Raw genomic sequence first — 51,109 nt, 5'->3', positions numbered from 1 at the left:
CGCTGAACCTTGTCAATATCTTCTTGCTTCATCGGATCATCCGATGCCGCGAAGCTCACGGTCTGATCAATGAAGGCTTTACGACCAGATCCAGAGCCAACAGCCTGATAGTTGACCTGCGGCCCCCCAGCCTTGGCCAGCTCAGAGAACCAACGGGTATAGATCTTTGCAGGGAAAGTGGCACCAGCTCCGCTGAGCCGTGCGGATGACCCTGAGGTGCCTGAGGTGCTGCAAGCCGTGATGCCAACACCGAGAGCGACCAGTGAAGAAAGCAGAAAGCCCTTCTTGAGAATGGTCATCATGAGCTTTAGCGCTGTTGGGCGTTCCATAACTAGAGCAGCGCGTAAGTGAAATGAGGAACAGCTAGCGATCCATCAAGAAATCTTGATATGTCTCATCGGTGGCTAGCGCTTGGTTCGTCAGTCCCTTGCCGATCCGCTCGGATGCTTACCAGGAGATGTGTTGAGTTGCTCTGTTGTTGCCTCTTCAGCCAGGCCGTAGATCGATGCTGATGAGAAGAGCGTTGAGAACTGAGAGTTGAAAGGAGACGTTGATCATTTGCAGTAGAAGGAAGCGACGAGGCTGCAGCACGCTTGATTGATGGCCTCATCAGCCTCTGTTGCTGCTCACGGCAAGGATCCTTCATGGAATCGTGTCGGTCGTCGCTATGTCGAAGACATCGCCACACGTACGTCTCCGAGCTACTCACTCATCGGTGTTGATCGTGCGGGCAATCAATGGCATGACGTCAAAACAGACTTCAGCTACCGGCTGCCAAAAGAAGAACGGCGCTGGTGGCATTCACAGGTAATGCCTGTCGGCAAGGGTTATCCGGCCTATTCGTCGAGATGAAACTGGCCGGTGCGGATAAGGCAAAAAAAAGCCCCCGAAGGGGCGGTTGACCGTCAACGATCTGGCATGGCGTTCTATAGGGCGTTCACCATGGCCTCAAGCTTCCGCACGTCCGCTCTGGAGATAAATCTCGTCTGCATCGATCATCGCTTCCGCATCGTCGTGGAACCAGCAGCCATACATCAAGTTGAGCACCCGATCCACATCAAGATCGCGATCGCTCACGTCCTCCCATAACCTCTGCGTCAGCTCAGCATCAGCTAGTTGAAACTGAGCGTTGGCCAAATTGCTTGCAGATGAGAAGTAAATTTCACGTTCACGTGCCGCAGGCGACGTATAAGTGAGAGGTTTGGTTTGGATCGCTTGCGAAAAAACCACCGTTGTCAAAACAGCTGGTTCTATCTTGAGTATCGATGAATACAAGTACAACCAGCATTAACGTTTGTTCAAGATGAACAGCAGGTCCTATCCAGGCCACGCCTGGGCTTAGCCCCTCAGGCTTAAAGATCCTTCTCGATGATCATTGGTCTACTTGGCTTATACGTCTAGACGAAGCTGGTCTACGCGTATAAGTGCAAAAAAGCCCCCGGAGGGGCGGTTGATCAGTTGCATCTCGTGGCTCCGGTGTAGCTATTGGTGCGAAGGATCATGCCTGCCTCTGCTCCGTTTGGCAGGAGGTCTTCTACAGCCCAAAAACCGCCAGCGGCCAAGAGTGAACCAGCGATAGAAGCAGTAACAACGCTGCGTAGTCCGTTCAGGTAGGTGAAACGAGGAAAAGTTAGCAATCCATCAAGAAATCTTGATATGTCTCGTCGGTGGCTAGCGCTTGGTTCGTCAGTCCCTTGCCGATCCGCTCGGATGCCTCTCAGGAGATGTGTTGAGTTGCTCTGTTGTTGCCTCTTCAACCAGGCCGTAGATCGATGTTGATCAGAAGAGCGTTGAGAACTGAGAGTTGAAAGTAGGCGTTGATCAGTTGCAGTAGAAGGAAGCGTCGACGCTGCAGCACGCTTGATTGATGGCCTCATCAGCCTCTGTTGCTGCTCACGAAAGGAGGCTTGACGATTGCATCGAAGACGCCATGGAGCTCATGGAGCGATGCAAACAAGGCATCAAGGGGTTTTGGAGCGCTGCGCCACCCCAGTGGTGATGAGTGCAGGGTTCGATCAATGCTGCACAACACTTGAGGTGAAATTAGAAAGGGACGACACGCCCCAATGCAATAGATGAGTGGCAAAGCTCTTTTTCTGGCAATCGCCCTGCTACTGGCTGGTGTCGCTCTATGTGAACCTTTGATCGTCAGATTCCTCCAACCAGGTTGAGTTTTGATCAATCCTTCATGTTTTCAAGTGGTGCATCGATGAACGGCAAAGTTGTGGTTCTGGCCATCGTCCTATCCCTTGTGGGGATCGCTGTTTATGAATTTGTGCTGGTTGGTGGGCTCAGCTTGGAAGGGATTGCCAGGTTTGCCAATGGGGACCTTGGCCCGACTTGAGCAGGCATGATTCCTAAACGGTGCAATCCTTTGGGCTGCCCTTCTTTGCCTCATTTTCAATTGGTGCAGACCGAAAGCCTTGCCTAGTTGTTGGGTTGAGATGGCCAGGCCAGCATGCTCACCGCAAGGGTGGCAGGTTCTTGCAAAACTCGATTAGCACAGCACTTGAGCAGAAAGTAGAAAGGGAAGTGCCCGTCTCTAAGACATCGATGAACGGCAAAGTACTGGTGAGCGGAATCGTCTTGATCTTGTTGGCGATAGCTGTGTATGAATCCCTGCTCTTTAGAACCCTCCAACCTGCTTGAGTTGGGATGAGCTCTGACTGACAAGATCCCTTGCCTAGTTGATCGGATCTCATGGCAGGAGGGGGATACAAGCAGCGACGCGTACAACTGAGCAGAAGTGGTTCTAGAACCGCATCGCCGCAGAGCAGGGGAACAACAGCTGCAGTTAAACCAGACACAAGTCAAGGTGCTCTGGGTGACGTTGGCAGACAGCAAGTATCTGCCTATCGAGTTTTATTCGCGGAAACCGTACCCACTGCCTCCTGGATGGCCCTTTAAATGCAGCCCGGTAAGGAACGATTTTTCTCTCCCTCCAATGACCTCCTTAGACAACCGCATCGCTGACTATCAGGACAAAGGCGAGCTCCTCGACAGTTATTTCGCTTCCTCCAGCGCCTCTGTAAAACCCACCTTCTATGCAATGAGTGATGGTGAGTACAAGGCTCACCACGACGCTCAGAAGGCTGCACGTGTTGCAGACCTCGAGCAAACCAAGGCTGCATACCTCAGCGCTCTTGAACGTCTTGAAATTCAGATCGCAAGGTTGACTCTTGAGGGAGCTCTGTCAGACAAGGCGAAGGAGCTAGCCCGTACTGCGAGCTAACCCCACCTCACACGAGAACGCCAAGACCCTTGCTGTGAATGCAAAGCAACCAGGGGTCTTTTTTATGCGCTGGCCAACCTACTGATATGACTTGATTTTTTACATCAACTAAGGCATCAGAACATTCGCTGACGGGCGACATCGGTCTTGGTTTTTTTGTTGGTCGAGCAGCGTGTGTTGCTTGAGTGATCTTTTTTTGCTGCAGTGGTGTATTGCTTAAGTGGCCTGAACTGCCATCTTGGCGAAGCTGTCTGAACGATCCATAGCGTCCAATCCCTTTAAGACCAGGGTTTAGCGGCTTCAACCAGGATGGATGCTTCGCAAATGTTGGATTGTGTTTGTCCTTTGATTGACAATCTCGCAGCTGCTGTGGCCCACACGATTGAGGTGTGCTGAGGTGGCTCTGTCGTTTCCCCACGCCTGTTAAAGCAGGTCTTTTTGCTTAATTGATCGTTGGCGCCGCTCACTTTGCGATTGACCTGATCAGCAACGATCAACCTGGCCCTATTGGCGATTGGCTGAGTTGTTGCTATGAACTAAAAGTCTTGCTGTCACTGACATGGGTATCAGCTTTTGGGGTAGTTGCTATGAACTGACCCCTACTTTGGTCTCGACCCTTGTACTTCTCACCGGCATCTGCTCCGTCTTTGCCTTTCTCGGACTGCGCGGTCTTGCAGTCGCCAAACCTCATCGAGCTCTGTGAGAACCACAAGGTTTGCCCCTGGCCCTACGGGGCCTTTTTTATTGGTTTAGTGAGCAGTCACTGACAAGTGATAGCAAAGGGTTTCAACAGATACGATCTGGCGTCGAGGCCGGAGTGACAATTGCTAAGTCGGCGCCTGATGCCCCTCGACTGGCAGCGTCGAGGGGTTTTTCTTTCTCTCTTTATCGGGCTTCGTCATAGGCCATAGCCATTGTCTTCAGGAGGTATTTCAGGAGGAACTGTGCCTGTGCCTTCTAACGCGTCTCTGACCAGAGCAATTTCTTGAGGAGTACTCGGCAGGTGGAAAGCACCAGATAGCAGCTCACGAGCACGATTCCTCAAGGTGTCGTCTTCAGTTTCTTCGCTAAATCGAACAGTTTCTGTGATCAGTTGGATCAACTCAGCGTCAACTTCATCGGCCGCTTGCCAGCGTTCGAATAGTTCATCGAAGTAGGTCTCATTCATCGTCTTCACCCTCAGACATTTCGAAGCGGATCCCTGCTTCCTTCATCTCCATCTCCAGCTTGAGCAGGCCTTTTTATCAGAGCGCTTTCCAGTTGGGTGTTTAAAGGGTATCTGCGCTTTATAGATGTTCTCGGCCGTAGTTACTTAGACCGCCAGAGGATGGGCGAGCTCGCCTTATTGAAAAGCAGGGCGATGGATCCCGATGTGGATGAGGCAGGGGAGCGATGGCAAAGACTGCAAAAGATGGCTGGAGGGCCACGTCAGCCCAGTGGTGAGGGTCGTTTCAACAACTCTGCCCCTAGACCAGTGGTAGGGAGTCAGGGCTTTGGTTTTTGTGCGAGAAGTTCTTTCAAAATCTCCTTTTGCCTAGCAGCAGCGAGCCTGTAGCCCCTTTCGAGATCTGTTTCTGTGGGTTCCTCCTTGGGAGCATCTTTTTTGTTTCGACGGCCGAATATCCCAGTTATGGACTTACTGAGCATTTAGGAGCTGGAAGGCTTGCTCAGCTGATGGTCTCACATGGCCACAAGAGGCAAGAACAGGAAGCGAACAGTACAAAGAGCAAAGAAACGGCTCGAAGCTCCTCTTGCTGAAGAGGAGAAGAACAGCGAGTCGAAGAGTCAAGCGTTGAATCTTGTTTAAGCGAAGACGCTGTGGTTAGCGCTTGAGGAGACGATCGATTTTGAGTCGCGAAAACCGAACCAGAGACGTTAACGACGGGATGTCTATCGCCGACCGGCCCTGGTTCTCACGACCTTTTTGGTTCGGTTGAACATTCTGGTGGAGTCAAACTGTAGGGGTCTTGAAGAGAACACTCATGTATTCACTATTCGATTCCGTCTTTGACGTTCCATTCGGCTACAGCATCCCTCGTGATCGCGTTGTTGTGATTCCTGATTCGGACTACAACAAGCTGCGTGCCCAAGAAAACGAGCGCCAAGTTGCCAAACTTGAAGCTCGCAAAGAGCATCACTCGCAGGTGATTGAGCGGCTTAACGAGCAGATCGGTGAACTGCAAGCTGCACTACCAGCAGCTGAGCCAGACAAAGAGTTAGCGGCCACAAAAGAGTGACCGCTAACGGCAGCTGGAGTGGGAACCATCTGCCGTCGTTTGCTGGGATACAACGGCACGTTCTAAGGGGCCTACGGGCCCCTTTTGCTTGTCTGAGCTAGTAGTTACTGGCAAGTGACCGCAAGGGGTTCAACGGACAGAACCGGCTATTGAGATCGTCGTTAACAAGACAAGGCCTACCTGAATCCCCCATCCAGATTCGGGCCGTTTTTTTTGTGTTCTTAGCAGCATAAAAATGCTTGTGCGATCCAGCCCCTGAGTGGTGCGAAAGGGTAGTGCGGGGGCGTTTAGAGACCCTTGATCGAAAGGAGTAATTCTGCCTACTGACACCTTGTACCTGCTTGCTAAGACCTAGATCAGGAGTCAGAGGATGTCGAAAACCTGTCCTGGATTTGAGGGCATCCAACGCGGGTGCCCTTCTTCATGTCAGTTATTTGTGCTACTTGCAGAGAAAACGCATCTGTTATTAATGCTTGTGCTCAAACTCATTGATGGCATTGAGCTAGATCACTGCGTTTTCAAAGAGGTTGAGTGAATCTATTGATAGCGGTGAAGGATGAAAACAAAAAGTCGCCACCGCTCTAGGGGGAGAAAATAAATAAGTAAAAGCCCCGCAGCATGGCGGGGCTTTTTGATGGTTAGTCATCGAAGTTATTCAGTATCCTTTGACTGCAGATGATGTGGGCTGAGAGCTACAACCAGAGATTAACCAGATAATGAGTGACCTTTTAAACGTTCAATCCCAGTGCAGCGTTCCCTCCGCCTTCCTCTATCGCTTGCTGGTGCTGCCGCGCTTGCTTTAGCTAGCGCTCCCATCCAGCCAATCGTTGCTCAAGAGAAAGAATGTAGTGCAGATGATCTAGGCGTGATGGAGATCAACCTAAAAGACTCTGTGCAGTTCAACTGTGGTTTTTCAAGGCGCACTCCAGGGTGCAGACAACCAGTTGCTTGTGCGCGATCCTAATGACCCAGACGGGTGTGAGAGGGTGACCGACGACTCGGGGCGGTACGAAGGGAAAGATTGTAAGCGTGAAAAGGCTACCCCCGGTGGAATGGATCGTATCGATCCTCCGCCCCGTCGTGGGAAGAATGATCGTCCGGACCGATAGTTGCCAGCTTAATTCAGCAAAGTCTCTGCATTAGCAGGGGCTTTTTATTTCTTTAATCTCTGCTAAATCACACCTAAATACCATCTGATACCTGGCACCTTCTTGCAAACAAGCTACGCGTGAAGACGTTTAGCTTATAGAAGTCTGCTCTGAGAATAGTTAAGTGCCACTGAAAAACTAGACATCAACTGCTTGCCTCTAACCAATACCTATATCTCCTCAACTCACTCTCTAAAGCTGAACTGAATATCGCCATCTCTAATTCCATTTGTTTTTCTAAATTTCACCGCAAGTTGATGCCACTCGTCTGGGATTTGATTCAGGCGAACATCCCAATCCCATGGCAATCGTTGTTGGCCTGGAGAAACCCTCTTTTTCTTGCTTCTAGTTCTTGCACTGCTCACCAGCCGTTTGAGCATGCGACTACCCCAGTGGCACTTAGGAGCGCCTTTGCTCTTGTGGCGATAGCGCTTAAAGAAACGCTCATAGCGCCTGGCACATCCATCGAGCGTTGCCGATAGCTTTAAAAAGGCAGAGATATTCAGGCACCACCCCAGTGGGGAACCGATTCCCTATTGAACCCACTGCAAAAACGGTGAGAGACTTAGCGTCGCCGTATAGGCCAGGACCTGAGATGCGCTTCCTACTGATCGCAGCTGCAACGCTGATACTGACCCTGGCGCCTGGCATCAGGGCTTGGTCTTCTTCTGAAGAAGATCCCTGGATGCAGGGAACTGTTGCCTGGAGCAGGCCAATAAAAAAAACCCGCACGAGGCGGGGCGTTGATGGTTTTGTCGGGGGATTGATCGCGCACAACACTTCGCGCCCTGCTTTCCCCATCGAGGGTGTTGTATAGCTTTCAGCCAACAGGCTTCCCGACAAAATGGTTAACGGCAGACCTTGTAGTCCTTAGAATTCTCAAAACAATCAGGACTATAATAATTCCAGAGTCTATTGTCTTTGTATATTTCAACTCCATTATCCAAGTATATTCTGGTGACCTGATGCCTCCCGTCCAACATCCGTGCTCCTTCGTGATTGCACTTGCGGTAGCTCGTTTTTCCTGTTGATATTCGAGTGATTGAACAAGTCGAGTAATATTTCTGATCGGCCTCGGCGGGATTCGCCGTAATAAACGAAGCGCCAATAACAGCAACTGTAGCGATAGAAGGAAAGAGTTTCATCTGAATGTGAGCTGTGAGGATCTCGCCCCGTCAAAAAACAATGGCAACTTTCTTGAACGCTGTCATCACTAATGCGCGGGAACGAATCGTTGGCCTATTCAGCATGTGGGAATAGTGGACATTCACCACCTGGGCTGACACCGCAGTCAGCCGGTCTGCTGCATGTGGGTCTTTATTCGACAGCAGCAGCAGCCTCCACGCCAGGCCACATTGCTGCGAACTCTGCATCTGACACCACAGCCGTGACCTCGAATTGGATGCCATAGCCCTTAATCCAAGGGCCGAGGTGGGCCCAAACCTTGCCGATATCGCTAGCTAATGCGATGGCAACCCCACTGCCACTCACGGGTTCGCAGACGCGATATTTCAGCTCAAAGCCCTCGAATTTGTCGCCAGGCCCTCCTGCATTGATGTAGTCCGCAAATCCAGGGCACGAATCCCAGGCCCCCTCAACAGTGGGGAAAGACCAGACAATTAGATAGTGCTGCACTGAATTGATGCAAAGCATCTTCTGGTTAGCAACGGACCACTTGTGTGTCTTGCGATAGTCCCGATGCCCTGAAAATCTCTAGACCAGTCGACTGCTCCATAGCCACCTTTATTCAATTGAGGGAATCGCGGTCGCGAAAACCGTACCTGTGACGTTCAAGATGGGATGACTATCGCCGACCGGCCCTGGTTCTCACGACCTTTTTGGTTCGGTTGAACATTCTGGTGGAGTCAAACTGTAGGGGTCTTGAAGAGAACACTCATGTATTCACTATTCGATTCCGTCTTTGACGTTCCATTCGGCTACAGCATCCCTCGTGATCGCGTTGTTGTGATTCCTGATTCGGACTACAACAAGCTGCGTGCCCAAGAAAACGAGCGCCAAGTTGCCAAACTTGAAGCTCGCAAAGAGCATCACTCGCAGGTGATTGAGCGGCTTAACGAGCAGATCGGTGAACTGCAAGCTGCACTACCAGCAGCTGAGCCAGACAAAGAGTTAGCGGCCACAAAAGAGTGACCGCTAACGGCAGCTGGAGTGGGAACCATCTGCCGTCGTTTGCTGGGATACAACGGCACGTTCTAAGGGGCCTACGGGCCCCTTTTGCTTGTCTGAGCTAGTAGTTACTGGCAAGTGACCGCAAGGGGGTATTGGATAGAAGTGAAGATTGGGGGCGTCGTTAAAAAGGTAATGCCTACCTGGCCTGCCCCCCCCTCATAGTTCCAGGTTTTTTTGTGGCTTCAGCAGACAAGGAATGCTTAGGGAAAGCAGCCAATGATTGGTTCAAAGGGGAACTGCTCGAGCGTTTAAAAGCTTTCGCTTCCCTAATCATTGGATCGTAAGAGAGTGTTGAACCCCATTGCCATCAAGGGTTTCGGCGCTCCTGTCTTTCACTGAACTTTTAACTTGTCTGATTTGGCAGGGTCAGTTCAAGCAAAACCTCGATGCTTGGATGGCATTTGACTTCCGGCAGTGAGGAAGTCGATTTGATCGCTGCCTGGGTCGTAAAGGGTGTAATGAGGGCCAGCTCCGATGCCGATCACGCTCCGTTTGGGAACCGTCTGTTGATGTTGCCGTTGACCCTCCAGATCCTTGACTTGTGAGTCGATACCTCCACTTGTTAACTCAAGACGAAATTGCTTAGTGCTGCGTGCAGTGAACAGTCTGTTCACATCGAGTCGTGTGAGGCGATCAAGGAGCACTAACGGTGAGCTCTCAGGCGTCAAGTTGTCGCCAACGTCCGCCGAGCTGCCATGGATGAGACCACAATCCAGTTCAATGAAGCCGAATTGAAGAGAGGCCAGCCAGTTTAAGTGAGCAGAATCAACAGCATTGAGAAGTGATTGCACAGCATCTTCTCCTTGGTTGAGCCGTAGTGCTTCGGCATTTCGATCACCACGAAACCCTCGCTCTGCAAGCAATTGTTCTTCCCACCACCCATAGATGCATTGGGGTTTTAATTCATTGCGATGAGGGTTTTGCAGACGGTTCAACAGTGCGTTGCAGTTGCGATCAGGTCCAATCAGATCTCCCAAGACAAAGAGGGTCTCTACCCCACGGGTTTTCTTTAAGTCTCGCTGGATGAGGTTATAAACCTCCAAATCTCCGCGGAGACCGCTTACGAGTGCCCAGCGATCCATCAGCGTTCACACACGTGACTGGCGTCTTCAGCTTGTTCGGCATATTCGAAGCCATGGCTCAAGCGCCAGGCGAACACTGGAGGTAGCCCCGCTTCAACAATGGCTTGACACGTTCGCCCAACGTCATAGGTCACCTCTTTGATCTCAACCTCATCAGTGGCATCGTTGTGAATCACATAGGTGGCGCTGGTACTCCCGTGACGTGGCTCGCCCACAGAGCCAGCATTGACGATTCGACGCATTGGCAAGTTGAGCTCGTGTTCCCCTGCGCTGTGGCTGCCGGCGTTTTGCAGGCGCACATGAATTGTTCCATTGCGCAGTTCACGCACATAAGGCTGATGAGTGTGTCCACAGAAAAGTGTCTCGGCCCCTGCCGTTTCCACCCTTTCGAGTGCTGCAAAGGCATCCATATTTGGCAGCAGATACTCGTGTTGGCTATTGGGGCTGCCGTGCACAAACAGGAGCCGATCTCGACGTAACGATGTCGGCAGACTGGCCAGAAAGGCCTTGTTCTCATCCGTCATCCGCTCGGCTGTCCACTGATGGGCCAGGTGTCCGCGCCGTTCAGCCAGCTGAGATGGGTAACTGCACTCGCATGCATTAAGTCCATCGATGATGTCCTCGTCCCAGCAGCCCTGACAAGTGGGTATGGCACGTTCTCGCACCAGCTCCACAACTTCGTTGGGTTGGGGGCCGTAGCCCACTAAATCGCCAAGGCAGGTGATCGTCTCGATCCCTTGTTGATCAATGTCATCCAGCACCGCCTCGAATGCAGCGAGGTTGGCGTGCAGACACGAAATCACAGCATGAGCCATAACAATCAGCGTGAGTGAGTGAGTTCTGGTTGCCGATCCCGCAGAGGTGCCTGATGCAGCTCCAATACGGCATCGTTGAGCAGGCAGTCGTCGATCGTCGACTGAGCGCCGACTGCATCGAGCGCTTTGCCTTGAACCACCAATTCAGACACTCGAGTGGGGCGGCCATTTGGTGGTGCAACTGCTTGCAGGGGCAGGAACTGTGAACCGTCCTGAGTCATCATCCAGTTGCAGAAAAATGCACGACCATCAGGCAGATTCATTAATGCCTTGGCTCGGTAAACATCGCCATAGGCACCGTTCACAAGTTCGAACCAGAAGCTGTTGAGGCTGCTGGGGTCCCAGACATACTTGTGAAGGCTGATGGTCCAGGATTCGAGTTTGCTGAATTCCAAGCTGTCTCGCTTCGGCAATTCAGGGTCTTGGCCGAAGTGGAGATGCCGATCAGGGAGCAGCTGAAATGCCTCGAGCTGAGCTTTAACGCGAGGATCGATCCCGATCAGACCACTCTCCTTGGGAGGGCGGAACTGAGGAACTTCGATCAATGCCAGCAAGTCGTCCGGTTGGGATGCGAGGTCTAGATGCGGATCAGTGAGGTCTCTCAGTTGAGGAATTTGATCTTGGAGAAAGGCAAGATCTATTCCCGTGTCGGGGGCCTGTTCAAGGTCTTGATCGGTGTAACCCTCAAGTCGCAGGTATCCGCAAGAGCCTGGGTGGCTCTGCATTGTGTTGAGGATCCAGGTTGTTTTGCCGCAGCCGGGAGGCCCCGAGATCAGCCAGGTTTTGCTCATGGTTGTAGCAACAAGGCTGTTGGCTGATTGCGTGGAACTCGCATGGTCATCATTTGGAGTTGGTCCAACTCACCGCCCTGAAAGGGCCTTGGATCTCCAGCCGTAGCCTCTGCCGATAGACGGAGAACCAAGACTAAGAGTGGGAATGGGAATCATTCTCATCATGACTGCTTTGATTCCCCCCTGTCCACCCTTATCAAGAGATTGATTCGTTTGCTCAATAGGGGTGAGGGCAAAATCCAGTAGAAGAGGTCAATGTGCTTGCCTCATCGCTGTATGGACCGTCGCCATTGGTCTCTACTCGCAGGAGCTGTTCTACTCATTGGTGCCCTATCTCTTCTTTTCGTTGAGATCGATTTGGGCATGGAAGAAGCCATCCCACAAAACCCAGAGGAACAGCCCATCCCTGACCCGCCAGAGACGTATGGCACAGGCAAGATCTTGATGGGCGACTGACAATGATGCGTGAGATGAGGCGCGGCGCGGCGTATTTGTTGGCTGACCCCAAAGGCTACTGGTTTCTGCAATTCATCGATTGCGCTGGCCCTAGCGATCTCGATCGCTATATCGAGTTATCAAAGACTGCTCGATGAAGGCTGAGCCTGCCTTACTGAAAACCAAGACGATCAATTCCCACGTGGATGACCCGCGGGAGCGATGGAAGCAGCGCAAGAAAGATTGGTGGCAGGAATACCCTCCTCAGGGTTAAGGCGTCTTAGTCCTCCGTTCGTGAAGCGCTATCAGCGAAGGTTTTTTCCAATCGCTGTTTGATTGCGTCGTTTGGTGCGATCTTGCGCCGCGAGCTGCCCTTCTGTTGAGAACTGAAGTTAAAGAGCCCTCCTGCTTTTCCCACTTCGCTGGCCCTATCAGGGCCTTTCCTGATCGTCATCCCTAACAACCACCAAAAACCAAGGCCAAATAAGACAAGCAAAGAGAGAAGAAGTGCTAAAGCAGCGTTCGTCTCCATAGCAGGCCAAGGGGGTATTGAAACTTAGACCACCTGTTGTACACCGGAAGCCTTGCACACATCTGATCTGCGCAAATTGCAAGACCGGTGGAGTGTGCACCACCGCGGTGTTCGAGGGTCTTTAAGGGCTTTTAGAGAAGGTTTCCTCTAACTGCTTTCTGATTTTGTAGCTCTGGAGGCTGTCCTTTGGTTTGACTTCTTGTTGAGACCTGAAGTCAAAAAGCCCTGTTTTTCCCCATCCATTAGCTCCACCACGGCCATTTTTCATCGTCATGCCTACCCACCAAAACTGAAAGCCAAGGAAGACAAGCAAACAGATCCCAAGAGCGATATAGCCAGCATTCATCTCAACTCAGAGCATGTTGCATAAGAGAAGCCTTGCACACATTTGATGGGCTTACATGACCAGAGACAGCAAGAATAAAAAAAGTTGTGCCCAACGTGAGAAGAAGTGGATCGAGGCTTGTATTGATGAATGTCAGGACAACGGCGAGGCCAGTGAGCCAAGCGAGGGGCAGTTTTATGTGATCAACAAGATCACAGGTGAAAAACACCACGTAGAAAATCTCGCCTAAGCCATCGTGTTCAGGTCTGCGCCTGAGCAGGCGATGGATTGGTAGATGGATTTTGATTCGCGAAAACCGTACTCGTGACGTTTAAGACGTGATGACTATCTCCAACCGGCCCTGGTTCTTACGACCTTTTTGGTTCGGTCGCACGTTCTGATGGCGTCATGCTGTAGGGGTCTTGAACTGAACGACATGTATTCACTATTCGACGAAGTCTTCAATGCTCCCTTTGGCTACACCATTCCTCGTGATCGCGTTGTTGTGATCCCTGATTCTGAGTACAAGGCTGCTCAGGAACGTCAAAACGCACAGCGCGTTGCTGGTCTTGAAGCACGCAGAGCAGAGCATCTTTCAGTTGTTGATCAGCTCGAGAAGCAGATTGCCGAATTGCAGCCTTCTCAGCAAGAACCAGTGCCAGACAAAGGGTTGGCGGCAGCTGAAACCTGACCCCTAGCACCTAAGGGTGTGGGAGAGAAAAGACCTCCTGGTTCCTCGGGGGGCTTTTGTCCCTAAGGGAATCTTGAACTGCAGCGTGATGGTGTACACCTCCACAAGATCAACACCATTGCTTTATGTGGTGAGTTGCTGAGCAACAAGGGAAAAGTCAGATTGGATCAATTCAAAATGAATCAGCAGGTCTTCCTGAGCAAATGGCTCAGTAAACGAGGTGAAATGAGGAAGTCTTCAGCTTGTTCTCTTCTCCCAAGCGGATTTTATCGATGATCTTAAGGAGCTTGCTCTGATGGTTGGTGATCATCCAGCTGTTGATTGCTGCTTGCATACTTGCGTCTGTTCACCGGTTAGGGGCACTGATAGGCGGGCTAATCCATCTCTCTTTTACTGTTTTTTCTTGACTTCTTTTTTCATGGATCGCAATTGTATTTTTAACGGACCGGAACGATCCATTGAATGCCTAACCAACAGCGGCTGCGAGCCCGCTTGCTGGAGTTCCTGAAGTTCCGAGTTCTGTCTGCTCAGGAGGAGTTTTTCACACCCTGGCAGAGCAAGGCTGGAATCGATTGCATCAAGCTACGTGCTTGGCTCTCTGATGTTTGGCCAGAAGCCCTTGCTCTCGATGACGACCAGTTGAAGCAGGTGCTTGATCAGGCCCGCTGGCTTTATGTGAACTGACGCCCCAAGAGAAAGAAGGCTCCCTTCAGGCTATTGGGAGAACCAAAGAAATACATTCGCCAATGCGGCTCAAGCTCTGATGCTCTTCTTGCTGATCGGAGCTCTGGCTGCTCCTTCTAGAGCTGAGAAACCATACGTCAACCTTGACTGTCAGAAAAATACCTCGACCTATGCCCACAGTGGTGCGTCGGAGAAAGATGGGGCGACTCAAGCAAAGAGTTGAATCAATATCTGCAGAATGAGGGGGGTTAGGAATGTGAAGAGGCGACGAGAACCTACTGCATCAAGGTTTGGGCTCCCTCTATTGATGGCACTTGCTGGAAGCAGGGCGACGTTGATTGAGCAGATCGAGGTCTATCTCCTCTGCCAAAAAAAGGCCCTCTGGTAGGTACAGAGGGCCGCTCATGCGTTCTTTCGCACTTTGGCTAAGTCACAGGCGTTTGCACGCACCAAGGCAACAAGCTTAGGTATCAAATGCCCACTCGCATAGCAACAGGGGGGGAGTAGACGTTCTCTTGTATCCAAGATCCCTAGTCCCTGTTTGTTTTATCCCATCTAAGCAGCGCCAGGCTGATCACACATCATTAGCAGCCAGCGGTCAGCAATCTGCTCCGCGAGCTGGTCAACAACTGCGAGCTGGTCGAGTTCACGAGCTTCGATCCCCTTCTTCTTTCGTTTGGCACGCGTTCGCTTGTTCTTGCCACACCCGCTCATATCGAGCCCATGCCAGTTGTATGCAAGGCTTCCTGTATGGAGATGAACGCTGGCTACATAGGGCTTGGGATCTGTTTTCTTGTTTTCGCTGGACTTCAGTTCTGGTGGCTAGGTATGACGATGGGACTATTCAGTAAAAGAAGGGACTTACAAGTCGAATTCAAGCCTCCAAAAGAAGTCGGCACAAACTTCAAGCCGCAAAGGGATCTTAGTCCAATCAGTCGGGACGACGAATTTAAAAGGCGCTTGGAGCAGACCTTTGCTGAAAGCCCTTCACAAAGGGATGATTGATAATAACCATGGCCACTATCCCTTAAAGTACTGGGAAGTATTTAGTTCTTCAACATACATAAATCTGATTGATGTCAAAGTATTGTTCAAAGAGTATTAAATAATGATTCCTTGGCGCATCCGAGATATCGATCATGCCCTATCAGTGCTCTAAATTCTCAAAGATTGATGCAGCTCAAGCATGACTGTATTGCTTGAGTATCTGAAGATCTAAAGCTGCTAAAACCTCAATATTAGTTGCCTCTAATCGAATATTTGGGGCCATGCCATCATCATAGGCTTGTTTCCAACGAGATGCACATACACACCAATGATCACCTGGCTTCAGCCCTGAGAAGCCATACTGAGGCATTGGCGTTGATAGATCGTTCCCTTGAGCTTTGCTATAGGTCAGAAATTGCTCGCTGATCACACAGCAAACCGTATGCTGACCAAGGTCATTTCCATCAGTTCTACATTTTCCGTCTCGATACCAACCCGTGTTCGGATCACAACTACAAATCTCGAGAGGTTCGCCTAAAACATTTTGATCCATTGGCAAATGACTGATTAGCTAAATCTTATAGGTTTAAAGCTGCAAGGCAATAGCAACTGAGCCTTAGCACTCGCTTTGAGATAAACATAAGTAGCATTCTGCCTGACTCAGGTAAGACGAATTCTATTTACCGCTGACGAATCCAACTATCAACCACGCTGAAACTTGGTCGTTCTGGATCACTAAAATCTAGTCGGTACTTTTTAACCTCGTAGCCCCATCCATTTCCAGGATGATATTCGTATTCAATAACCGATGAACCCGCTTGTCTTTCGATGTTATGGAGAAACATGCTCCTGCCTGGGGTTTCGATGGGTGAGTTGTCTCTGAAATTATTCTTCGAAAGGCAGAGCTTCCTGCTTCCATCACCATATCTTATTGCGAAGATCAAGTACTTATTTCCATGAGCGTTGAATCTACTTGCATAATCAATTTGCCAACTCCTAGGATCAAAAGAATCACTTACGAGGTCACAATCGGCTCCAAATGCTCTTTTAGCTTTAGAGATTAGTGAAGAGGATTGGCATGATTTTTCAGTATCATTCCTAACATTTACTTGTCGAGCGCCTGAAAGCTCCTCCAGCCTTTCAATTGTAATCCAGTCTTTGTCGTTGACTCCATGACCAATTATTTTACTTTTCCAGAGCCCTTCTCTGCAATTATAGCTATAGGCTGTGCCTTCAATGACTTTATCCTTTGCCTCCGCAGAGATTGTTGATGTGCAGAGCAATATGCCGGCTAATGCACATTTGAGGATGAAATCTGAGATTGGCGTGCGCAGCATATAGAGGTTTGAAGATGATTTATATATTTTATCATAATTAGAAGACTCCGCTTTTGAACGTTATACTTTAGCCGTTGTTAACTTGAGATCTGAGAATAATTAATTGATTTAGCTTGTGTACACTAGCAAGAGGATTGTCTGGTTTTTACACGAGCGAAAGTATCTCAGCGGATTGGACTTTTTAATAACGCGATTTCTAACGACTTGTGGACCTCCTCCCCTTAGATGCGAACCCTGAACCCAAGCGTGGTATCTACTGTGAGTTGTTCAGTGAGATCAGCTTCAGGAGCAGGCTTGTGCCAAGGCGGGACATCTATGACAGTCCATGTCTTAAACCTAGATAGAGCCTCGTGACTTGTGAGACGGGGCACCGGCATCTTCACCAGCAATGCCATAGACCTTTTCTTTTTCTTGACCTACGGTTCTTCCTCCTATCACCATGAGATTTGATCAGGCAAAATTGAGTTAGATGAGATCAAATGGAGGTTTAGGCGTGACTGTTCACGAAAGAGATGTCGATGATGATTCCTATGACGAAGTTGATGAGTACCTCAGCAGCCAAGAATCTGATGAGGAAGAACGTGCTTACTTTCCAGTTGAAGACTCAAAACCGCCTCACTACTGAGATCTTTGTCTTGGAAAAGATCAATAAGAACTTGAGATCTCAATTGCCTTCAGTAACCTTTGATCGATGGCAGGTGACAACTAAAGAGGTTTGTGCCAAGGCATATGCCCCCTATAAGCAAGGCAGTATTTACTTGCAGATGATCATTCGCTGCGATGACAGCCTCAACCTTGCCCTACGCCAGGCACTAAAAGGACTGGGAGAGAACTGATGGAGCCCTTGCACTGGAGTTATCTAGATGTTGGTTTGTTGGTTGTTTTCTACTGGGGTTTGATGATTTGGTGGATCAGGGGATCTAAGAGAAAGCAAGACCTTGCCAAACCGTTGACTGAGAAGGAGTTCGCTAAGTGTTTGGATCGGATATGGGCAAGGCACTTCTAGTTCTGCTTCTTACTCTTTGGGCAGTCCCTTCCAATGCAGCAGAAGTGCTTGCGATAGGTGATGGGGACACTCTCAGCATCAAAGAAGGCAGTCAAACAATCAAAGTGCGCCTTGCCTGCATTGATGCTCCAGAGACTTCACAGTCGCCTTACGGCATAACAGCAAGACAAACACTGAAGAGTCTTCTACCGGTTGGATCTGATGTGACTCTCCGCTCCAAGGCAACTGACCGCTATGGAAGAACCGTGGCAGAGGTCATTCGCAATGGCACCAACATCAATCAGTCATTAGTGAAGTCTGGGAGTGCCTTTGTCTATTGGCAGTACATCAAAGGGTGTGACCGGCAGACCTACGCACACCTAGAGACCTATGCCCAAATGGGAGGTATTGGGGTCTGGTCTGTTCCTGCTGGGATCCAGCGACCTTGGGATTACAGGCAAAGCAAGCAGAGCAAGCAGAGCAAGCAGAGCAACAGCAAGGGAAAGCGTTATCGCTGCAAAGACATCAGTTCATGGAATGCAGCGCAAGAACTGCTCAGACAAAGACACTCCTGTCTGGATGGGGGTAAGGTCGGGGAAGCATGTGAGTCGATCAGGTGTGCAGGGCAGATTGCAACTTGATGAAGGTTTCGTGCCGATAGGAGCCTGATCGAGCATTGTCTTAGCGGAGGCTCTTTAGCGATGCAACATCCCATTTGGGTAATCCTTGCTTGGGCAGTTGCTTGCTTTGCGGTTGGCATGAAATTAAGAAGACTCTCCCATCTACTCTTCCAGAAGACACTGAATAGATCATTCGCAACAGAAGACTTCAGAGCATCGCTAGAGCGTATCTGGGAGAAGGAAATAGTGCGGTGAAACTAGCTTTCGAGAATTCTTGCATGACTTTAATTAAAAAGGTATGAACCCATGGTTAATTACCACTGGCGTATCTAACTATGGAAATAACGGCAATGATGATTACACCATATGTCCAGATTGCTCCACTTCTATTCGTTAGCCTCTCTAACCACACAGGAAATCCTGAAGCATCACTTATCAGTAGATAGACTAGACCCAGGACAACCATGGGAATGCCTAGTGCTAGCAATAAATCCATGCATTTACCTCATTGACCCTAATCATATCCTCTACATCGTGAAAGGAGGTATTTTTTCAAGATAAAGAAAAAGGCTGTAGTTTTTTTGGGGCCAATTTGGTTTATTGATTGACAGTGCTCTTCCGCCAATCTGGCAGGAAACCCCTCTTTTAGGGGAAATAGCAAGATCAAAAAAACTCCTGCTGGGTGATGTCGCTGCAGGTTGGTTGCGCGTTAGTATGTTTGTCTGAGTTGAGAGCCTCACAAGCAAAACCTCTAATAGAAATTTTGCTTTAATCGAAGTCAACTATCTAAAGGCTCCGCAGTTGCATTAGCATTCATTCATGTAGCGAAGCTGAAAACGTGAAGATTATCAACCAACAATGAGACTCTTTTCTTCAATCTCTATTGCTACAGGTCTCGGATCATTGCTCTTTACTGCTGCTGCTTCTAAAGCGAATCCATAAGTCGAACCTTCGATACAAAAGCTTTGCATTGAAGCTAAAGACTACGCTGGCTGTGTCAGAGCAATGAAAGGCGATACTAGTAACACGACCAGGCAGATTCGCTCAAAAGGTGCAGACATTGCAGAAGGTAATCAATGCCCATCAGGGTTTGCCTACGTTGGTGGAGGCAACTGCATGGAGGTCAAATGTGTCTACAACACAGCAACAGGCCTTGGCTTTGATACCGGACATGAGCAAAGAGTTGCAGGGAAAGCTAATTGGGGATGCAAGGGATCTTTTTGGTATGGAGCTGGAGTAATGCAACTTCAAGGCACCGCAAGAGCAAGCATCAATCCTGACTGTCCTCCTGGCGAACCTCAAATCGGCTACAACAGCACTTGTCAAAAACTTCCTGCTGGATGGGAGAGCCCTTCAGAACAAGCTGCTCGAGAAAGACGTGAATCGCCAAAGTGCGATCTCAGGCTCCGTCAATAAATGCAGCAATAACGCTTACTTGGATGCCAACCCAGCTATGAAGAAATGGGCTGAACTGAATCCAGAAATGGCAAAGAAAGAAAGCTTTCGCCTGCAGTTAGTTGATTAACTTTACTGGGGGGGATTATTAGGTCTATTGCCTAAAAAATGAACAAGAGAATAGGCGCGTTCCTCCCAGCAGTAGCGTCATAATCCAAAGTGCCTGTGGGGTAGCTGCATGCTTAAAAGTTGCTTCATTATCCACTTCCATTTTGGCTGCAGCTATCAGGCGAACTAAATTGTAGCCATGAATAAAGATTGAGATAGTCCTCCTTTGACTTCATGGGGCACAACAGCTGTCTGTTCATCGCATAGCAGCTGTGTGCTCTCAAGTGCCTAACGATCAACTAGATAACGATTGTTGATCAACTCATCAAAGACTGTTGCACCTCTTGCTTTCTTCCCAGCTGATACAGGAGTGATCTGATCAAGTACTGCGGCAAAGCAAGTGATCCAGAAACTACCTTTGCAGACACCAGCTGATTGGCAAATGTGATCAGGAGCGACTTCAATACAACCCTGTATTCGAGAAACTTTGATACTTGCGATTTGAGAGTCAAGCTCTAGATCCAATAGCTGTGCCTCTCTTAAAGTTATTGCTGTCCCTGCGGCATGGCATTCGAGCAACATTTGATAGTTCATTTATAGACCAGCTGCTAGTAGACGCTACATTCACATGTCTAGCGGCGAGTCGTTTCAAGGGTCACCCGCTAACCCATCGGTATTTCTAGCAACTTCGGACACCTCGAAGATGCTAGAGCTTTTTGAAAAAAGAGGGTTGGAGGGCCACGTAAGCCATTGGTAAGGAGTCGTGTCACCCTCCTGCACCAGTTCAGAGCTGGCAAGTCAAGCCCTTGGCTTCTGCTCGAGAAGACCTTTCAGGATTTCCTTTTGCCTAGCAGCAGCACGGATATAACACCTTTGTAACTCTGCTTCAGCCAATTCCTTCTTTAGAGGAGCTTCTACCTCCGCCAATTAAGCGCTTTATCCCAGTACAGCTTTCGATTCGCCTCTCCTTATCCCTCACTGGTGCTGCTGCTCTTGCCTTAGCCAGCACTCCGCTCCAACCAGTTGCTGCTCAAGACGATGGCAATGCAGAAGATCTGGGGGTGATGGAGATGGCAGAAACGCTCATAGTGATTGGCAAAGCCATCAAGCGTTGCCGATAGCTTTAAAAAGGCAGGGCTCCATTCACTGATGCCGTCTGTTCTCAATCTATTGTAGAAGTTTCATTTAGAAGTTTTGCATTCAATTCAACCGATGTTTGCACTCATCAGGCTTAGGTTGGGCTATACATAAGAGAAAGCGACCCAACTAAAAATGCCAGAAGAACAACTCAAGGCATTCATCGCCAAAGTTCAAGCCGATGCTTCACTACAGGAACAGCTCAAGGCTGAGGATTCTGACCCTGTAGCTATTGCCAAAGCTGCAGGATTTGCGATCACCACAGAAGATATAAAAACTCATCGCCAAATCCTGTCTGAGGATGATCATAGATTGCTACATAACTACTGGAAGCCGTGGCTGGTTGGGTGGGCGGGCTTAACCGGGAGTAATGCATCATTATCGCAAAAAGATACCCTCTAATCCCCCAGTATTACTTCTTACCATACAGTAAAGCCCCTGCATTCTCAGGGGCTTTTTATCTCTTCAACGACTTCCCTATTCGCTTAAAACGGCATCTGATGCCTGGCACCATTGACTTGCAGAAGGCTGCCTTGATATCTTATTTAGCAGGCAACAACCAGCAATAGTTTTTCGCATTAATGACAAATTTAACGTCAACTTTGTATACCATAAAGCTACTTATACTTATATTTCCTAACTAATCACCAAAATCTTAGAGTTTGATTGCCCTCTCTAATTCTATTAGTTTACCCAGATCTCACCGCAGCTTGATGCCAATCCTCAGGGATTTGATTGAGGCGAATATCCCAAGCCCCTGGCAATCTTTATCAGCCTGGTGAGATCCTCTTCTTCTTGCTTCTAGTTTTTGCACTGCTCACTTTTTGTTTGAGCATGCGAATGTCCCTGGGGCATTTAGCAGCGCCTTAGCTGCGATGCCGATAGCGCTGGCAGAAATGCTTTTGGCACTTGGCGGATCCATCCAGCGTTGCAAAATGATTGAGAAATGCGGCTTGGCATTCACTGGATAAATGCTGCAACAAATGCAGTAGTACTTGGAGAGCCTTTAACCCCCTATTAGCTTGAGCCAACTATCAATGATCACTTATCCCTACTGAGGCCGGATCCCTGCTTGCTTAGAATTGAGATAACAATCTGAGGATGTAGAATCCATCAAGCCAAGAAGGTGCTAGGCATTGGCTGATTTGTTGTAGGTGTGAATGTAGAGTTGTCAGAAGCTCATATCCATTTTAGACCAATAGAGCATTGCGGAAAGGAGATGTTTTGCTTCTGGTCAGCATAGTAAAAAAAATCATTCTCCCGCTTGTCCCTCTTGTCATCAACGTGGCTGGGTGCGGAAATTAAATGACAGAAGATGAGTTGGCTCTCTTTTACTGCGAGCAGTGGCGAAAAGGAGAGATGACTTCGGAGTTTGCCTACAATGTCCTAGTGCATGGGATTGTCTTTATCCGGGATACTTATGGGAAAGGCTTTGCTGATCCAAAGGAGTATGAAAAACAGCTCTACAAAAGATGCTCAGATGTAGGTCTCCAATAATGCAATGCCAGTCAAAATATAGTCATCGTGTCGATACCGGCGAGTCGTTTCAAGGGTCACACGCTAACCCATCGCTATTTCTAGCAACTTCGGACACCTCGAAGATGCGAGAGCTTTTTGAAAAAAGAGGGTTCGAGGGCTACGTAAGCCATTGTTAAGGGGTCGTGTCACCCTCTTGGACCAGCTCAGAGATAGCAAGTCAAGCTCTTGGCTTCTGCTCGAGAAGACCTTTCAGGATTTCCTTTTGCCTAGCAGCAGCACGGATATAACCCCTTTGTACCTCTGCTTCAGCCAATTCCTTCTTTAGAGGAGCTTCTACCTCAGCCAATTCCTTCTTTAGACGAGCCAATATCTCAGCTATTTCGTTTTTGAGACGAGCTTCTGCCTCAGCCAATTCGTTCTTGATACGAGCAATCCGAAGATTGATTTCCTGCTCGCTTTCTTGGCGGCTGTTGCTGCTACTCATCTAGATACCGAAGGGCTTGTCCAGCTGATGTTCTCACATGACCAGATACAGCAAGAACAAAAAAAGTTGTGCCCAACTTGAAAAGAAGTGGATCGAGGCTCGTATTGCTGAATATCAGGACAACGGCGAGGCCAGCGAGCCAAGCGAGGGGCAGTTCTTCGTCATCGACAAGATCACAAGAGAGAAGCACCTGGGTTGAAACCTGGCGCAAGCAAAGAAGGTTTGGGGTCCCCTCGAAGATTCGATCGATTGATCGATGGATTCTTATTGACGCAAACCGTATTCGAGACGTTCAGGAGGTGATGCCTAGCCCCGACCGGCCCTGGTTCTTCCGACCTTTTTAGTTCGCGCTCACGTTCTGATGGCGTCATGCTGTAGAGGTCTTGAACTGCACGACCTGTACTCACGATTCGACGAAGTCTTCAATGCTCCCTTTGGCTACACCATTCCTCGTGATCGCGTTGTTGTGATCCCTGATTCTGAGTACAAGGCTGCTCAGGAGCGTCAAAACTCACAGCGCGTTGCTGGTTTTGAAGCACGCAGAGCAGAGCATCTCTCAGTTGTTGATCAGCTCGAGAAGCAGATTGCTGAATTGCAGCCTTCTCAGTAAGAAGCAGTGCCAGACAAAGGGTTGGCGGCTACCAAAGAGTGACCGCTGGGCCGGGTGATGGCGATCAGCTGGTCTTTTGTGAGTGGGTTATGCCTCCTGACCTCACACAGGGTTCTTTTTATTGATCACATAAAAACTCCAGCCAAGAGGTAGTGCAAGGGGTTGATCAATCCAATCGCTCTGCGTAGTCCCTAAGTACTTCTGCAATTTTGTGCGGTGGGATTTCTTGCTGATATTCCCTGCAGAGATCGAAGAGCTTGTCAGTGAAGTCCTTCAAAGGGCTTGCTTTCTTGGTTTCAGTCATTGAGCAGTTTCCACATCAGGAATGCTGGCATGCGGCTAAAAAAAGAGCCCCCATAGGACCTGTTTTGTTCTTTCTGCTTTTTCCAAGCAGTGGCTCATAACGTCCTCCTCCAGTGGAGATACCCTTTTAGGATTTGTGGGCTTCAGTTGCTTGTGCAGCTCTCGAAGCGCGAATATTGCAAGCATAGAACTAATACCCATAACAACTAGAGCAGGTGTGCCCATGCCCTGAAACTCCATGCACTTATGTGTTTGCGCCCTTGTTATCGTTATCCCTTCGGCATGGCTATGAACGCCTGCAGCGCAATCTCTATCGTTCGACAGAAGCTATTTCATGCGGCGTCAATAACTCAGGCCGGTTGGTGGGTATGGCCTCACGGTTCAAAGGCACCACAAAGCCCTACATAGATGGACTGGGATAAGACCTCTGAATGCTTTCTGAGTTAATAGTTACGGTCCTATTTCTTTCGTGATCCTGATGCACTGTGCTGCCTCGGCAGAAGAGTGAAGTTGATGCTGTTGCTTATGTGATTGCTCACAGACTTGAGTTTGATGTACACTCTTATAGCTGGGAAAGTAGTGCGCCAAAAGCAGCAGCCTTTTCTGGAGTAATAAATTAAGTAGGTTAAACTAGCCCTCTAAAGCACGCGTTCTGCCAAGGACATCTTCATGACATATCTTATGTTCAAATCTTCAAGCGACAGTTGATCCACTCATTATCAAACTGCATGTTGTATTTTTTGTAAAAATTTAAGCCAGTATCATTCCAGGAGAGCGCCTGAAAAGACAATATTTTGCAACTTTCTTCTTTAGCAAACTCAATTAATCTATCGAAGAGAAGACTGCCTAGCCCTTGCCTCCTGTATTGCTTTTTAATTATAAAATCATCTATAAAAAGTGCTTTTCCCCTCCAAGATGAGTAGCCAAAGAAGGTCAATGCCATTCCTATCACTATTGCATTGTGCTCTACAATAAATAAATTAAGCACTGGCCTTTCTCCAATGCAATCCATCTCCATCATCTCAACTGTATTGGATATTTGATGCATGGAGTTTTCAAAGTCTGCAAGCTCTATGACTAGTTTAAAAACATGAGGAAGATCGTTTCTATTGCCTCTCCTTATAGTCGGAGTATTATCTTTTGGGCCCATTACTTTCTATTGGTTAGTTAGTATTCAAACAAAAATCGCAAGGATGTTAATCGACAGATATTTGTTGGATATCCCCCTTAAGATTCCGTCTATTCTATCCAGACACTCATGAAAGGCTGAACTGAAGATCCCCATCTCTGATTACATTGTCTTTTCTAAATCTCACCGCAACTTGATGCCAATCCTCAGGGGTTTGATTGAGGCGAACATCCCAAGCCCAAGGCAGTCGTTGTTGACCTGGAGAAACCCTCTTCTTCTTGCTTCTATTTCTTGCACTACTCACCAGCCGTTTAAGTATGCGACTACCCCAATGGCTCCTTGGAGAAGCTTTGCTGTGATGGCGATAGTGCTGGCAGAAACGCTCATAGCGCTTGGCGCATCCATCAAGCGTTGCCGAGAGCTTTAATAAGGCTGGCTGCCATTCACTGATGCCATCTGCTTTTAGCCTGCTGTACTGGGTTGCTTCCCGTAGATTAACTTCAAGGTAAGGATTGTCACGTTGAGGATGAAGGTAATGATGTTTGCAATAAGAACAGGAAGAGCATTCGTTTCTATTGCATAGATGATCCAAAATAAGAGACCAGTGATAAACATCAAGAGCATCACTATCGATACATCATCAGCCTTCTTGCTTTTCCATGTCTTTATGACCTGAGGTATGAATGCAATGGTCGTTAATGCAGCAGCTATAAAGCCGAAGGTGTTAGGACTTATTAGTTGATCAATGCCCATTTAGAATGCTAAGAATTAGTTTCTAGAAAATAATTCTCTCAGTGTAATTGCACAGCAGCTTTGCCTATCTAGAGAGGTACGCCCCAGTAGCTTTTGGGAGTGCCTTGTCAAGACGCTCCTTGCTTAAGCGCTCCTTTTCAGCAAATCCCTTGTCGGCTGTGCTCAACCCAAAACGCCAACAGCTGTTCATATGAAGGAGCGAGTGGTGCTTTGTTTTCGATAAGGAATTGGATGATGGTTGCCTTCCTTGTGTATTTGCTTCGTCCAGGGAGAGCCATGCGTGACGCAATGGCTCTAAGCTCTGTGACCTTCAGCTTTTCGAACTGCTCCTTCTTTGCTGGAGGTAACGACCTAAAGGCCTGCGGGGCGAATGCCTTGGCCTCCACCTCATTCTTCAGAGCCTGAAGCGTGCGGGCCTGGGAGTCGATGTGCTCCCCGATGTCACGAGCCAGCTTCTTGTCGAGGTTGTTGATCTCCTCAATGGCTGCAAGCAACCCATCAGCGATCGACATCTACCACCTCCTTGGCTGCCTCACGCCGAGCAAGCCGTGCCTCCTTCGCCTGATCCATTGCAAGGCGGAAGGTCTGGATGAATGCCCGCACAGCCTCAACCAAGGTAGAACCAGAGAACACACCCCAAGAACCGTTCTCCTCAAAAGCCTCTTCTAGAGCTTCCCCTGCGTTCTCGAGCTCCTTAAGCACCTGGCCATAACCATGGAGGATCTTGTTCAGCTCAGCCTTTTGGCGCAGGCTGAGATCCATCTTCTCCTGGAAATCAACCAGTTCAGCTTGGAGCTGAGAGATATGCGCCTTTTGACGACCGACTATTCCCTTGTATTGGCCACGAGCTCTGTTGAGGTACTGAGCCTCGTCGAAGAGTCTGTTGTAGAGCCTCAGCGCATCACCACCGGGGTGGACGGGGTAACGATTGCGAGTGATTTGGACAGGAGCCATAGATGCAGGGCCAATTCGTTCCAAAATGCTAGCACAGAAGTGTCTACACTTTGAATACACCTTTGCGCTATTAACTCGACACCATGTAGCTCTACTGGCTATGGTGGGACCATGCCAAGCGTCAAGCCCCGTGTTGGCTGGATCATTGATCCAGAGCTGCTCTCCTTGTTAAAGGAACTGGCGGATAAGAGCGGCAGAACAGTTCCGAAGGAAGCCGAACAGGCGATCAAGAATTGGCTCCAGCTCCACGGCAAGCTCCCTCAGGATTAATTTCAGTCATCTGATCAGGGCTTCCAGGCCTGATCTGTAGGCAGGAATGGCTTGAAATGCCATTCGCTGACCATTAAGCCTCCCTTTGGGGCAGAGCAAATGGAAAGCTGCAACCAGCAATCAAGAGCTAAATGATCACTGACCACAAGATCATCTTCTTCCCACCTCTGGCTATGCGAGCTCAGCAGAGGTGTGCAAGGCTGCAGGGATGGACATGTGATCTAGATGGAGACGCACACTGCTCTACTCACGTTGATCTCAATGGCGGTGTTGGTTGGCCTTGGTGTTGGCTATTTGGCAAAAACTGCGATGTTCAAGAACGGCCCAATCGAGAGAGGTCCACTCGGGCAAATGAAGGCAGGAGGGCTGTTTGACTTTGGGGCTGGGGAAAAGGTCAGCTCTCAACGAAAGCCTCCCTATCAAGCGAAAATCAGCCAGGACGAGACAATCAAAGCGCGATTGGAGAAGACCTTTACAGATAGCGCATCAGGAATGGACGACTGAGAATGACTGTGGCGCAATGAATTACCAAGCATCATACCGAAGTCATCGTTCTCGCATGACCCCATTGCTCGTGTAGCAAAGACATCAAAGCAATGACAAAGCAAAACTCTCTTTGATTACTATTTTAACAAGTCTTGGTTATCACTGGTTGCACGGAGACCGCTCTTTGATGTTTGGGTTGAATGCTGACGCTGACAGCAGGCCGGTGAATACAGGCGGTGTTGATACTTATATCAAGGGAGTTGACTCCGTTAGTGACAACCGTGATGTCTTCTTATCGTATGTTGCATCAGGACCAGAAGCTTTCAGTAATAGCTGGAATTTCAATGCCTATGCACAAGTTCCTATCGCTGATGTCGAAAATGTCTCAATACTGAAATAGCCCTGGAGGAATTCACATCACTTGATTGAGAAAACGGCGGCTGCGTTCTTCGCGAGCATTCGCGAAAAACTCATCTGGTGATGATGTCTCCACAACTTTTCCCTCATCCATAAACAACACCCGATCTGCCACCTCACGGGCGAAGTCAATCTCATGGGTGACAACCACCATGGTCATCCCATTATTTGCCAGCGATCGCATCGCATCAAGAACCTCCTTGACCCGTTCCGGATCGAGAGCGCTTGTAGGTTCATCAAAAAGCATGATTTCAGGTTGTAGTGCGAGTGCACGTGCAATGGCTACTCGTTGTTGCTGCCCTCCACTCAGCTGGCCAGGGTATTTACCTGCTTGCTCGGCAATTCCCATCTGAGTTAATAAATCGATAGCGCGTGCCTCCGCCTCCTTTCGAGGTCGACGCTGCACACGAATCGGTGCAAGGGTGATGTTGTCGAGGATGGATAGATGCGGGAAGAGATTGAATTGTTGAAACACCATGCCCACACGTTTACGGATACGTCGTATCTGACGTTCATCGTGATCTGCATTTAAGGGGATACCAAGCACTTCAAGTCGTCCCTCATCAAGAGATTCGAGTCCATTGAAGGTTCGAATCAAGGTGCTTTTACCAGAACCCGAAGGACCCATCACGACCAAAACTTCTCCGCTTTCAACGTGCAACGACACCTCATCAAGAGCTCGCTGATGATCACCAAAGCACTTAACAAGGCCTGTGGCATGAATGGCTGGAATCATTGCTTTGAAGTAGCAGACCTTGTGGGGCTGAGTTGATGTTCAAGATGACGGGCAAGCAAGGCCATAGCAGTGCAAACCAACCAGTAAACCCCAGCTAGCCACACATAAACCTCCAGATACCGACCAATGAAATCAGGGTTGGCCAACAGGCTGCGGCTGATCCCCAGGAGTTCCACCAAACCCAAGATGGCCATCAGGCTGGTGTTCTGAAGTAATCCAACTGCTTGGTTGGTCAGGGCCGGTAGAGCTGTACGAAGTGCCTGCGGCAACACCACAAGTTGAATCATTTGCTTAGGACTCAGGCCCAGCACAGCAGCAGCTTCACGCTGGGTTCGTGGGATCGCTTGCAATCCACCTCGTACGTCTTCAGCGATGTATGCGGCAGCAAATAATGCGAAGGCCAACACAGCGCGCAGGACTCGATTCACCTCTAGATGCATGGGAAGGAAAAGGGGAATCAACAGCTGACCAAAAAACAACACTGCGATCAGAGGAACAGCCCGCATCACGTCGATATAAATACTGCAACTTCGTTGGATCACGGCCAGCCTGGTTTGACGTCCGAGTGCCAAAAGGATGCCCAGCGGTAGAGCAAGAGCACCACTGCAGGCGGTTAGCAGCAGCGTGAGGGTTAGGCCACCCCAGGCATGAGAAGGGACCGGCAGTAAACCGAGGCCACCAGCAAGAAGAACCACACCACAGGGCACCATCGCAATCCATACCAAAGGCAAGGCCTTCCGAATCCAACCCCGACGTGGCCCTAACAGAGTTAATAAGGTGAGACCTATCAACAGCGCAATCCAAAGAAATGGGCGCCAACGTTGATGAGGTGGATAGCTGCCAAAGGCATACAGCGGAAGGTTTTGGCTGACGACTTGCCAATCCGCATCAACAAAAAGCCAATGCAGGGTTGTGGTCGCAACCCAACCAAGCAGGGCAAGCAGCAAAACAGACATCAAGCCATCCAGAGGGGTGGCCAATAGGTGCCGTTTCAGACGTTTAAAAGGGCTTGGCCCAAACTGCATCAGGATTTAGCAGGTGTACTCGGGGGAACTAGAAACACAATTCGGACCACTTCTCTTGGGATAGAAACGATCAAGGAACATGCTCAAACGCATAGGCCATCGATGCAAATCATCAACGTAAGCCCCTTTGTGCATCCTGTTGAAACAGAGGTTCTGTTGCCCTTGTTGAGCTAAACATGGACAGAAGCACAAGCCATTGCTACTCCTTAGAGATCCTTCAAGATTTAGCCAATGGAGAGAGCTGAACTCGCTGAAATCTTCGCCAAGGCAACGGTGCTGAATTTCGCACTCTTGACCTTCTGGCTGATTGCTTTCATTCGGCACCGTGAATGGGGTTATCGCTGGCATTCACGGTGGTTCATCGATCTCAGCAAGAGAAGCTTTGACCGCCTCCACTACGGCGGAATGATGCTTTACGAAATCATGATCATCCTCTTCTGCTTGACACCTGCCTTGGTACTTAGGTGAGGTTAATGATCCTTTTGGCTTCTGCATTGCCTCGGAGTGCATTGGCTACAGCTAAGTAGTAGTAGTGCAAATATTCAAGGATTCAATGCATCCCTATGGGAATGTTGAGATCTCAGCTTATTAATCGAGACTGGTCTCATTGGCGATATTTGATGATGTCGCCAATGAGAGTGACTTGCTAAGTGGTCTCAGCAGGCTTAGGGGCTCTCAGCAGGTTGATTGCAGATAGGAACAATGCTGCCCCGAATAATGTTCCGAGAGCCCAAATACTGTCTGATGGCCATTCAATAACAAGTAAGAGACCGAAGATTGCTGTGATCACTCCATCGAAGACCACCAATCCACCCAAAGGGTTTGGAGATGCAGCACCTCCAGCCAATTCCATCAAGCCTTCGATTAGAAGCAAGACGCCGGCAAACAAGGTAAGGCTGATTTCACTATCAACCGGGTCGATCAAAATCCAAACAGAAGCTGCGATATAAAGCACGCCACTGAAGCCTCGAAACACTTTGCCCTGCAGGCTCGTTTCACCGCCAAGACGCAATAATTGGCCAATGCCTGCGGCACAGGCAGCCCCCCCGAGGGCAATGGTTAGCAGGGTGGCCGAGGCAAAAGGCAAAAGGATGGCAATGGCCGCTGCAATAAACAAGAGCACTGCTGCGATGCGCCGTTGAAGTAAAGAGTTCATGAAAAACAAAAACCTAATTGAGCTTAAGGCTATTGCTGGGATCTGATCACAACTCGATTGAGAACTTCCATCCCTCCAGTGATCAGAAGGTTAAGCAGCAAAAAACTAATCAACAACAATAAGAATCCTTCAATCGCTCTGCCGGTCTGTGTGATTGTCGTATCACTTACCGCATAGACATCGGCATAACCTACGGCGATTGCCAATGTGCTGTTTTTGGCCAAGTTGAGATATTGGCTTGTTAGGCCAGGGAGGATGGCTGGTAAAGCTTGAGGTAACACCACCCGACGTAACCCAAAACCTTCTGGCAAACCAAGACTGCGAAACGCTTCCCATTGACCACTCGGAACAGAATTCAATCCACCGCGGACAATTTCAGCAATTGATGCTGCTGTGAAGATGCTTAGGCCCACTAATAACGCCGAAAATTCAACGCTCAGATTTAGGCCAAGCAATTCGATCCCTTGGTTCGAGACACGTATCAAGGCTCCTAATGGCGCCAAGGGGGTCCCGGAAAGGCTTAAGAAAGCAACGAAATACCAGAACAACAGCTGAAGCAACAGAGGGATCTGCCGGATCAAGGCCACATATCCGCTCGACAGTGCTCGTAACAGCAGATTGCGGCTACTTCTGGCAGCCCCTGCAAGCACTCCAATCACCGTGGCCAGAACAAGGCCGCAAAGGATGACCTTGAGGCTGTTTAACCAGCCCATGCAAAGAGCCCAGGCATAACTATCCGAAGGCCTATAAGACAGCGGATGTTCAGCTAGAGCAAAGCCTGCAGGTCGTCCTAACCAAAGAAAGCTGAGCCCCATGTCAGTGCGGATCAGATTCACAGCGAGATTGTTGATCAACACGCCAAGAATGGTCAGCAGAGCGAGGGCGACGCCAACTTGCAAGCAAAAGTGCTGCGAGCGCTTCATGGGGGGTTAGTTAAAAGGTGGCGCGATCAGTAAGCCACCTTGCCGATAGGAGCGATTTAAGCCTCTAGGAATTGGCACAGAACTGTTTGGACCGAGGTGGCGGTTGTAGATCTCTCCATAATTGCCTGTGGCTCGGATCACCTTGACGACGAAGTCATCTGCCAGACCAAGCTTTTGACCAAGGCCAGCATCAACGCCTAGAAAGCGTCGCAGCGATGACATCTGTGGGTTTGTCTTGGCTTGTTCAAGCTTGCTGTCGACATTCTCTTGAGTAATACCAAATTCCTCAGCGGCAAAAAGAGCAAAGACCACCCATCGGATGGCATCACCAAGACGCTGGTCTCCACCTACTGAGGCAGGGGCAAGCGGTTCCTTACTCAGCACAACATCAAGAATGATGTGCTGCTCAGGATCAGGAAAACCAGATCGAGCCGCCGCAAGTTGAGAACGATCGGAAGTCATCGCTAGACATCGACCCTGGAGGTAACCGGCGACAACTTGATTGAGATCTTGATACTTGATCGGCGTATAAGAAAGCTTTCGTTCCTGAAATGCATCGTTGAGGTTCTGTTCCGTCGTGGTGCCTGAGCCCACACAGATGTTGCTGGCTTTCAAATCTTGAAGGCCCTTAATTCCGGTACTTCGCTTGACCATCAACCCCTGGCCATCGTGAAACACCACAGGTGCAAAGGTGAGACCATTGCCTCCTGCTGCATCCCGACTGAGATTAAATGTGGTGTTACGTGAAAGCAGATCAATTTCGCCTGTTTTTAGAGCAGTGAAGCGTTCGGGAGCTGTAAGAGGTCGATATTGCACTTTCGTGGCATCGCCAACAACTGCAGCGGCCATAGCGCGGCAGATATCAACGTCTAGCCCTTCATAGCGACCATTGCCAAGTAGAAAACTAAAGCCTGGGATCTTGCCGCTAACACCACAATGCAATTGGGCGCGCTTGCTGATCAATTCCAGCCGAGAACCACCACCTTGATCAATTGAGGCACATCCTGTGGCAAGCAAAGACAGAGTGACTAGACCTGTGGCAAAACGCCTGATCATGCTGTAACTATGCAATTTAGCCTTATTCTCTCAGATCTTTGGCAAAGCTTGAGAATAATCGATTGCCACCTGACGCAATGCAGCAACTAAAATATTGCTTAGTTCAAAATGGAACTAGAGAATAGAATGACTCGTCTTAAATTCCGAAGACCAACTCTTGCATAAAGTAGATGTCTTCAAACATATTTCATGGCCTGTAATTAAAATGGATTTGTTGCTCATTTAGACCGAGAGAGGAATGGGACTTGATACGAAAAACTAGGTTTTACGATGATTAAATAAAAGTCAAGTGAGTGATCTTGCAGCTATTAATTCCTTTCGTAAATAGGGCAAGGATCTTTATCCCATACTAATAGCATGGGATAAGATATTGGATCGCTAGCATTATCGATTCATCATTGGTCAGCAGTTTGCTTGGGATGAAGTGGAGATTCCTAGAAAGCATAGACTAAGGGCCCAAGAGCCAATCCCGCCCCAATTCAATCATTCGTCTCATTTGTAGTGATTTCTAGGTTAACTAGATGCATGACATATTGCTTTCAAAAGATCGTTCAAGCTCTCTTGCAGTTTACGATCTTTTGTCTACTTCGATACCAATAATGATTTTTGCTGCTCTGATATTGATCTGTCTCAACTTTCAATGATGGACCCCTAGAGTCAAGGGTAGGGCGAAAATCTGTAAGGCAGAACTTGTCTAAATACGAGTGACATTGAGATAATGCTTGTGCATTTTATCTATGCAAGAATAGGGTGATAAACAAGAGCTTTATGGGTTTTGATGAGATGTTATAGCGATGAATCAACAGTTCAATACTGGTCTTAGTGTCAAGATAATATTTGAAGCACTTAATCGCCATAATTGAGGATAGAGAGAATCAGAAATCAATACCTAATGATTTTCATGTGATAACTAATGACAGAAAAGAAAGCCACATAGCGCAAAGCATGTCTATAAGCTACTCATGACTTCTGCTCTATAGCCTAATGATAATCAAAGGGTATTTATGGTTCCTAGTTGGATTAAATGCTAAAAAAAGATCTCATGCTGATCACTTAATATGGGTGTATGATTTTTGCGGTCTTGCCAATTGTATCGCAACAGAAAGCATTCAGACAAAACTTAGAAACGACTGTATCCACATCTTGTCTCGAAGATTTTTAGGGGTAATCCAGTTGCTGCCATTGCAGCTCGACACTCAGCTCCAATGGTTCCATAGACCTCAACACTAAAACCATCGCCAAGCTCTGCATGCTTAGCGAGATACTCGCCAACGATGGGGTTCGATAGATGCGCCAAAAAGGCCGCATCATTAGCATAAACTTCAGACCAAACAAACGCGAGTTGATCATCTGGGTCCTGATCAAATGTGTGATGCAGCATCCCAGGCTCAGAATCCTTAACCCCTGCATCTGTCGTCGCAGCCAATGAAAGATAATCGTCAACACAGCTTGGTTTTACATGGATGCGAGCCAGCAGAAGAAAGGGCGTAGAAGCATCGAAGTTCGCCATGAAAAGCATTGGTGAGCTAAAGAGTTATAGCAGCTCAGAGTAGGTGTATGAGAGAATTTCAAAATGAGCCAAGACATCATTTTTTTCAGCAGCTGATCAAACTAATGATTTTGCAAAGTAGCGCGCTTGCTGGATGACGAAACATAAAGCCCTACTGGAATATTTCCAAGAAACCTTGAGCCATTAAAGGTCATCATGTCTAAGGAGTTAATGGTTTAGATGAATTTAATATCTTTAAGCTAGTTCATGATTTAAAATCATCAGCTCTACAACTAAATCTAATGATAAGCAAGGTTGGAAAATCTTGGTCATCATCTCAAATACAAACTTTCTAGATATGAGCAGGCTCCTGATTGCCGCCTATGCGTTCAAACAGATCAAGACTTTCCTTGTTAAGGCCAACCACCTCCACTTCTGATCCTCCAAGGCGAAGCTTGCGGATCACCTGATCCAAAGCAGCAACTCCGCTTTGGTCCCAGATGTGTGCTCGCGACATATCGACTGTGACCTTGGCAGGGTGCTCGTGAATATCAAAGCCCTGTAAGAAATAAACCTTGCTCACGAAGAACAATTGTCCACTGACCTCATAGCGAAGCTCATCAGGGTTGACTTGAATAACACTGACACGGATCACTTTGGCAACTTTACGGCTGAAGAGTATTCCTGCAAGCGCAACACCCGCTAAAACTCCAAGCGCCAAATTATGGGGTGTGGTGAGCATGGTGACGGCAAAAGTCATCAGCATCACAGCTGTATCACTACGAGGAATCTTTTTGAGCTGTCGGAGTCCGCGGATATCAGCAGTACTGACAGCAATCGCAATCATCACAGCCACTAATGCCGCCATAGGGATTTGTTTTAACCAACCTTGACCCAACAAGATCATTAACAATAAACTGACACCAGAAAACAATGTTGAAAGTCTGCTACGCCCACCATTCTCTGTATTCATTACAGATTGACCTACAAGTGCACAGCCTGCCATTCCTCCAAAAAGAGAGGAGACAACGTTGGCGATTCCCTGGCCTCGAGCCTCAACATTCTTGTTGGAGGTGGTATCAGTTAAATCATCAACGATGTCTTGGGTGAGGAACGTCTCAATCAACCCAACCAAGGAAACTGCGAGAGCTGTGGGTAAAACCAATCCAAATGTTTCAAGGTTGAATGGCACCTTGCCATCTGCTAATGATCCAAATGGAAGTGTGAAACTAGGGAGACCATCTGGAAGGCTTCCTAGGCTCTCAACAGTAGGAATATCGAGGTTGAAACCGATGCTAATCATCGTCAAAACAATGATGGCCACCAGCTGAGAAGGCAGCAGGCGAGTTAAGCGCGGTAAGCCATAAATAATCACCAAGCCAAGGATCACCAACCCCCAAACCAAAGGGATCTGGCCACCAGTAGGCAAAACCTGGGTTGCATGATCAACAACAACGTCTTCTCCGTAATGCAGATTCAGGCCTAATTGAGGGAATTGTGCTTGAAAAATCAATAGGGCAAGTGCATTCACAAATCCACTCAGCACCCCTTGAGGAACAAAACGCATTTGATAGGCAAGTCTCAAATAACCCCAAAGGATTTGCAAGAGCCCAGTCAATAGGCCTGCTGCCATCAAATAGGAAAGGCCTAGGCCTTCACCAACGGCATTACCAGTCGCCACAATCCCTGTCATCAACAGTGCTGTCGAGCCAGTCGCTGAGGTGATCATCCCCATACGTCCGCCGACTATGGCGATGGTGACAGAAAGGCAAAACGCTCCAAAGAGGCCCACTTGCGGATCAACACCAGCGATGCCTGAAAAGGCAATCGCCTCTGGGATCATTGCGAAGGCAACCACCAGCCCAGAGAGGAGATCTTTTGGAGGGTTGCCTAACCATTGTTTGATCAACGATGGTTCTGACCGGTTAATCATTAAAAAGGCTGGCTTTGACGGCAGACCTTATCTCAAAGCGACGGCAAAATACCGTTTGGGTCATGACGAGCCTTAAGTTCTTGAAGACCTGGTAACCATTCGCCGAATGCTGCTTTCAGCTCCCGCTGATGCCATGGCAGATGCGGATGCATCTGAGCCAGATGAACACCTTCGCAATAAGGCTCAAGCGTTGCCCATACCTTCTCTAGCCAGTTGAGACTTAGCGCTCTGATATGGCTATCTCCAGCCGGCCAGGCTGCCGTGATCCATGGTTTCCAGATCGCCTCACGGTGAATCAAAGAACTGACATTCTTACGCTGTCGACTGGCGACTCCGCCGAGTTGTTGAACAGCCAAGTAACACCTTGGATCTGGGCGTTCTGCCATCAGTTCGGCAAGGGCCGTGATCACTCCCTGACAGGCAGACCCCCAAGCAGGGCCAAGCAATGCAACGACTTCAGAGTGGCAACGCCCAATCGTTGTGTTTGAAACAACAGGCAATGCAAATGGTGGCAATTCATGTATGCCAGCAACATCGTCAATTTCAACAACGTTTGTGCAGAGAGTTGTTTTTTGCAGCTGATTGAATGTCGCAACAGCGGCAGCATCGTTCGCAAGGATCACTCCGTAAGCGTGGATTTCATCCCCCCAGATCCACTGCAGGCTTAACGAATCAGGCCAGCTTTCAGCCTGATGGATAAGCTCCAACAGCTGTTCAAACGTCAAACTTGATTGCCAGATACGCAGCGGTTGCAGCAGATGTGTCTGAAGCTTTAGGTATGTGATCACAGCCAGAAAAGGAGCTGCTCCGCAGAGGCCACGCCAAGCCAATTGATCTTCAGAGCAGCAAGCAGCTTCCGGCTTGGAGCGAACAAAGCTTTCTCCATCGCCCCATACACCTTTGATCTCAAGGATTTGATCAATTGCTAATCCTTGACTGCGACTCAAAGGGCTGATGCCTCCAGTGAGGATGTAACCGAGGCCTGGCAGTCCTGATAGCCCTGTGGGAAAACTTCGTCCGTGCTTGGCGAGTTCCCTGAGAAGACTCTCCATTGTCTGACCAGCCCCAATCTCCACGTGTTGGGTGCTGGGATCGAAATGGATCTGGCGACAGCTTTGGCGCAGATCCAGTGTCCAGTGTCCTTCAGCTGCACAGCGACTGGTTGTGCCTCCGCTGCAAACCATTAAGGGTTTGCGTTTGAGTTGTAGCGAGCGCATCAGCGCAGGAATGTCATCCGCTCTGGGATTGAAGACTCCTGCGATGCAAGCATCCTCTGCAAGTGCGTTTGGAACATGGAGGCGACGATGAATGGCTGCCTCTTAACCCTCATTGATCAGAGTAACCATCTCTGTCTCGAGGAGAAAGCCCTTGCTCATCAGGCTTCAGTCAATATCTCATTGAAGATATCGAACTTGGCGTTGGTTCTCTTGCTTCACGACAACAGATAGGGTCTTTCTAGGTCGCTCCTCACTGTGAATCCCGCACCCTTAGATCATCCAGATGGTCATCTCGGCATCCTGATCTGTGGGCATGGCAGTCGGAATCGCTTAGCCGTTGAGGAGTTTGCCCAATTAGTCAAGGCGCTCAAGCCAAAATTCCCAACAGTTCCCGTTGAATACGGCTACCTGGAATTTGCCCGTCCAGTGCTCAGAGAAGGCCTTGATCGGCTACTTGAACAAGGCGTGAAGAGGGTTCTTGCAGTCCCGGCGATGTTGTTTGCCGCAGGCCATGCCAAAAATGACATCCCCTCCGTACTCAACAGCTACGCAGCTGAAAAGGGGTTAATCATTGATTACGGACGCGAACTCGGCATTAACGACTTAATGATCGGTGCGGCCGGCGCCCGCTTGAAGGAGGCGCTTGAATCTGTTCCTGACGTCCCACTCTGCGAGACGCTCCTGGTGGTCGTAGGTCGTGGCTCCTCAGATCCTGATGCCAATTCCAATGTGGCCAAAATCACCAGGATGTTGGTGGAAGGCTTCGGATTCGGTTGGGGTGAAACCGTGTATTCCGGCGTCACCTTCCCCCTTGTGGAGCCTGGCTTGCGTTACCTAGTACGCCTCGGTTTCCGCCGCATCATCGTGTTTCCTTACTTCCTCTTCTCAGGGGTGTTGGTGAGTCGTATTCGACAGCACACAAAGCGGGTTGCAGACGATCATCCCAATATTGAGTTTCTTGCGGCCAAATACCTCGGAGACCACCCCCTTGTCATCGAGACCTTCCGGGATCGGATTGACGAGATCTTGCGTGGCGGAGATACCGCAATGAACTGTTCGCTATGTAAATACAGGTCTGAGCTTCTCGGCTTTGAAAACGAAGTTGGTCTTGCGCAGGAAAGCCATCACCATCACGTCGAAGGCCTTACAGAGAGCTGCAATCTGTGCAAAAAGGAGTGCACCGGTGCCTGTCAGCCCGACGGCATACCAGTGTCCCTAAAGGAGAAGGCTCATGACCATGACCATGACCATGACCACAGTCATGGTCACTACCCCTATCCCCATGCTGAGCATCCATTTGGTCCAGTCAGCCTGAGAAAATCAAGCGAAACTGAAACCTAAAATCACTGATAGAACGCAAGGATCGTCAGTAGCTTTCTCACTTGGGATAGACGCGACTTGACTTAGATAAGCAAGGCTGATCAGTCGCCAGGGGGGCTTTTCTCCGATTGCTTTCCACAGTTCTAAGAGGGTTTTCCACGGCCTGTTGGGCAACACTCTTGATGGGAAGGTGGCTCTGTGGTTTAACTGCTTTGTTACTGATCTGCGTTACATCAGTAAGCCTTTGACTGCGTTCGGCTCCCTGCTCAGACCAATGAAGCCGGAACGCCTGTGATCACATGAGTCTTGCCTGTCCACGGGACAGCTTGCTAAGTGCTTGCAACGATTGACGCTAAGCCCAAGAGTGTGGCTTTCTGGTGTCAAGAAACAAACCTCGCTGAAGGCGTTCTATGGATCGAAATCACCTCGAGCGCTGCGTTGAAATCAATGATGCTTGCCAATTAGTTGAGGCCACTTCCTCCTATGTGAGCCTTGAAGCAGAAATTCCAGAAGTGCTCTATCGAGGCATGAAGGAATTCATCGGGTCACATCCCAACTGGGACCAATACCGCGTGATGAGTTCAGCCATCGCCCATTTCCTCTTTCAAAACGGCTGCGGGGATCGAGCCGTTACTGAGCGGTATCTCAATGACCTTTTCAGCCACGCCGAGGCTTAAGGGCTTGTAGACAAGCTCTTCTTGTAATCGCCATCATTGTCAGAGTGGGACTCTGCCAGGCGGATGTTGGCCAACACGCTCCATCGACAACAAGCACATTTGGACATCGCCAAAGACGGTTCCAACGATCCACCACACTGCAATCTTCACTTTCTCCCATCGCAGCACCGCCAACTTCATGGATGTAATACCCCGGCGGTGGAGACGTTTCACTGAGAGCTAGCGCACCATCGAGAAGGGGTTCGAGAAACATGAAATTAATCAGCTCCTTGAGCGGCAACATTGTTCCCCCAGCTGACTGGATCGCTGTCTTGATCGTGTCTTGCATGTGATCAACCATGGCCTGCTCGTTCTCTCCCCATCGACAATCGATATGTGGCACTGGAACACCCCAGCGATCCAAAGTGCTTGACAGCGTCACTTTGTTGTGAGGTGAAGGCAACACTTCACCATGCCCAATCAGGAAACCTGTAGCTGTATCTGGTTTACGTTTCAACCAATCTGGGGGTTCAAAGCGATCAATCCCTCCCCAGAGTCCATAACCCCGCAAGAACTTCAACTGATTTTTAGGCTCTAAGCAAGCACCGAAAGGAAGAAAAAAACTGCCAGCTCCAGAAAGCACATTCGCCGTTGAGTCAGTCTCAGACACCTGCTTCACTTGGCTACGTGGCAGAGCAAAGAAACGACAGGTGGAGACGTGGTCCATCAAATAGCAACCGAGGTTGCCCGAGGGGTCAGTAAACCCCGCGCTGTGATGGCTCACTTCGGAACTCAGCAGGAGTCGAAGACTCTGAATTGTCGATGCACAAAGCACCACAAGCTCACCATGGAGCTCTTGTCGGTTGCCGTTGTGCTGATCAATCACCAGCACCCCTCGGGCTGCTTCATGATCTGGATGCATCAGCAACCGCTCAGCCTTGTGGTTACTCAGGATCTCTACCTTGCCTGTGGCAAGTGCCATCTGTAAGGTGCTGCCCGGACTGCTTGAACGAGGCCAAGGTCCATCAACTGAAGGCTGGTGAGGTCCGAATCCTCGTGAATGAATGACTGGATAACCAAGTTCCTTATCAACGGCGCTAGCGAACTGTTGTTCGCTAGCTGTGAACGGTAATGGGGCGATGTAGTTGCCATCCGGTAACTGTTCCAACCCATCCACATGACCATGAACCTTCAAGCGCTCTTCTAGGGCGGAGTAATGAGGGGCTAACTCGCTGTATTGAAGTGGCCATTCAGGCCCATAGCCATCTCTGCGCGAAGCCTTTAAGTCCTGATCTGAAAGGCGAAGAGTGATTCCACCCCAAGTGAGGCTGCGCCCCCCCACCTGACGACCCTGGGTCCAGATGAAGGGGTGTTCAGAAGGATACGTATAGGGATTCTCTTTTTCATTCGCGTAGAGCAACGGATTCGCTTTCCAATAGCCAGGATGTTGAGCCTGAGATCGGTGTTTGCCGCTACATAAACCATCCAAACGTCTAAGGGTGTTTCCAGGTTCTGAGCCCAGGGCTTTTTGAGCAGACAAATCTGGCCCAGCTTCTACCACGAGTACACGTACTCCAGCTTCTGCAAGGGTTAGAGCCGCAACCCCTCCAGTAGCACCAGAGCCGATCACGATCACCTCATAAGGGTGCTGAATCACGCTTGCATAGACAACATCAAGACAGTTTCGCCCCTCACGTGCATAGATAGCATCTTGATTTCACAGACCTGCGCGTTGACTTGATGCCTTGGAGAATGGATGTGCTGCTGCAATAGGGAGTTGTGAAAGTCTCGTGCTCACCTTAAAACTTGCGACAGGAAGTACTCTGAATGGAAATGTCTATGCTTCCAATCCATTGAGTCCGATTGTAGGTAGCCACTCAACTGAACCAGGTGTCCCTCCACAAGAATCTCAGGACCGCTGGTTCAAGTCAGATTTACTTCGACGGGAGGTGAACCTCTCAGAGTTGTACGAACTCTCTCAAGGTGAACTTGATCTAATAATGGCCGAAACCGCAACGATTCGCAGCGACCCAGACTCTAGTCGAAACAATCGTGGCAAGTTTGTAGTCGCAGGTTACGTTCTGGAGCTGGCCAAAATCATCAGCGATCGTCGAGCTAATCAATCATCATGATTGGAGCGGCTATGAGCTAGGCAAACTTAGATACTGAAGGAGATTGAGAAAGTACTCTCCAACCTCCTTATCAATCAAGCGGTACATTCGCATTAACGACGCAGCACTCCTCTTCCTCCGCCAAGGAAACCAATATCAAACAGAATGCCCATTGCAAGAATCAACAATCCACTAAAGCTGCTGAATCCACCATCCAGTGCGATTGCCCAACAATAAGCAAGGGTTGTTGTTGGTAGCAAAAACAGCCCTAACAATGGCCAGATCCAAACGCCAGCAAATGGGCCCATGATAAATGGTTGATAAAAGAACCAAAGTGCAATCAGCACAACTCTTGGGGCTAGAAGTCCAAGCAAGCCGATTAAACACATGATTGATTCACCACTCTTCTTTCAATAGATAGCAATTCCTGCTTCACCTGGTTGAGATGCCTGACGGAATCCTCACCAGAGTAAAAACTCAAACTCACCAAAAAGGTTAAAGCCAAGACTTGCCCATAGGCAGCTAACGGCCACTTGCTCTCCTCATCAGAATTTTCAAGAACCCAAGACTGCCAATGAAATAACTCCCTGCAATGGCCAGGTCTCGGGGAGGTCAGACTGAATTGTGCAAGGCACTAGCCCAGCTGTCGACAGAGGAGAAGAAACCCTGATATTGAAAAGAATTTATGCAGACCGACAAAGTCGAGTCAAGCAAATCTTTGACAATTAGACCAGATTAGGGAATTCAAAAAGAGTAAAGATTTCAGCCTGAGCCAATTGATTGAGATGTGCTGAAGCGAGATCAGCAAAAACAACAGTATTTATTTCTAGAGAGCTTGAGCGCTATGAAGCCGTTATGGCAATTCCCTCCATGAACCATGGAGGGCCATTTCAGGGTGAGCCCAATTGGATGCTCGCCTTATGAAAAGAAGGTTCAGCCTTCTTTTTTAACAAACACTTGCGTGGCAAGCAGGAACAGTCCTCCAGCGATAAGCAGTGCTATCTCGGGACGGATTGAGGGCCCGACTGCTGAGGCAAAGAGCACTGCAGGCATAACCACGTCCATGACGTCCATTTCAAAATCGCTGCCACTTCTAGCACTGAACAACCCCCCTCGTCCATCAACGTCATCAAAGGCCATGACAGCCAATGCACTCAAGCCAAGCCTGCTGGGACAGCTGCAAAGACAAGCAGAGGGAGCTCCTAGAAGGCAAATCTAAAGAAAAGCTGAGTAAAGGTTGGGTAAGAATTGAGCTTCAGCAGTGCTTCTCAGGCTTATATGTATCACCCGATACTGGGAGCTAAGCATGAGCACCCAAAACTCCAGCACACCAAAACCCGACAAAAGCCCTCCCCAACGCAAAACCACCTTCAAGTGGAACAGCAACGGAGAGTTGTCTGCGGTGGATATGGCACGAGTACTCGAGCGATTGACCAACCCAGCGCTGACCCAATGCGATCTTGCCTGTGAACTTGATCAAAATACCTAAATCAACTTGATATTGATTCAGGCTTCATGTACTGCCTGATCGCCTTGGACAGCTACTCATGCCATTGAGCCAAGCCCAGCAGCTGTGGCACCATCATCAAGACAAATAGATAGCCATGACAATTCTCAAGACCTTCATGATCAGGCTGAAGAGAACAGCGACTCTATTCGCTTTACTAGCAGTTGTTTTGACAATATTCTCGCCTACAGCAGTCTTCGCTTCTGAGATTGTTGATGTAGAAGATCCTACGCCATTAGAGCTCAAAGTCGCACAAGGCTATGCAGGCAAATTTTGCAATGGAGTTGCCATGGGCCTTACGCAAGAAAGTGCTCTTAAAATTGCAATTGCTGAAAATCGCAAACCCTCATTCAACCCCTCGTTATGGACTGCTGTAATCTCCAATGACAAGCAGCTAGAAAGTATAGATGAAAACAAAATTGCATCCCTTGTTACATCAATGGTTGTCGATAAATGTGGTGACCCTCTTGGTCTAAGTAGCCAAACTGATGTGGATGAATTTACATCCTATTTCATATCTACGCGAGAAGACTTATTGAGTAATTGATTAGTTCTGACCATCATTGAAATGTCCATGACAATGATGATGAACCTCCCGTCAACAGATCCCTAGCAGAATGCATTGGGACACCTAAGGGTGCAGCGTCGATGTATTTAAAGGAGTCCGCCAGAGTTTCGTTAGATCTACTGCTTGTCTGAGGGCCAAAGAGCTCAATGGTGTTGAGGTCCTCAATCGAAGCGCCCAGTATCAACAAAATTCAGGAAAGCTCCATAGGCTTTAGCAATCGCGATCTAGACATGGAAACCCCCTTTCGTAACGTCACTCCCAATACCCCTGGAGGTGCGGCATCACTTCTGATCGCTCTCTTGTTTTCCAGCTTTATCTTGATCACGCAGGCTTTGTTCGTCGTCCCAGCAGGTCAAGTTGCAGTTGTGACCACGTTGGGCAAAGTCAGTGGGGGATCTCGTCTGCCAGGGCTAAACCTCAAAATTCCGTTCATCCAAGCAGTGGCGCCCTTTGATGTTCGCACGCAGGTGAGGCCTGAGAAATTCGCGTCCCTAACAAAAGATCTTCAAGTTATTGAGGCAACTGCCACGGTGAAATATGCAGTACGGCCGAATGAAGCCGGGCGTGTGTACAGCACAATCGCCAGCAATGACCGCGAAATCTATCCACGCATCATTCAACCCTCCCTGCTCAAGGCACTTAAATCAGTGTTCTCTCAATACGAACTGGTCACCATTGCCAGCAAGTGGAGCGACATCTCAGAGCTGGTGGAAAGGGCTGTCGCTGATGAACTCGATAAGTTTGACTATGTAGAAGTTCGCGGCCTTGATCTCACTGGGCTTGTCATCGCTGAAGAGTACAGAGCCGCGATCGAACAAAAGCAGATTGCAGAGCAACAACTTCTCAGAGCGCAAACTGAAGTTAAAATTGCTGAGCAGGAAGCACAGCGATACGAAACCCTCAACCGCACCCTCGACGACCAGGTGCTTTTCAAATTATTCCTCGACAAATGGGACGGCAGCACGAAGGTTGTGCCCGCTTTGCCAGGATCAAAAGGAGGCGGGACGCCTGTGATCGTAGGGGGACGTTGATCATTAATCAGATCAGCCTAATTCTCAACTGTGGCAAGAACTGAAGACAAGAAATCATCGCCAGATAAAAAGCCAGGCAAAAGCTAATAAAATCCTTGATTAAATATCCAAGTATTTAATCGCTGTGTTGGAGCGAATTCCAATACTCACTATTGCCGTCAAATTGATTGTGACAACTAGCACGGTAATCAAAAAGAAGAGTTATTATAGATTCGCCAAAAAGGAGCCATTAACACTATGAACAATTAGAATTTGCCAGCAAGTTACGCAGAAGAGTATGAGTTTGTTAGCTACCACTTAAGACCTCAATAAGTAGAAGCAAGCCATATCTTAAATCCGTGAACAGAAGATCAGCCGTAAAGACTTACTCTCTCTGGGATTTGTCTTTTAAAAACGAATCAAGACCATTGAAGGAATATTGAAAAGCACGATTGTAGTCTATGATAAACACATAAGCATTGATGCTTCTATTGCCAAAAAGACATTTCTGTGTTGATAAATTTAAGCGCTGAGATGTTTAAGCACTACTCATTGATCAACTGATCATTAATCTTGAGTGACAGCTCCTCAACTCTGTGCTTGCCTTTAACGGCTAACCGTGAGGAATCGTTTTGCTGACGTGAAACGCCCTCCGGGACATGGAGTTGCCGAGATGGTTCCCGGACTGCGATGGCTTCTTTGGCCACTGAGCCGCTTTCTGCGTCAGAGCCTATCGATGCAGATCCTTGAAGGTTTGCTGGCAGGGGTCATTGCTGGGCTGATGCTTCCCGTCGCCATGGTGAGCCTGCTTGCCCCAATAGGGGAAGGCTTCCTTCGCCTGTTCCAGATGCCAGTGGTGCCGTTTTTGAGCATTTCGCTCGTGGCTGGAGTGGGACGCCTTGAACTTGCTCAAGCAAGTCGGCTGCTCGGCCGAGCAGCGATTGTGCTGATGGGGTTCTGGGTGGTCGTGCTCGGGGCAGTGCTTTTGATTCCCCTTGGCTTTCCAGATTGGCGGGAAGCATCGTTCTTCCGGCCAAGCCTCTTAGAGGCTGCTCAGCCGATGAACCTCATCGAACTGTTTATTCCAGTCAATCCATTCGCAGCATTTGCAGACACACAAATTCCAGCAGTGGTGCTGTTTTCTATTGCGCTCGGCATCGCTTTGATTTCAGTTCCAAAAAGGCAGGGCCTGATTGAGGTGTTGGACCGGGTTCAATCAGCGCTGTTGAAGATCTCTGCATACATCGCAAGGTATACACCACTTGGAGTGTTTGCGATCCTCGCAAGCACGACGTCTCAAGTTTCACCATCAGAGATCCCTCGACTCGCCATCTACATTGTTTTGCAGGGCGGAGTTGCAGTTGTCCTTACATTTCTCTTCCTTCCCTACCTCGTTCAAGCAGTAATCCCTATCAAGGCCGGGGAACTCATCAAGTCTTTCCGTACACCGCTTGTGATTGCGTTCTCAACAGCAAATTTACTGGTGGTACTTCCATTACTAATCAATCAAGGCAAACAGCTCTTGATTGAGGGGATGGCAAGACAACGTTCCCTTGGCTTAGAAGATCGTGAAAGCCGTAAAAAGTTAGCTCAGTCGATCGAATTACCGGTTGAGGTGCTAACGCCTCTTGCGCTGGTCTTTCCTGATATGGGCCGAGTGTTGTCACTTGCTTTCGTCCCTTTTGCAGGTTGGCTCACAGGCAATCCGTTAACAGTCGAACAAATGCCCAGCTTCCTCATCACAGGTCTGGCAAGCACCTTCCTTGAAGGAGTGCTTGCGATGACATTCCTGCTGAGCAAGATGGGCCTACCCACAGACATGGTGAATCTCTACATCGCCCTTGATCAGTTGGCTGTAGCACGTCTTGGCACGCTGCTCGCATGCATGAGTGTGATCAGCCTTGTACTTGTTGGGACATGGATCAGCCTTGAGGGATTTCGATACAGATTATCGAAACTTTTACCGGTTGCTATTTCAATGCTAATCATACCAATATTCATCAGTGTGAGTCGGTTTATCCTCAATCAAATTCCGCAACCAAGCAATCCATACCGAAGTCAACTCGAGACTCAAGGCTTTGTTCTGGCCAAAGAAAAAGCAGAGCTAATCAAGGACCCCAAGCCACTCAAAGAAGCCGGCATCTGGCCGTCAATGCAGGCTAGAGGAGCAATCCGTTACTGCATCCATAAGCAGGATTATCCAATGGCTTATCGCAATGCAAAACAAGAGTTAGTTGGTGCTGATGTAGAAACCGGGCTCTTATTTGCAGAAGATATGGGCATGAAAGCCAGCTTTATTCAAATCGATCACTTGGGTAATCCAAATAAGGTTAGACAAAATGGAATAGAGGCACTGAAGAATGGATTATGTGACCTAAAACTATCCAGTGACATCATTATACCTCAGGAGTCTGCTGAGGTGTTGTACACTTCAACCAATCAAAGCTACGGCATAGGATTGCTGTTAAAGGGGAGACGATTCAGTAGTAAATATAGATGGAAAGAGATCAAGGCTATAAAAGGTTTTCGAGTTGGCCTTGAAGCTCATTCCCCATACAGTATCAATTGGGTGCAACGATTGCTTCCGCACGCTATCTTGAACACATCGAAAGGAACGGACGAGCTACTCAAGGAGCTCAAAAATGATAATCTTGATGCAGTAATCATTTCGGCTCAGAAGGGTGCTGCTTGGAATGTACTCGAACCAAGCCTCACATTACTCGTACCAAAACCTACAAAAAGCCTGCCGACCGCAAGACAAGTTCCTGAAGATGCGATTGAGCTTTCGAGGGTTTGGAATCATTGGCTAAAGCTGCAGGGGTTTGACGGAACTCAAAATAGAGTTTATCAACACTGGGTTGAAGGAATTGCAGATGAGGAAAAATAATGACACCATCAGTATCAACTGAGTAATAGACAAGACTTGACAGTCGCCTAATCATTCTAAGATCGATATCCTGGAAATATGCATGTCAATGATATTGCTAGAACACGCGAGAACTTTAACGAGGAATCAATATTATATCCGTAAAAAATGACAAGAAAGAATCAAACTACTGATCAGATTCAGTCAGTTTGATCAAAGGGTGTTCTGTTTAGAGATCAATAACCCAATAGTTTTTATCGCGAAGCATAATCTAACTACAACCATCTGCGACAGTTTGCCTCTCTCTTTTGATCTAGTCAGGATTGCCAGCCTTGGTCAGGCCAGAAGAAAGGGGATGAAGTTTTTTCCTAGCGCGATGGGGTGACACCCTCAACCGTGCAGTCGGTGCACTGCTGGACAATTGATGTGCATGTGGCCCCCACTCAGGGATAGGTGCTGGTTGTGCATTCCGATTGACATGCGTTGAACGGACTGGAGTTAACGATGAGCGGGAAGGCTTTAGCCGTCGTTGGGAGCGCGATTCAGTCAAGGTGATCAACAATGCGATTGCGCTAATCAATACGGGGCGCAAAGTAAAAACTGAAAAGCGCCCTCCGAGCAATAGGGCAATGCCAAGAACAAGGGTCAGCTCGTAAGGGTGTGGAGAGGATCTCATTGATCGTCATCCAATTCGGTAATACTCAAGCTTCTAACGCATTGATCTTCTTGTAGCAAGGATTGCATCGATCTTCGAAAGTCCTGATCCAGCCGCTGAGCTGCCCATCGGTTGAGAACAATGCAAAGGGCGAATGGGTAGATGCTCAATTGATCAAAGTCGACAAGACGTCTTGCTAACAAGCAAAAAAGTGCTCAGGGACCGCGCAGATCTTGGACATCAATCAGCTGTGATTCCTTGGATTTATAGGCTGATCACCCTCTCTGCCAATTGCCTCTGCCAACCAAGCGTCATCTTTCTGAATCAAGCTGAGCGCCATCTCTAATTTTGCTGATAAAGATCTGATAGCGACTGCCTAAGTGAATCAGGTTGATCCTCACTTCAAGCTACTGACAAGCTATTCGCAGCCCAACTCTCAGACTCACTCATTACTGGAGTAAGGCCCAAAATGAGTTGCACAGCTTGCACCGCAGTGAGCCCCTAGGCTGATTGCCTGTTCAACAGTCCAGCCAGCAGCCAAGCCTGCAGTTACCCCTGCGGCAAAGCTATCGCCACAGCCATAAGCATCCACGACTGGAGACTTCAGTGAAACAGCCTGATAGCGTCCGCCAGGCCATAGCTGACCGCCTAAAGCTCCTTCAGTTGCAATTCTCAGCCGGGGAGTTGGAAAGAGGGCTGTATCTGGAACGTGTTCGCCTGGATCAAGACCACTACCAATCAGCGCATCAAGCTGAATATTCGCCTGCTCAAGTGTCTGTAGACGAACGCGAGGAGTCGCTGCCATCACACCAGCATGGCGACAATGATGCAATGCTGGTGCATCTGCAGCTGTCACAAAAACACCGTCGTAACCAGCAAGGGTTTCCCAGCCCAGCGCATCTTTTGCGCTGGGCTGTAAACGCTCTCCAATCACTGTAATTGCCCGTTCCCCATGAGAATCAACAAGGCTGATCGCCCGACGAGTGGGTTGATCACGCCACGCCACAGTCAGGCTTAAGCCAAGCTGCTGCAGTCTTTGAAAACTCTGCTCACCGTATGAATCTAGACCTAGAGCTGTTATGAATTGAACGGGTTGCTTAACGAGCCGAGCCAATTGCACCGCGACGACAGCTCCACCCCCAGCGGGTTCTTCAAAAGAATGACCTGCATGGCTGATTATCCCAGGCTGGGGTAATTGATCTGTAGACAGGAAGGTCACCCATTCAACGTGGCCCACAACTGCCAACTTCAGCTTGGGAAGATCTGGCAGATCCTGGGGTTCCAAGAGATTCATGGTGATTGATTCACTCAATACAAAAGGATGCATCAGTACGGCATGGTCAGGGCGATGGGGCTGTTGGCTATCGATTGGACTGGTAACAACCCTGGGCCGCTTGCTTAGGCCATGATCGTTGCAGGGCATGCAAAAAGCCTTGGCTGATTCGTGGCCTTAGAAAAAAGGAGGACTGGCGAATGGTTTGCCTCTTTGGTATCCCTGGGTAACTGCCAAAGCACAATGGCAACACTGTTACAGGCAACTGGAGTGGAGCTAGAGCCATGCCTTTGCGAGCATTGCTGTCAGATCCGAAGTCAACAAAAGGAAGCCCAGAGAGTCTGGCAACTTCCGAAATTCCAAAGCGGTTGCTGGCAGCGTCTTGATCTGCATCATTCCAGCAAGGCCGCATAATCTAAGAATGGCATCGAGATGATCGACAAAACCAAAACTCAGTTCTTCATGCGAGCTGGGTTCCCTTTCTCCTGGTCATCTCAGCACGGTGATTCGCACTTTTCACTGATGTAGATAGATCGCATTCACGCTCTCAAAAGAGAGCCAAAAAACCTTTCGCAAATCATCGTTATCGACCAGAGTTTCCTTCATTGAATGAGTAAGCAACCCAGCCTGCTCGAAGGGCCTTGTAGAAGAGACGATAGGGATAAGATCTGATCGTTACTTGATCAGCTTGATTAAAAACGGCTTGAGACCATTCAAGACCTGTGCTGCTCGCGATTGAGTTCGAGCAAGACCTGATCCTCAATAGCGTTCCGAAGCCATGAGGCAATAGAGCGACGCTCATTCCTTGCCAAACGTTCCACCTCTGCCGCAAGCGAAAGCGGAAGGTTTACAGCCAGTCGCCTGGTGATGGTGAGATTGACAGGCATTGCCCTGAAGCTGCATCAGCCAACACATAATAGCCATAAGGGATCCAAGGTGAAGCATAGGGGTATCCCTACACACAAGGGGTTGCACTTTATAGGCCTAAGGGCCGATGATTCAGGGGCCGACACCTCCGGCATCAAAACAACTCCACCGCAATGAGCAAATGAACAACACAATCAAGAGAATTTCAGCAGAGCGTGGGCTGACAAACATCCACACGATCAAGTTGGCAGTGCTCGATGCAATCGAATATGCAGAGCAGCGAGGTGATTTAAACCTAGCTCTCGCCTACGCCGCTTTCCTCAAGAAAGACCTCGACCCATTCATCAAAGAGAGGCTAGGACTATGAAACTCACAAATGTTGTAGCAAAACATGGATTTGTTCCATCTGCTCTTGCCCAAATCAACAATGCCAAGCTCTATGAGCGCAACAACTCAGACGGAGTTACAGAACTGCTTTGCGTTCAGAAAATCGGCAAGGGCATGAGAGTTGATCGGATGCCATTGCTGATAGCATCTGGTTTAATCATCCCTATCGGGGAGGCAGTTAAACAGATCCTACCGATATCAGAGCTCGAGGGATTTCTAGATATAACACTTAAGCCAGCTTTGTTCCATTAAGCTGCTTGTCATTTAATAGCAAAGCTCTAGTTATAAAGTATGCAAGCACTACTTGGTAAGCGGTTAAGAGTGGATAAGAGGCCAATCTAGGAACAAGCAGATATCAATAATTAGAGAGGGGAGTAAATGGTCTTTGATTCAATCATCAATCAATAGAAAAAGTAAAGTCAGGCGTCTCATCAGCTCAATTGTTTTCTTGATCAAACCAAGGCCGATTATCAAAATCCTCAGAAGGATGCAGACAAGCCTCTTGCGTATTTTGGTCTATTTGTTGATTAACTATCTGATCATCAGGTGTTTTGGACTCAGGTTTAGGTAGCTGTTGCCAGCCACTGTTCCACATGGAGGAGTCTTTCATTTCCTGCCAAGACACACATAATCGTGCGTGGCCATCAAGCACAGAAACGAGATTCACCCATCGATCTGATCCCTTACCCCCGTAGTTGATTGCAACAAAATGGCGAAAACCAAGCCGAGAAGTTGTGC

Annotated in this window: 73 protein-coding genes and 3 pseudogenes (1 of these 76 only partly in view); 36 read left to right on the top strand and 40 right to left on the bottom strand. The window is 48.7% G+C overall.

Going from position 1 to position 51,109, the window contains the following annotated elements:
* On the bottom strand, positions 1-299 hold a 299-nt coding region (locus PMIT1303_RS07885), incomplete at its 3' end, for a substrate-binding domain-containing protein (RefSeq protein ID WP_197459801.1).
* Between the two features lie 95 nt (positions 300-394).
* Positions 395-610 (bottom strand): hypothetical protein, encoded by a 216-nt coding sequence (locus tag PMIT1303_RS13490; RefSeq protein ID WP_156486971.1) that lies wholly within the window; start codon positions 608-610, stop codon positions 395-397.
* Here PMIT1303_RS13490 and PMIT1303_RS07880 point away from each other — a divergent pair.
* Entirely contained in the window at positions 601-852 is a 252-nt protein-coding gene (locus tag PMIT1303_RS07880) for a hypothetical protein (protein ID WP_063398234.1), read from the top strand. The genes PMIT1303_RS13490 and PMIT1303_RS07880 overlap by 10 nt on opposite strands.
* A gap of 96 nt (positions 853-948) precedes the next feature.
* Here PMIT1303_RS07880 and PMIT1303_RS07875 read toward each other — a convergent pair whose 3' ends face one another.
* The gene (locus PMIT1303_RS07875) at positions 949-1,254 is read right to left on the bottom strand and encodes a hypothetical protein (protein ID WP_063398260.1); all 306 of its coding nucleotides are present in this window, start codon (positions 1,252-1,254) and stop codon (positions 949-951) included.
* Positions 1,255-1,454: 200 nt separating this feature from the next.
* On the bottom strand, positions 1,455-1,877 hold the full coding sequence (locus PMIT1303_RS07870; protein ID WP_063398233.1) for a hypothetical protein: 423 nt from the start codon (positions 1,875-1,877) through the stop codon (positions 1,455-1,457).
* On the opposite strand from PMIT1303_RS07870, the gene PMIT1303_RS14260 reads away from it, so the two are divergent.
* Together PMIT1303_RS14260 and PMIT1303_RS14255 are read left to right on the top strand one after the other, a co-directional pair.
* A complete protein-coding gene (locus PMIT1303_RS14260) occupies positions 1,868-1,999 on the top strand; it encodes a hypothetical protein (protein WP_255359770.1) in 132 nt (43 codons plus the stop codon). The genes PMIT1303_RS07870 and PMIT1303_RS14260 overlap by 10 nt on opposite strands.
* A 210-nt stretch (positions 2,000-2,209) precedes the next feature.
* Entirely contained in the window at positions 2,210-2,344 is a 135-nt protein-coding gene (locus tag PMIT1303_RS14255) for a hypothetical protein (protein WP_255359769.1), read from the top strand.
* Positions 2,345-2,462: 118 nt separating this feature from the next.
* On the opposite strand, the gene PMIT1303_RS13825 is transcribed toward PMIT1303_RS14255, so the two are convergent.
* Positions 2,463-2,807 carry a hypothetical protein gene (locus PMIT1303_RS13825; RefSeq protein WP_197459796.1) on the bottom strand — a complete coding sequence of 115 codons (345 nt, stop codon included), beginning with the start codon at positions 2,805-2,807 and terminating at the stop codon, positions 2,463-2,465.
* Between the two features lie 137 nt (positions 2,808-2,944).
* Between PMIT1303_RS13825 and PMIT1303_RS07855 the strand changes: the two genes are divergently transcribed.
* Positions 2,945-3,232, top strand: a complete 288-nt coding sequence (locus PMIT1303_RS07855) for a hypothetical protein (protein ID WP_011825790.1) — start codon at positions 2,945-2,947, stop codon at positions 3,230-3,232.
* 7 nt (positions 3,233-3,239) lie between these two features.
* Here the strand turns inward: PMIT1303_RS07855 and PMIT1303_RS13480 are convergent, their stop codons facing one another.
* Complete coding sequence (locus tag PMIT1303_RS13480; RefSeq protein ID WP_156486969.1) at positions 3,240-3,536, bottom strand: hypothetical protein; 297 nt, start codon at positions 3,534-3,536, stop codon at positions 3,240-3,242.
* Between the two features lie 255 nt (positions 3,537-3,791).
* Between PMIT1303_RS13480 and PMIT1303_RS13475 the strand changes: the two genes are divergently transcribed.
* Positions 3,792-3,935: a hypothetical protein gene (locus tag PMIT1303_RS13475; RefSeq protein WP_011825793.1), complete on the top strand. Its 144-nt coding sequence runs from the start codon at positions 3,792-3,794 to the stop codon at positions 3,933-3,935.
* Positions 3,936-4,130: 195 nt separating this feature from the next.
* On the opposite strand, the gene PMIT1303_RS07845 is transcribed toward PMIT1303_RS13475, so the two are convergent.
* Positions 4,131-4,400: a hypothetical protein gene (locus PMIT1303_RS07845; RefSeq protein WP_063398230.1), complete on the bottom strand. Its 270-nt coding sequence runs from the start codon at positions 4,398-4,400 to the stop codon at positions 4,131-4,133.
* A gap of 159 nt (positions 4,401-4,559) precedes the next feature.
* Between PMIT1303_RS07845 and PMIT1303_RS14060 the strand changes: the two genes are divergently transcribed.
* The 3 genes and pseudogenes from PMIT1303_RS14060 to PMIT1303_RS07830 form a co-directional block, all read left to right on the top strand.
* Positions 4,560-4,787, top strand: coding sequence for a hypothetical protein (locus PMIT1303_RS14060; RefSeq protein WP_063398229.1), 228 nt, complete (start codon positions 4,560-4,562; stop codon positions 4,785-4,787).
* Positions 4,788-5,214: 427 nt separating this feature from the next.
* Positions 5,215-5,469: a hypothetical protein gene (locus tag PMIT1303_RS07835; protein ID WP_063398226.1), complete on the top strand. Its 255-nt coding sequence runs from the start codon at positions 5,215-5,217 to the stop codon at positions 5,467-5,469.
* A 745-nt stretch (positions 5,470-6,214) separates the two neighbouring features.
* Positions 6,215-6,404, top strand: a pseudogene (locus PMIT1303_RS07830) (carbamoyl-phosphate synthase); the annotation flags it as partial.
* A gap of 657 nt (positions 6,405-7,061) precedes the next feature.
* On the opposite strand, the gene PMIT1303_RS07825 reads toward PMIT1303_RS07830, so the two are convergent.
* Together PMIT1303_RS07825 and PMIT1303_RS07820 are read right to left on the bottom strand one after the other, a co-directional pair.
* On the bottom strand, positions 7,062-7,418 hold the full coding sequence (locus PMIT1303_RS07825) for a hypothetical protein (RefSeq protein ID WP_063398227.1): 357 nt from the start codon (positions 7,416-7,418) through the stop codon (positions 7,062-7,064).
* Between the two features lie 516 nt (positions 7,419-7,934).
* Complete coding sequence (locus tag PMIT1303_RS07820; protein ID WP_197459795.1) at positions 7,935-8,270, bottom strand: DUF3303 domain-containing protein; 336 nt, start codon at positions 8,268-8,270, stop codon at positions 7,935-7,937.
* 243 nt (positions 8,271-8,513) lie between these two features.
* On the opposite strand from PMIT1303_RS07820, the gene PMIT1303_RS07815 reads away from it, so the two are divergent.
* Positions 8,514-8,768 carry a hypothetical protein gene (locus tag PMIT1303_RS07815; RefSeq protein ID WP_063398226.1) on the top strand — a complete coding sequence of 85 codons (255 nt, stop codon included), beginning with the start codon at positions 8,514-8,516 and terminating at the stop codon, positions 8,766-8,768.
* A gap of 410 nt (positions 8,769-9,178) precedes the next feature.
* Here the strand turns inward: PMIT1303_RS07815 and PMIT1303_RS07810 are convergent, their stop codons facing one another.
* Genes PMIT1303_RS07810 through PMIT1303_RS14250 form a run of 4 tightly spaced genes read right to left on the bottom strand, consistent with a single transcriptional unit; the run spans position 9,179 to position 11,626 of the window.
* Positions 9,179-9,889 carry a hypothetical protein gene (locus tag PMIT1303_RS07810; protein ID WP_063398225.1) on the bottom strand — a complete coding sequence of 237 codons (711 nt, stop codon included), beginning with the start codon at positions 9,887-9,889 and terminating at the stop codon, positions 9,179-9,181.
* Positions 9,889-10,704, bottom strand: a complete 816-nt coding sequence (locus tag PMIT1303_RS07805) for a metallophosphoesterase (protein ID WP_063398224.1) — start codon at positions 10,702-10,704, stop codon at positions 9,889-9,891. The genes PMIT1303_RS07810 and PMIT1303_RS07805 overlap by 1 nt, the downstream gene beginning before the upstream one ends.
* Positions 10,705-10,709: 5 nt before the next feature.
* Positions 10,710-11,495, bottom strand: coding sequence for a GTP-binding protein (locus PMIT1303_RS07800; RefSeq protein WP_063398223.1), 786 nt, complete (start codon positions 11,493-11,495; stop codon positions 10,710-10,712).
* Positions 11,492-11,626, bottom strand: a complete 135-nt coding sequence (locus PMIT1303_RS14250) for a hypothetical protein (RefSeq protein ID WP_255359768.1) — start codon at positions 11,624-11,626, stop codon at positions 11,492-11,494. The genes PMIT1303_RS07800 and PMIT1303_RS14250 overlap by 4 nt, the downstream gene beginning before the upstream one ends.
* A gap of 145 nt (positions 11,627-11,771) precedes the next feature.
* Here PMIT1303_RS14250 and PMIT1303_RS07795 point away from each other — a divergent pair, with 145 nt between their 5' ends.
* Positions 11,772-11,951, top strand: coding sequence for a hypothetical protein (locus PMIT1303_RS07795; protein ID WP_231901404.1), 180 nt, complete (start codon positions 11,772-11,774; stop codon positions 11,949-11,951).
* A 259-nt stretch (positions 11,952-12,210) separates the two neighbouring features.
* Here PMIT1303_RS07795 and PMIT1303_RS07785 read toward each other — a convergent pair whose 3' ends face one another.
* Both PMIT1303_RS07785 and PMIT1303_RS07780 read right to left on the bottom strand, forming a co-directional pair.
* Positions 12,211-12,462, bottom strand: a complete 252-nt coding sequence (locus tag PMIT1303_RS07785; RefSeq protein ID WP_063398221.1) for a hypothetical protein — start codon at positions 12,460-12,462, stop codon at positions 12,211-12,213.
* Between the two features lie 121 nt (positions 12,463-12,583).
* Positions 12,584-12,736: a hypothetical protein gene (locus PMIT1303_RS07780; RefSeq protein ID WP_156486967.1), complete on the bottom strand. Its 153-nt coding sequence runs from the start codon at positions 12,734-12,736 to the stop codon at positions 12,584-12,586.
* 127 nt (positions 12,737-12,863) lie between these two features.
* Here PMIT1303_RS07780 and PMIT1303_RS13465 point away from each other — a divergent pair, with 127 nt between their 5' ends.
* The 3 genes from PMIT1303_RS13465 to PMIT1303_RS07765 all read left to right on the top strand — a co-directional run bounded on the left by PMIT1303_RS13465 (position 12,864) and on the right by PMIT1303_RS07765 (position 14,162).
* Complete coding sequence (locus PMIT1303_RS13465; protein ID WP_156486966.1) at positions 12,864-13,037, top strand: hypothetical protein; 174 nt, start codon at positions 12,864-12,866, stop codon at positions 13,035-13,037.
* Positions 13,038-13,187: 150 nt separating this feature from the next.
* The gene (locus PMIT1303_RS07770) at positions 13,188-13,478 is read left to right on the top strand and encodes a guanylate-binding protein (protein WP_197459794.1); all 291 of its coding nucleotides are present in this window, start codon (positions 13,188-13,190) and stop codon (positions 13,476-13,478) included.
* A gap of 462 nt (positions 13,479-13,940) precedes the next feature.
* Positions 13,941-14,162, top strand: coding sequence for a hypothetical protein (locus tag PMIT1303_RS07765; RefSeq protein WP_063398217.1), 222 nt, complete (start codon positions 13,941-13,943; stop codon positions 14,160-14,162).
* A gap of 555 nt (positions 14,163-14,717) precedes the next feature.
* On the opposite strand, the gene PMIT1303_RS13460 is transcribed toward PMIT1303_RS07765, so the two are convergent.
* Positions 14,718-14,876, bottom strand: a complete 159-nt coding sequence (locus PMIT1303_RS13460; protein ID WP_156486965.1) for a hypothetical protein — start codon at positions 14,874-14,876, stop codon at positions 14,718-14,720.
* A 36-nt stretch (positions 14,877-14,912) separates the two neighbouring features.
* Here PMIT1303_RS13460 and PMIT1303_RS13820 point away from each other — a divergent pair, with 36 nt between their 5' ends.
* Entirely contained in the window at positions 14,913-15,167 is a 255-nt protein-coding gene (locus PMIT1303_RS13820) for a hypothetical protein (RefSeq protein ID WP_063398216.1), read from the top strand.
* 175 nt (positions 15,168-15,342) lie between these two features.
* Here PMIT1303_RS13820 and PMIT1303_RS07755 read toward each other — a convergent pair whose 3' ends face one another.
* Together PMIT1303_RS07755 and PMIT1303_RS07750 are read right to left on the bottom strand one after the other, a co-directional pair.
* Complete coding sequence (locus PMIT1303_RS07755) at positions 15,343-15,702, bottom strand: DUF2237 family protein (protein WP_063398215.1); 360 nt, start codon at positions 15,700-15,702, stop codon at positions 15,343-15,345.
* Between the two features lie 127 nt (positions 15,703-15,829).
* Complete coding sequence (locus PMIT1303_RS07750) at positions 15,830-16,486, bottom strand: hypothetical protein (RefSeq protein ID WP_063398214.1); 657 nt, start codon at positions 16,484-16,486, stop codon at positions 15,830-15,832.
* Between the two features lie 493 nt (positions 16,487-16,979).
* Between PMIT1303_RS07750 and PMIT1303_RS14245 the strand changes: the two genes are divergently transcribed.
* The 6 genes and pseudogenes from PMIT1303_RS14245 to PMIT1303_RS14045 form a co-directional block, all read left to right on the top strand.
* A complete protein-coding gene (locus PMIT1303_RS14245; protein WP_255359767.1) occupies positions 16,980-17,111 on the top strand; it encodes a hypothetical protein in 132 nt (43 codons plus the stop codon).
* Between the two features lie 43 nt (positions 17,112-17,154).
* Positions 17,155-17,322 carry a hypothetical protein gene (locus tag PMIT1303_RS14055; RefSeq protein ID WP_231901403.1) on the top strand — a complete coding sequence of 56 codons (168 nt, stop codon included), beginning with the start codon at positions 17,155-17,157 and terminating at the stop codon, positions 17,320-17,322.
* A 136-nt stretch (positions 17,323-17,458) separates the two neighbouring features.
* Positions 17,459-18,112: a thermonuclease family protein gene (locus tag PMIT1303_RS07740; RefSeq protein WP_082824468.1), complete on the top strand. Its 654-nt coding sequence runs from the start codon at positions 17,459-17,461 to the stop codon at positions 18,110-18,112.
* 984 nt (positions 18,113-19,096) lie between these two features.
* Positions 19,097-19,507, top strand: a complete 411-nt coding sequence (locus PMIT1303_RS07735; RefSeq protein ID WP_063398211.1) for a hypothetical protein — start codon at positions 19,097-19,099, stop codon at positions 19,505-19,507.
* A 1,025-nt stretch (positions 19,508-20,532) separates the two neighbouring features.
* Positions 20,533-20,667 (top strand): annotated as a pseudogene (locus PMIT1303_RS14050) (carbamoyl-phosphate synthase); the annotation flags it as partial.
* A gap of 199 nt (positions 20,668-20,866) precedes the next feature.
* Positions 20,867-21,037: pseudogene (locus PMIT1303_RS14045) on the top strand (Nif11-like leader peptide family natural product precursor); the annotation flags it as partial.
* A gap of 1,390 nt (positions 21,038-22,427) precedes the next feature.
* Here the strand turns inward: PMIT1303_RS14045 and PMIT1303_RS07715 are convergent.
* A complete protein-coding gene (locus PMIT1303_RS07715; protein WP_063398207.1) occupies positions 22,428-22,694 on the bottom strand; it encodes a hypothetical protein in 267 nt (88 codons plus the stop codon).
* A 37-nt stretch (positions 22,695-22,731) separates the two neighbouring features.
* Between PMIT1303_RS07715 and PMIT1303_RS13445 the strand changes: the two genes are divergently transcribed.
* Both PMIT1303_RS13445 and PMIT1303_RS07705 read left to right on the top strand, forming a co-directional pair.
* Positions 22,732-22,893: a hypothetical protein gene (locus PMIT1303_RS13445; RefSeq protein ID WP_156486962.1), complete on the top strand. Its 162-nt coding sequence runs from the start codon at positions 22,732-22,734 to the stop codon at positions 22,891-22,893.
* Between the two features lie 162 nt (positions 22,894-23,055).
* On the top strand, positions 23,056-23,304 hold the full coding sequence (locus PMIT1303_RS07705) for a guanylate-binding protein (protein ID WP_197459793.1): 249 nt from the start codon (positions 23,056-23,058) through the stop codon (positions 23,302-23,304).
* A 166-nt stretch (positions 23,305-23,470) separates the two neighbouring features.
* Here the strand turns inward: PMIT1303_RS07705 and PMIT1303_RS13815 are convergent, their stop codons facing one another.
* From PMIT1303_RS13815 to PMIT1303_RS14035, 6 genes are all read right to left on the bottom strand, one after another.
* Positions 23,471-23,608, bottom strand: a complete 138-nt coding sequence (locus PMIT1303_RS13815; protein ID WP_167523913.1) for a hypothetical protein — start codon at positions 23,606-23,608, stop codon at positions 23,471-23,473.
* A 684-nt stretch (positions 23,609-24,292) separates the two neighbouring features.
* On the bottom strand, positions 24,293-24,757 hold the full coding sequence (locus tag PMIT1303_RS07695; protein WP_063398204.1) for a GNAT family N-acetyltransferase: 465 nt from the start codon (positions 24,755-24,757) through the stop codon (positions 24,293-24,295).
* A 106-nt stretch (positions 24,758-24,863) separates the two neighbouring features.
* The gene (locus tag PMIT1303_RS14040; protein ID WP_231901402.1) at positions 24,864-25,040 is read right to left on the bottom strand and encodes a hypothetical protein; all 177 of its coding nucleotides are present in this window, start codon (positions 25,038-25,040) and stop codon (positions 24,864-24,866) included.
* 158 nt (positions 25,041-25,198) lie between these two features.
* Positions 25,199-25,489, bottom strand: coding sequence for a SemiSWEET transporter (locus PMIT1303_RS07690; protein ID WP_063398203.1), 291 nt, complete (start codon positions 25,487-25,489; stop codon positions 25,199-25,201).
* 137 nt (positions 25,490-25,626) lie between these two features.
* Positions 25,627-26,001 (bottom strand): hypothetical protein, encoded by a 375-nt coding sequence (locus tag PMIT1303_RS07685; RefSeq protein ID WP_063398202.1) that lies wholly within the window; start codon positions 25,999-26,001, stop codon positions 25,627-25,629.
* Complete coding sequence (locus tag PMIT1303_RS14035; protein WP_231901401.1) at positions 25,988-26,443, bottom strand: hypothetical protein; 456 nt, start codon at positions 26,441-26,443, stop codon at positions 25,988-25,990. The genes PMIT1303_RS07685 and PMIT1303_RS14035 overlap by 14 nt, the downstream gene beginning before the upstream one ends.
* 111 nt (positions 26,444-26,554) lie before the next feature.
* Between PMIT1303_RS14035 and PMIT1303_RS13440 the strand changes: the two genes are divergently transcribed.
* The 3 genes from PMIT1303_RS13440 to PMIT1303_RS07670 all read left to right on the top strand — a co-directional run bounded on the left by PMIT1303_RS13440 (position 26,555) and on the right by PMIT1303_RS07670 (position 27,599).
* On the top strand, positions 26,555-26,713 hold the full coding sequence (locus PMIT1303_RS13440) for a hypothetical protein (RefSeq protein WP_156486961.1): 159 nt from the start codon (positions 26,555-26,557) through the stop codon (positions 26,711-26,713).
* 225 nt (positions 26,714-26,938) lie between these two features.
* On the top strand, positions 26,939-27,217 hold the full coding sequence (locus PMIT1303_RS07675; RefSeq protein ID WP_063398201.1) for a hypothetical protein: 279 nt from the start codon (positions 26,939-26,941) through the stop codon (positions 27,215-27,217).
* Positions 27,218-27,422: 205 nt separating this feature from the next.
* Positions 27,423-27,599 (top strand): hypothetical protein, encoded by a 177-nt coding sequence (locus PMIT1303_RS07670; protein ID WP_231901400.1) that lies wholly within the window; start codon positions 27,423-27,425, stop codon positions 27,597-27,599.
* 12 nt (positions 27,600-27,611) lie between these two features.
* Here PMIT1303_RS07670 and PMIT1303_RS07665 read toward each other — a convergent pair whose 3' ends face one another.
* A complete protein-coding gene (locus PMIT1303_RS07665; protein ID WP_063398200.1) occupies positions 27,612-28,352 on the bottom strand; it encodes an amino acid ABC transporter ATP-binding protein in 741 nt (246 codons plus the stop codon).
* Positions 28,349-29,377: an amino acid ABC transporter permease gene (locus tag PMIT1303_RS07660; RefSeq protein ID WP_063398199.1), complete on the bottom strand. Its 1,029-nt coding sequence runs from the start codon at positions 29,375-29,377 to the stop codon at positions 28,349-28,351. Before PMIT1303_RS07660 ends, PMIT1303_RS07665 begins: the two co-directional genes overlap by 4 nt.
* 231 nt (positions 29,378-29,608) lie before the next feature.
* Between PMIT1303_RS07660 and PMIT1303_RS07655 the strand changes: the two genes are divergently transcribed.
* Entirely contained in the window at positions 29,609-29,845 is a 237-nt protein-coding gene (locus PMIT1303_RS07655) for a DUF6868 family protein (protein ID WP_011825859.1), read from the top strand.
* A gap of 178 nt (positions 29,846-30,023) precedes the next feature.
* Here the strand turns inward: PMIT1303_RS07655 and PMIT1303_RS07650 are convergent, their stop codons facing one another.
* The 6 genes from PMIT1303_RS07650 to PMIT1303_RS07625 form a co-directional block, all read right to left on the bottom strand.
* Positions 30,024-30,533, bottom strand: coding sequence for an HdeD family acid-resistance protein (locus PMIT1303_RS07650; protein ID WP_063398198.1), 510 nt, complete (start codon positions 30,531-30,533; stop codon positions 30,024-30,026).
* Positions 30,534-30,562: 29 nt separating this feature from the next.
* Positions 30,563-31,456: an ABC transporter permease subunit gene (locus tag PMIT1303_RS07645; RefSeq protein WP_063398197.1), complete on the bottom strand. Its 894-nt coding sequence runs from the start codon at positions 31,454-31,456 to the stop codon at positions 30,563-30,565.
* A 6-nt stretch (positions 31,457-31,462) separates the two neighbouring features.
* Positions 31,463-32,512 carry an amino acid ABC transporter substrate-binding protein gene (locus PMIT1303_RS07640; protein ID WP_063398196.1) on the bottom strand — a complete coding sequence of 350 codons (1,050 nt, stop codon included), beginning with the start codon at positions 32,510-32,512 and terminating at the stop codon, positions 31,463-31,465.
* A gap of 1,120 nt (positions 32,513-33,632) precedes the next feature.
* On the bottom strand, positions 33,633-34,022 hold the full coding sequence (locus PMIT1303_RS07635) for a putative quinol monooxygenase (protein WP_063398255.1): 390 nt from the start codon (positions 34,020-34,022) through the stop codon (positions 33,633-33,635).
* A 331-nt stretch (positions 34,023-34,353) separates the two neighbouring features.
* Complete coding sequence (locus PMIT1303_RS07630) at positions 34,354-35,934, bottom strand: SulP family inorganic anion transporter (protein WP_063398195.1); 1,581 nt, start codon at positions 35,932-35,934, stop codon at positions 34,354-34,356.
* A gap of 32 nt (positions 35,935-35,966) precedes the next feature.
* Positions 35,967-37,163: an FAD-binding protein gene (locus tag PMIT1303_RS07625; protein ID WP_255359771.1), complete on the bottom strand. Its 1,197-nt coding sequence runs from the start codon at positions 37,161-37,163 to the stop codon at positions 35,967-35,969.
* A 243-nt stretch (positions 37,164-37,406) separates the two neighbouring features.
* On the opposite strand from PMIT1303_RS07625, the gene PMIT1303_RS07620 reads away from it, so the two are divergent.
* Both PMIT1303_RS07620 and PMIT1303_RS07615 read left to right on the top strand, forming a co-directional pair.
* Positions 37,407-38,492: a sirohydrochlorin chelatase gene (locus PMIT1303_RS07620; protein ID WP_063398193.1), complete on the top strand. Its 1,086-nt coding sequence runs from the start codon at positions 37,407-37,409 to the stop codon at positions 38,490-38,492.
* Positions 38,493-38,881: 389 nt separating this feature from the next.
* Positions 38,882-39,148 (top strand): DUF2811 domain-containing protein, encoded by a 267-nt coding sequence (locus PMIT1303_RS07615; protein WP_063398192.1) that lies wholly within the window; start codon positions 38,882-38,884, stop codon positions 39,146-39,148.
* Here PMIT1303_RS07615 and PMIT1303_RS07610 read toward each other — a convergent pair.
* A complete protein-coding gene (locus PMIT1303_RS07610) occupies positions 39,129-40,784 on the bottom strand; it encodes a GMC oxidoreductase (RefSeq protein ID WP_063398191.1) in 1,656 nt (551 codons plus the stop codon). The two genes, PMIT1303_RS07615 and PMIT1303_RS07610, sit on opposite strands and share 20 nt — an antisense overlap.
* Positions 40,785-40,980: 196 nt before the next feature.
* Between PMIT1303_RS07610 and PMIT1303_RS07605 the strand changes: the two genes are divergently transcribed.
* Positions 40,981-41,259 (top strand): hypothetical protein, encoded by a 279-nt coding sequence (locus PMIT1303_RS07605; protein WP_231901398.1) that lies wholly within the window; start codon positions 40,981-40,983, stop codon positions 41,257-41,259.
* A 92-nt stretch (positions 41,260-41,351) separates the two neighbouring features.
* Here PMIT1303_RS07605 and PMIT1303_RS07600 read toward each other — a convergent pair whose 3' ends face one another.
* Entirely contained in the window at positions 41,352-41,546 is a 195-nt protein-coding gene (locus PMIT1303_RS07600) for a hypothetical protein (protein ID WP_369818714.1), read from the bottom strand.
* Between the two features lie 625 nt (positions 41,547-42,171).
* The gene (locus PMIT1303_RS07595; protein ID WP_156486960.1) at positions 42,172-42,396 is read right to left on the bottom strand and encodes a hypothetical protein; all 225 of its coding nucleotides are present in this window, start codon (positions 42,394-42,396) and stop codon (positions 42,172-42,174) included.
* Positions 42,397-42,544: 148 nt separating this feature from the next.
* Here PMIT1303_RS07595 and PMIT1303_RS07590 point away from each other — a divergent pair, with 148 nt between their 5' ends.
* From PMIT1303_RS07590 to PMIT1303_RS07575, 4 genes are all read left to right on the top strand, one after another.
* Positions 42,545-42,727, top strand: coding sequence for a hypothetical protein (locus tag PMIT1303_RS07590; protein ID WP_063398188.1), 183 nt, complete (start codon positions 42,545-42,547; stop codon positions 42,725-42,727).
* 115 nt (positions 42,728-42,842) lie between these two features.
* Positions 42,843-43,292, top strand: a complete 450-nt coding sequence (locus PMIT1303_RS07585) for a hypothetical protein (RefSeq protein WP_063398187.1) — start codon at positions 42,843-42,845, stop codon at positions 43,290-43,292.
* A 251-nt stretch (positions 43,293-43,543) separates the two neighbouring features.
* Entirely contained in the window at positions 43,544-44,344 is an 801-nt protein-coding gene (locus PMIT1303_RS07580; RefSeq protein WP_063398253.1) for a prohibitin family protein, read from the top strand.
* A gap of 619 nt (positions 44,345-44,963) precedes the next feature.
* Positions 44,964-47,210 carry a cation:dicarboxylate symporter family transporter gene (locus tag PMIT1303_RS07575; RefSeq protein WP_231901397.1) on the top strand — a complete coding sequence of 749 codons (2,247 nt, stop codon included), beginning with the start codon at positions 44,964-44,966 and terminating at the stop codon, positions 47,208-47,210.
* Positions 47,211-47,502: 292 nt separating this feature from the next.
* On the opposite strand, the gene PMIT1303_RS13435 is transcribed toward PMIT1303_RS07575, so the two are convergent.
* Together PMIT1303_RS13435 and PMIT1303_RS07565 are read right to left on the bottom strand one after the other, a co-directional pair.
* Entirely contained in the window at positions 47,503-47,865 is a 363-nt protein-coding gene (locus PMIT1303_RS13435) for a hypothetical protein (protein WP_156486959.1), read from the bottom strand.
* A gap of 421 nt (positions 47,866-48,286) precedes the next feature.
* Positions 48,287-49,138: a PfkB family carbohydrate kinase gene (locus PMIT1303_RS07565; protein WP_063398251.1), complete on the bottom strand. Its 852-nt coding sequence runs from the start codon at positions 49,136-49,138 to the stop codon at positions 48,287-48,289.
* 222 nt (positions 49,139-49,360) lie between these two features.
* Here PMIT1303_RS07565 and PMIT1303_RS13430 point away from each other — a divergent pair, with 222 nt between their 5' ends.
* Positions 49,361-49,531, top strand: coding sequence for a hypothetical protein (locus PMIT1303_RS13430; protein ID WP_155724971.1), 171 nt, complete (start codon positions 49,361-49,363; stop codon positions 49,529-49,531).
* A 299-nt stretch (positions 49,532-49,830) separates the two neighbouring features.
* Here PMIT1303_RS13430 and PMIT1303_RS13425 read toward each other — a convergent pair whose 3' ends face one another.
* On the bottom strand, positions 49,831-50,004 hold the full coding sequence (locus PMIT1303_RS13425; protein WP_011825888.1) for a hypothetical protein: 174 nt from the start codon (positions 50,002-50,004) through the stop codon (positions 49,831-49,833).
* 107 nt (positions 50,005-50,111) lie between these two features.
* On the opposite strand from PMIT1303_RS13425, the gene PMIT1303_RS07555 reads away from it, so the two are divergent.
* Together PMIT1303_RS07555 and PMIT1303_RS07550 are read left to right on the top strand one after the other, a co-directional pair.
* Complete coding sequence (locus PMIT1303_RS07555; RefSeq protein WP_156486958.1) at positions 50,112-50,351, top strand: hypothetical protein; 240 nt, start codon at positions 50,112-50,114, stop codon at positions 50,349-50,351.
* Complete coding sequence (locus PMIT1303_RS07550) at positions 50,348-50,623, top strand: hypothetical protein (protein ID WP_063398183.1); 276 nt, start codon at positions 50,348-50,350, stop codon at positions 50,621-50,623. Before PMIT1303_RS07555 ends, PMIT1303_RS07550 begins: the two co-directional genes overlap by 4 nt.
* Before the next feature lie 184 nt (positions 50,624-50,807).
* On the opposite strand, the gene PMIT1303_RS07545 is transcribed toward PMIT1303_RS07550, so the two are convergent.
* Positions 50,808-51,109 carry the 3' portion of a TIGR02450 family Trp-rich protein gene (locus PMIT1303_RS07545; protein WP_063398182.1) on the bottom strand. 31 nt of this gene lie beyond the right edge of the window, so only the last 302 of its 333 coding nucleotides appear in the window; its start codon lies beyond the right edge, outside the window — the gene reads right to left on this strand; the stop codon is at positions 50,808-50,810.

Origin of the sequence: Prochlorococcus sp. MIT 1303 (genome assembly GCF_001631965.1) — a bacterium.
In the GTDB taxonomy this organism is placed as follows: domain Bacteria; phylum Cyanobacteriota; class Cyanobacteriia; order PCC-6307; family Cyanobiaceae; genus Prochlorococcus; species Prochlorococcus marinus_D.
This window is presented reverse-complemented; position numbering and strand designations above follow the sequence as displayed.

What these genes read in the sequence shown, in the direction of transcription:
- PMIT1303_RS07880 (WP_063398234.1), top strand. Translation starts at nt 601, where the DNA reads ATGGCCTCATCAGCCTCTGTTGCTGCTCACGGCAAGGATCCTTCATGG.
- PMIT1303_RS13490 (WP_156486971.1), bottom strand. Translation starts at nt 610, where the DNA reads ATGAGGCCATCAATCAAGCGTGCTGCAGCCTCGTCGCTTCCTTCTACT.
- PMIT1303_RS14260 (WP_255359770.1), top strand. Translation starts at nt 1,868, where the DNA reads ATGGCCTCATCAGCCTCTGTTGCTGCTCACGAAAGGAGGCTTGACGAT.
- PMIT1303_RS07870 (WP_063398233.1), bottom strand. Translation starts at nt 1,877, where the DNA reads ATGAGGCCATCAATCAAGCGTGCTGCAGCGTCGACGCTTCCTTCTACT.
- PMIT1303_RS14255 (WP_255359769.1), top strand. Translation starts at nt 2,210, where the DNA reads ATGAACGGCAAAGTTGTGGTTCTGGCCATCGTCCTATCCCTTGTGGGG.
- PMIT1303_RS07855 (WP_011825790.1), top strand. Translation starts at nt 2,945, where the DNA reads ATGACCTCCTTAGACAACCGCATCGCTGACTATCAGGACAAAGGCGAG.
- PMIT1303_RS13475 (WP_011825793.1), top strand. Translation starts at nt 3,792, where the DNA reads ATGGGTATCAGCTTTTGGGGTAGTTGCTATGAACTGACCCCTACTTTG.
- PMIT1303_RS07845 (WP_063398230.1), bottom strand. Translation starts at nt 4,400, where the DNA reads ATGAATGAGACCTACTTCGATGAACTATTCGAACGCTGGCAAGCGGCC.
- PMIT1303_RS14060 (WP_063398229.1), top strand. Translation starts at nt 4,560, where the DNA reads ATGGGCGAGCTCGCCTTATTGAAAAGCAGGGCGATGGATCCCGATGTG.
- PMIT1303_RS07835 (WP_063398226.1), top strand. Translation starts at nt 5,215, where the DNA reads ATGTATTCACTATTCGATTCCGTCTTTGACGTTCCATTCGGCTACAGC.
- PMIT1303_RS07825 (WP_063398227.1), bottom strand. Translation starts at nt 7,418, where the DNA reads ATGGGGAAAGCAGGGCGCGAAGTGTTGTGCGCGATCAATCCCCCGACA.
- PMIT1303_RS07820 (WP_197459795.1), bottom strand. Translation starts at nt 8,270, where the DNA reads ATGCTTTGCATCAATTCAGTGCAGCACTATCTAATTGTCTGGTCTTTC.
- PMIT1303_RS07815 (WP_063398226.1), top strand. Translation starts at nt 8,514, where the DNA reads ATGTATTCACTATTCGATTCCGTCTTTGACGTTCCATTCGGCTACAGC.
- PMIT1303_RS07810 (WP_063398225.1), bottom strand. Translation starts at nt 9,889, where the DNA reads ATGGATCGCTGGGCACTCGTAAGCGGTCTCCGCGGAGATTTGGAGGTT.
- PMIT1303_RS07805 (WP_063398224.1), bottom strand. Translation starts at nt 10,704, where the DNA reads ATGGCTCATGCTGTGATTTCGTGTCTGCACGCCAACCTCGCTGCATTC.
- PMIT1303_RS07800 (WP_063398223.1), bottom strand. Translation starts at nt 11,495, where the DNA reads ATGAGCAAAACCTGGCTGATCTCGGGGCCTCCCGGCTGCGGCAAAACA.
- PMIT1303_RS07795 (WP_231901404.1), top strand. Translation starts at nt 11,772, where the DNA reads ATGGACCGTCGCCATTGGTCTCTACTCGCAGGAGCTGTTCTACTCATT.
- PMIT1303_RS07785 (WP_063398221.1), bottom strand. Translation starts at nt 12,462, where the DNA reads ATGGAGACGAACGCTGCTTTAGCACTTCTTCTCTCTTTGCTTGTCTTA.
- PMIT1303_RS07780 (WP_156486967.1), bottom strand. Translation starts at nt 12,736, where the DNA reads ATGACGATGAAAAATGGCCGTGGTGGAGCTAATGGATGGGGAAAAACA.
- PMIT1303_RS13465 (WP_156486966.1), top strand. Translation starts at nt 12,864, where the DNA reads ATGACCAGAGACAGCAAGAATAAAAAAAGTTGTGCCCAACGTGAGAAG.
- PMIT1303_RS07770 (WP_197459794.1), top strand. Translation starts at nt 13,188, where the DNA reads ATGGCGTCATGCTGTAGGGGTCTTGAACTGAACGACATGTATTCACTA.
- PMIT1303_RS07765 (WP_063398217.1), top strand. Translation starts at nt 13,941, where the DNA reads ATGCCTAACCAACAGCGGCTGCGAGCCCGCTTGCTGGAGTTCCTGAAG.
- PMIT1303_RS13460 (WP_156486965.1), bottom strand. Translation starts at nt 14,876, where the DNA reads ATGAGCGGGTGTGGCAAGAACAAGCGAACGCGTGCCAAACGAAAGAAG.
- PMIT1303_RS13820 (WP_063398216.1), top strand. Translation starts at nt 14,913, where the DNA reads ATGGAGATGAACGCTGGCTACATAGGGCTTGGGATCTGTTTTCTTGTT.
- PMIT1303_RS07755 (WP_063398215.1), bottom strand. Translation starts at nt 15,702, where the DNA reads ATGGATCAAAATGTTTTAGGCGAACCTCTCGAGATTTGTAGTTGTGAT.
- PMIT1303_RS07750 (WP_063398214.1), bottom strand. Translation starts at nt 16,486, where the DNA reads ATGCTGCGCACGCCAATCTCAGATTTCATCCTCAAATGTGCATTAGCC.
- PMIT1303_RS07735 (WP_063398211.1), top strand. Translation starts at nt 19,097, where the DNA reads ATGAAAGGCGATACTAGTAACACGACCAGGCAGATTCGCTCAAAAGGT.
- PMIT1303_RS07715 (WP_063398207.1), bottom strand. Translation starts at nt 22,694, where the DNA reads ATGAGTAGCAGCAACAGCCGCCAAGAAAGCGAGCAGGAAATCAATCTT.
- PMIT1303_RS13445 (WP_156486962.1), top strand. Translation starts at nt 22,732, where the DNA reads ATGACCAGATACAGCAAGAACAAAAAAAGTTGTGCCCAACTTGAAAAG.
- PMIT1303_RS07705 (WP_197459793.1), top strand. Translation starts at nt 23,056, where the DNA reads ATGGCGTCATGCTGTAGAGGTCTTGAACTGCACGACCTGTACTCACGA.
- PMIT1303_RS13815 (WP_167523913.1), bottom strand. Translation starts at nt 23,608, where the DNA reads ATGACTGAAACCAAGAAAGCAAGCCCTTTGAAGGACTTCACTGACAAG.
- PMIT1303_RS07695 (WP_063398204.1), bottom strand. Translation starts at nt 24,757, where the DNA reads ATGGGCCCAAAAGATAATACTCCGACTATAAGGAGAGGCAATAGAAAC.
- PMIT1303_RS07690 (WP_063398203.1), bottom strand. Translation starts at nt 25,489, where the DNA reads ATGGGCATTGATCAACTAATAAGTCCTAACACCTTCGGCTTTATAGCT.
- PMIT1303_RS07685 (WP_063398202.1), bottom strand. Translation starts at nt 26,001, where the DNA reads ATGTCGATCGCTGATGGGTTGCTTGCAGCCATTGAGGAGATCAACAAC.
- PMIT1303_RS14035 (WP_231901401.1), bottom strand. Translation starts at nt 26,443, where the DNA reads ATGGCTCCTGTCCAAATCACTCGCAATCGTTACCCCGTCCACCCCGGT.
- PMIT1303_RS13440 (WP_156486961.1), top strand. Translation starts at nt 26,555, where the DNA reads ATGCCAAGCGTCAAGCCCCGTGTTGGCTGGATCATTGATCCAGAGCTG.
- PMIT1303_RS07675 (WP_063398201.1), top strand. Translation starts at nt 26,939, where the DNA reads ATGGAGACGCACACTGCTCTACTCACGTTGATCTCAATGGCGGTGTTG.
- PMIT1303_RS07665 (WP_063398200.1), bottom strand. Translation starts at nt 28,352, where the DNA reads ATGATTCCAGCCATTCATGCCACAGGCCTTGTTAAGTGCTTTGGTGAT.
- PMIT1303_RS07660 (WP_063398199.1), bottom strand. Translation starts at nt 29,377, where the DNA reads ATGCAGTTTGGGCCAAGCCCTTTTAAACGTCTGAAACGGCACCTATTG.
- PMIT1303_RS07655 (WP_011825859.1), top strand. Translation starts at nt 29,609, where the DNA reads ATGGAGAGAGCTGAACTCGCTGAAATCTTCGCCAAGGCAACGGTGCTG.
- PMIT1303_RS07650 (WP_063398198.1), bottom strand. Translation starts at nt 30,533, where the DNA reads ATGAACTCTTTACTTCAACGGCGCATCGCAGCAGTGCTCTTGTTTATT.
- PMIT1303_RS07645 (WP_063398197.1), bottom strand. Translation starts at nt 31,456, where the DNA reads ATGAAGCGCTCGCAGCACTTTTGCTTGCAAGTTGGCGTCGCCCTCGCT.
- PMIT1303_RS07640 (WP_063398196.1), bottom strand. Translation starts at nt 32,512, where the DNA reads ATGATCAGGCGTTTTGCCACAGGTCTAGTCACTCTGTCTTTGCTTGCC.
- PMIT1303_RS07635 (WP_063398255.1), bottom strand. Translation starts at nt 34,022, where the DNA reads ATGGCGAACTTCGATGCTTCTACGCCCTTTCTTCTGCTGGCTCGCATC.
- PMIT1303_RS07630 (WP_063398195.1), bottom strand. Translation starts at nt 35,934, where the DNA reads ATGATTAACCGGTCAGAACCATCGTTGATCAAACAATGGTTAGGCAAC.
- PMIT1303_RS07615 (WP_063398192.1), top strand. Translation starts at nt 38,882, where the DNA reads ATGGATCGAAATCACCTCGAGCGCTGCGTTGAAATCAATGATGCTTGC.
- PMIT1303_RS07600 (WP_369818714.1), bottom strand. Translation starts at nt 41,546, where the DNA reads ATGGGCCCATTTGCTGGCGTTTGGATCTGGCCATTGTTAGGGCTGTTT.
- PMIT1303_RS07590 (WP_063398188.1), top strand. Translation starts at nt 42,545, where the DNA reads ATGAGCACCCAAAACTCCAGCACACCAAAACCCGACAAAAGCCCTCCC.
- PMIT1303_RS07585 (WP_063398187.1), top strand. Translation starts at nt 42,843, where the DNA reads ATGACAATTCTCAAGACCTTCATGATCAGGCTGAAGAGAACAGCGACT.
- PMIT1303_RS07580 (WP_063398253.1), top strand. Translation starts at nt 43,544, where the DNA reads ATGGAAACCCCCTTTCGTAACGTCACTCCCAATACCCCTGGAGGTGCG.
- PMIT1303_RS13435 (WP_156486959.1), bottom strand. Translation starts at nt 47,865, where the DNA reads ATGAGATCCTCTCCACACCCTTACGAGCTGACCCTTGTTCTTGGCATT.
- PMIT1303_RS07565 (WP_063398251.1), bottom strand. Translation starts at nt 49,138, where the DNA reads ATGAATCTCTTGGAACCCCAGGATCTGCCAGATCTTCCCAAGCTGAAG.
- PMIT1303_RS13430 (WP_155724971.1), top strand. Translation starts at nt 49,361, where the DNA reads ATGGCAACACTGTTACAGGCAACTGGAGTGGAGCTAGAGCCATGCCTT.
- PMIT1303_RS13425 (WP_011825888.1), bottom strand. Translation starts at nt 50,004, where the DNA reads ATGCCTGTCAATCTCACCATCACCAGGCGACTGGCTGTAAACCTTCCG.
- PMIT1303_RS07555 (WP_156486958.1), top strand. Translation starts at nt 50,112, where the DNA reads ATGATTCAGGGGCCGACACCTCCGGCATCAAAACAACTCCACCGCAAT.
- PMIT1303_RS07550 (WP_063398183.1), top strand. Translation starts at nt 50,348, where the DNA reads ATGAAACTCACAAATGTTGTAGCAAAACATGGATTTGTTCCATCTGCT.